This is a genomic window from Parafannyhessea umbonata (assembly GCF_012844235.1).
In the GTDB taxonomy this organism is placed as follows: domain Bacteria; phylum Actinomycetota; class Coriobacteriia; order Coriobacteriales; family Atopobiaceae; genus Parafannyhessea.
This window is the reverse complement of the sequence record NZ_JABAGR010000002.1, coordinates 57672-115342: the sequence shown is the minus strand read 5'-3', so window position 1 is coordinate 115342 and position 57671 is coordinate 57672. Positions and strand designations below refer to the sequence as shown.

Here is a 57671-nt window from a genome sequence, read left to right as displayed (position 1 = left end):
CCCGAGGGTCCGATGAACGCGGTGACCTCGCCGGCGGACATGTCGAGCGTGATGTCCTTCAGGGCATGGTGGTCGCCATAGTAGAGGTTGAGGTTCTGGACCGACATGCTCTCTGCCATTAGCCAAACCTCCCGTTGAGATAGTCGTTGAGGCGCTGGTCCTTGGGGGCGCCGAAGATCTGCGGCGTGTCGCCGCACTCGACCATGGTGCCCATGAGGAAGAACGCGGTGCGGTTGGACACGCGGCTCGCCTGCTGCATGTTGTGCGTGACGATGATGACGCAGATGCCGCGGCTCGCCATGTCCGTGATGGTCTCCTCGATCGCAAACGTCGCGATGGGGTCGAGCGCGGAGCAGGGCTCGTCCATGAGGACGACGTCCGGATCGAGCGCGAGCGTGCGCGCGATGCACAGGCGCTGCTGCTGGCCGCCGGAGAGCGCGTAGGCGGAGTCGTGGAGCTTGTCCTTCACCTCGTCCCACAGGGCGGCGGAGCGCAGGCTCTTCTCGACGCGCTCGTCGAGGTCGGCTCGCTTAGTCATCCCGTGGCTCTTCAGCGCGAACGCGATGTTCTCGTAGATGGACTTGCGGAACGGGTTGGGCTGCTGGAACACCATGCCGACGCGCTTGCGCAGCCACAGCGTGTCTATGCCGCGGGCGTTGACGTTGATGTCGTGGTACACGACCTTGCCACCGATGACGCAGCCGGGGATCTCTCTGTTCATGAGGTTGATGCTGCGCAGGAACGTGGACTTGCCGCAGCCGGAGGGGCCGATGAGGGCCGTGACGGTGCCGCTTTCGAACGAGAGGCTCGTCTCGTTGAGGGCGCGCTTGCCCGAATAGTCGACCGTGACGTCGTGCGTGTGGAGCACGGGGTCGATGGGCCTTGCCTGGATGGGCGCTGCTTCGGTCATTCTGCCGTCAGCCTCCTTTCGAGCGCGCGGCCCGCGATGCGGGCGATGATGTTGAACGCGAGGATGCAGACCATGAGGACCGCCGCCGTACCTGCCGAGACCGCGGTGAGGTCCGGGACGACGCCCTCGGAGTTGATCTTCCAGATGTGGACGGCGAGGGTCTCTGCCGGACGGAAGACGTTCAGCGGGTTGGCGAGGCTCGTGATGGGGGCGGCCCAGCTGAGCTCAGGGGCGGACTGGCCCGCAGTGTAGATGAGGGCTGCCGCCTCGCCGAAGACGCGACCGGCGGACAGGATGACGCCCGTCACGATGGCGGGCATGGCGGCCGGCACCAGGACGTGGACCGTGGCCTCCCAGCGCGTGAGGCCAAGTGCGAGCGCGGCGTCGCGCTGGTCGCGCGGGACGGCCTCGAGCGCCTGCTGGATGACGCGGACGAGGATAGGGATGTTGAACATCGTGAGCGTAAGGGCTCCGGAGAGGATGGAGAAGCCCCAGTGGAACGTGAGCACGAACGTCAGCATGCCGAAGAGGCCGACGACGATGGACGGCAGGCTCGACAGGGTCTCGATCGCAGTCTTGGCGACGTTGGTGACGGGACCTTGCGGCGCGTACTGCGTGAGGAAGATCGCGGCGCCGAGCGAGATGGGAAGCGAGATGACCAACGTGAGGACGAGCAGGTAGAACGAGTTGAAGAGCTCGGGGCCGATGCCGCCGCCGGCCTTGAACTGCTCCGGCTTCTTCGTGAGGAAGCCGGGGTCGACGAGCTTGCCGGCGCCGGACGCCAGGATGTAGGCGATGATGGCGGCGAGCCCCACGATGATGAGGACAACTATGACCGTGAGGATGACGGTCGCCGCCTTGTCCTGGACGCGGGCGCGCCTGACGGTGGCGGTGTAGTCGGCAGAGGGGGCCTTTGCCTGGTCCTCGGCCTCTGCGACGGGGGCGTTCTTCTCGCCCGTGGCGTCTTTGCTAGTCATGCTTTGCGCCCCCCTTCCTTCCGATGAGGTTGACGATGAGGATGAAGACGAGGGACATCGCAAGGAGCACCATGGCGAGCGCCCAGAGCACGTCGTTTGCGACGGTGCCCATGGCCTCGTTGCCCATGCCCATGGTCAGGACGGACGTGAGCGTGGAGGCCGGGGTGAACAGGCCGGCCGGCATCTGCGGCGCATTGCCGATGATCATCTGGACGGCGAGCGCCTCGCCGAACGCGCGGCTCATGCCCATGATGACCGCGGTCATGATGTCGGGCAGGGCCGAGGGGAGCACGACGCCCACGACGGTCTGCCACCGCGTGCAGCCCAGGCCGTACGAGCCGTCGCGATACGCGTTTGGCACCGCGGCGAGCGCGTCCGTCGAGAGCGACGTGACCGTGGGCAGGATCATGACGGCGAGCACGATGGAGGCCGAGAGGATGCCGTAGCCCGTGCCGCCGACGAGGCCGCGCATCCACGGCACGACGACGCCGAGGCCGACGAGGCCGAACACGACCGACGGGATGCCGACGAGCACCTCCGTGAGCGGGCGGAACACGCGGCTGCCGAAGCCGGGGGCCACCTCGACCACGAAGATGGAGGCACCGAGCGCGAACGGCAGCGCAAGCAGGCACGAGAGCAGCGTGACCGAGAAGGAACAGACGATCATGGGCAGGGCGCCCACGAGAGGGACCCCGTCGGCACCGTTCTGGTGCGGGTTCCACGTGGTACCCGCGAAGAAGGACCCCAGAGGGATGCCGTCCTTCGCGAAGGTCGAGATGCCCCTCGAGCACACCATGAAGATGAGCGTCAGCACCAAGACGACGACAAGCATGACGCAGAGGCCAGTGAGGATCTGGCCCCTGCGTTCAATCCGTCGCTTGGGAGAGACGCCAACCACCTCTGAGGATGGACTGGACTGTGATGACACGATCTTCTCCCTTGACATAATGCCTTGCTAGACGAGGTACGCGAACCCTAGAGCTTCTTGACGTTGCCGTCGGCGTCGCGCTCGACCTTCATGCCCTTGGTGGAGATGTAGCCCGTCTTCTTGACGAGGGTGCCCTGGACGTCGTCGGAGAGCATGTACTTGATGAAGTCGGCCGTCGCGGCGCCCGGCTTCGCGGCGGTGTACATGTGCTCGTAGGCCCAGATGGTCCAGTCGTTGGTCTCGACGTTCTTGTCCTTGGGCTCGACGCCACCGACCTTAAGCGCCTTCACGTCGTCGCTGAAGTAGGAGAACGCGAGGTAGCTGATGGAGTTGGGCGTCTGGGCGACCATCTTGACGACGGTGCCCGAGGAGTCCTGCTCCTGCGGCTTGAAGTCCTCGGGGACCTTGTCGCCGCCGAGCACGGCGCTCTCGAACGTGGCGCGGGTTCCGGAGCCGGCAGCGCGGTTGATGACAACGATCTCCTTGTCGTCGCCGCCGACCTCCTTCCAGTTGGTCACCTTGCCGGTGAAGATGCCCTTGAGCTGGTCGATGGTGAGGTTGTCGACCTTGACGTCCGGGTGCACGACGGGACCCATGCCCACGACGGCGACCTTGTTATCCTTCAGTTTCTTGGCGTCGTCCTTGTTCTCGAGCTTCTCCTCGGCGAAGACGTCGGAGTCGCCGATCTGCACGGCGCCCTGGGCAATCTGCGTGATGCCCTGGCCGGAGCCACCGCCCTGGACGGTGATCTGCACGCCGGGGTTCTCGTTCATGTACTGCTCCGCGGCGGCCTCGACAAGGGGCTGGAGCGCGGTGGAGCCGACGGCGGTGATGTTGCCGGAGACCTCCTTGCTCGAGCTGGAGGACGAGTCCGACTTGGACGCGTTGGAGTCGGTGTCGGAGCTTCCGCCGCAAGCCGCAAGGCCCAGGCCGAGGGTCGCGGCGAGGGATGCGCCAGAGATGGTGACGAACTTGCGACGAGACATGCTGTGAGACATATGCTTCCTTCCGCTTTGTCTTGAGCCTGCGCCACGGCGATTGCGGTCGCTCGGCTCGTTTCGACTTGGATGCTATGACCCGCCAGGCTCCCAGGGAGCGTCATCCACCCTGACTTACCGGGCCGTGACTGGCGTTTACAATTGCCTTACATAGCGTTAGCTGTTTGTAAGGTCGCAGGTAACGCCGCCTTACCGTCCCAAATAATTCAGCCATTTTCCGCGGCGCCGCCCGCTTGGGGCCGGCGATCCTGAATGTGAAGGTACCTTGCGAATCCCCAATGTGCATTGACCCCCATTTGCTAGGCACCTAGCATTTTTGCGTCCGATGCAACTAGGAACAGGAGGTACGGGTGACGAAAAGGGACGCAGACCCCGGTCGTCAGCCCCGCGACCGCGCGTCGACGCCAGAGGACGAGGTCCTGCACGACATGGGATTCTTCGGGCATTTCCTCTACTGGCATGCGGGCGGTCGCGGCGGCAAGAACGTCATTCTGGGACGCCTGCTCGAGCATGACGGGCACCTGCCCCAGCGCGAGCTGCTCGAGCGCACTCACATCTCTTCGGCGGCGCTCTCGGAGGTGCTGTCGAAGCTCGAGTCGGAGGGGCTCATCACGCGCACGCGCTCGGAGGCCGACCGCAGGCAGCTCGAGATAGTCCTCACGGACGAAGGCGCGCAGACGGCAAGGCAGATGCTCGCCCGCAAGGAGGCGTTCGAGAAGGACAGCCTCTCCGTCCTGACCGAGGACGAGAAGCGCGAGCTCCGCGACCTGCTCAAGCGCGTGCGGGACCATTGGGAAACACAAGGCTACGTCGGAGGGGAGACCTCATGCCGAAACAGCAGCAAGGCCTGACATACGGCCAGATAGTAAAGACGCTCGGGGCCAGCATTCGCGAGTTCAAGGCAAGCGCGATCGTGACCCCCCTCTTCGTCCTGGGAGAGGTCGCCGTCGAGTGCCTCATCCCGTTCGAGACGGCCGGCCTGATCGACAAGATCTCGCTCGGCGGCGGCTTCGGCGACATCGCCCCCTATGCCGTCACGCTCGTGCTCATGGCGCTCGTCTCGCTCTTCTGCGGTACCATGGCGGGCATCACCTGCGCCAAGGCCTCCACGGGCTTCGCGCGCAACCTGCGCCACGACGTGTTCGCGCAGATCCAGCGCTTCTCGTTCAGCAACATCGACCACTTCAGCACCAGCTCGCTCGTCACGAGGCTCACGACGGACGTCAACAACGTCCAGCAGGCGTACATGATGCTGCTCCGCCTCGTCGTGCGCGCCCCGCTCATGATCTTGTTCTCCATCGTGATGGCGTTCGTCACCGGCGGCCCCATGGCCGCGGCGTTCGTGGTCGTCTCCGTCCTTCTCGGATTTGCCGTGTTCAAGATCTCCCTCACGGTCATGCCCATCTTCAAGCGCATCTTCAAGAAGTACGACCGCCTGAACGACTCCGTCGAGGAGAACGTCTCCGGCATCCGCGTCGTGAAGTCCTTCGTCCGCGAGGAGCACGAGAAGCAGAAGTTCAACGCCGCATCCGGGGAGCTCTACCACGACTTCGTGCACGTCGAGCGCATCCTCGCGTGGATGTCCCCGCTCATGACGCTCTCGATCGACCTCATCTACCTCTTCGTCGTCTACTTCGGCTCGTACACCATCGTCAGCTCGAAGGCCCAGCTCATGGGCGTCGGACAGATGTCCGCGCTCATCACGTACGGCTTCAGCATGCTCATGAGCCTCATGATGCTGTCCATGGTCTTCGTGATGGTCACCATGGCCGAGGAGGGCGCACGCCGCCTCTGCGAGGTCCTCGTCGAGAAAAGCGACATCACCAACCCGCAGAACCCCCTGCTCTCGGTGCCTGACGGCTCGATCGACTTCGACCACGTCAGCTTCGAGTACTCCAAGAAGGCCGAGCGCATGGCCCTGAAGGACATCGACCTCCACATCAAGAGCGGCGAGACGATCGGCATCCTCGGCGGCACCGGCTCCTCCAAGTCCACGCTCATCCAGCTCATCAGCCGCCTGTACGACGTCACGACGGGCACGGTCCGCGTCGGCGGCCACGACGTGCGCGACTACGACCTCGACACCCTGCGCAACCAGGTGGCCGTCGTCCTGCAGCGCAACGTGCTCTTCTCGGGCACCATCAAGGACAACCTGCGCTGGGGCAACCAGAACGCCACGGACGAGGAGCTCGTCGAGGCGTGCAGGCTCGCCCAGGCGGACGAGTTCGTCCAGCGCTTCCCCCAGAAGTACGACACGTACATCGAGCAGGGCGGCGCCAACGTCTCCGGCGGCCAGAAGCAGCGCCTGTGCATCGCGCGCGCCCTCCTCAAGAAGCCGAAGGTCCTCATCCTGGACGACTCGACCTCCGCGGTCGACACGAAGACCGACAAGCTCATCCAGCAGGGCTTCCGCAGCTACATCCCCGAGACCACCAAGATCATCATCGCCCAGCGCACCAGCTCCATCGAGTCGTGCGACCGCATCGTCGTCATGCGCGACGGCCAGATAGACGCCATCGGCACCCACGACGAGCTCCTGCGCACCAACGACATCTACCGCGAGACGTACACGACGCAGAACAAGCAGTCGCACGACGCGAAGATGAGCCAGATGGGCGAGGAGAAGAAGGAGGCAGACCATGAGTAGCGACGCCAACACTCGCGAGAAGAACGAGGCCGCGCGCCCCGAGCAAGCATCCCCGCAGGCAGGCGCCCCCACCTCGGGACACCGCGGCTCCCAGAGGCCCGGCGCCACGTTCAAGCGCATCCTGCGTACCGTGTTCCACTACTACCCCGTGCACGCGACGGTCATGGTCCTCTGCATCATCGCGTCGTCCGTGCTCGCGTCCGTGCCGTCCATCTTCCTGCAGCAGGCAATCGACATCGTGCAGCACGCGTTCCCCACGGGTGACTGGGCGGGCGCCGCGCCCAAGGTCGGCCGGGTCGCCGCGAGCCTCATAACGTGCTACGTCATCGCGCTCGCCGCCAACATCGCCTACACGCAGCTTGGCGCCATCGTGTGCCAGGGCACGCTCATGCACGTGCGCAACCAGATGTTCGACCACATGGAGAGCCTGCCCATCCGCTACTTCGACACCAACAAGCACGGCGACATCATGAGCCACTACACCAACGACGTCGACACGCTGCGCCAGCTCATCGGCCAGTCGCTGCCCAACCTGCTCACGATGCTCTTCGCCATGATCTCCGTCCTCGCCATCATGCTGTGGTACTCCATCCCGCTGTCCGTCGTCGTGCTCATCATGGTCGCGTGCATGGTCTACGCCACCCGCGTCCTCGGCGGCAAGAGCGCCCACTACTTCCTCGACCAGCAGATCCAGCTCGCCAAGACCGAGGGCTTCGCAGAGGAGGCCATGAACGGCGAGAAGGTCATCAAGGTCTTCACGCACGAGGACAAGACCATCGAGGAGTTCGACGCCGTGAACGACGCGCTGTACGAGGCGTCGCGCACCGCGAACACCTACGGCAACACCCTCATACCCGTCCTCATGAACATGGGCAACCTCGCCTACGTCATCGTCGCCCTCGCAGGCATCGCCTTCCTCACCACCGGCTTCCCCAACCCCTCCATCAGCGGCATGGCCCTGTCCATCGCCGTCGTCGTGCCGTTCCTCAACATGACGAAGCGCTTCGCCGGCTCCATCGGCCAGGTGTCACAGCAGATCAACTTCGTGGTCATGGGCCTCGCCGGTGCGGAGCGGATCTTCTCGCTCATAGACGAGAAGCCCGAGGAGGACGAGGGCTACGTCACCCTCGTGAACGTGCGCAAGAACGCTGCCGGCGAGCTCGAGGAGTGCCAGGAGCGCACCGAGACCTGGGCGTGGAAGCACCCGCACCACGACGGCAGCGTCACGTACACGCCGCTCGCGGGCGACATCCGCCTCTCGCACGTCGACTTCGGCTACACGCCGGACCACACCGTCCTGCACGACATCTCGCTGTTCGCGAAGCCCGGCCAGAAGGTTGCGTTCGTCGGCGCGACGGGTGCCGGCAAGACCACCATCACGAACCTCATCAACCGCTTCTATGACATCGCCGATGGCAAGATCCGCTACGACGGCATCAACATCAACAAGATCCGCAAGGGCGACCTGCGCCGCTCCCTGGGCATCGTGCTGCAGGACGTGAACCTGTTCACCGGCACCGTCATGGACAACATCCGCTACGGGCGCCTTGACGCCACGGACGAGGAGTGCATCGGCGCCGCAAAGCTCGCCGGCGCCGACAGCTTCATCCGGCGCCTCCCCGACGGCTACCAGACCATGCTCACCGACAACGCCACCCAGCTCTCGCAGGGCCAGCGCCAGCTGCTCTCCATCGCGCGTGCGGCCGTCGCCGACCCCCCCGCCATGATCCTGGACGAGGCGACCTCCTCCATCGACACCCGCACCGAGCAGATCGTCCAGAAGGGCATGGACGCCCTCATGTACGGACGCACCACGTTCGTCATCGCGCACAGGCTCTCCACGGTGCGCAACTCCAACGTGATTATCGTGCTCGACCACGGCCGCATCATCGAGAAGGGCACCCACGACGAGCTGATCGCCCAGCACGGCACGTACTATCAGTTGTACACCGGGGCCTTCGAGCTGGAGTAGGGACAGCCAGCGGGGGCGCACGAGGGCTCCCGGGCACAAGGACCTTCCACGGGGCACGTCGCATCGATTGGTGCGGCGTGCCTTTCTCGTTCTTCTAGCCCCTCTAGTCCCTCTCGCCCAATCAGAGGCGGCACAAGACACCCCACGTCTGGCACCAACGAGAGCAAATTGGGCCCGTTCGCCCATCGAATTCGCAACTTATTAGGGTTATTGGTAAAATTGCCAGTGTTGACTCATGAAACTGCCACTTTGCGATGACTTGAGCCACGGTCGAGCCTTGGCCGCCATGGCTCTGAGGAGAAGAGCATGACCCACGACCACATCACCCGCCGCAGCTTCCTGGCCACCTTCGTCGCAGGGGGCGCGGCGCTGGCGCTCGCGTCGTGCTTTGACTCCAACTCGGGCACGTCCAAGTCGTCCTCTGACGAGGGCGACTCCGGGGCACAGTCGAAGGAGATCCTCACGAAGCCGCTCGACAACGGCTACGACACCGGCATCCACCACGCCACGATCGAGGTCAAGGGCCTGGGCACAATAAAGCTCGAGCTCAACGCGACCAACACGCCCATCACGGTCAGCAACTTCGCACGCCTGGCAAACGCCGGCTTCTACGACGGCCTCACGTTCCACCGGGTGATTAAGGGCTTCATGATCCAGGGCGGAGACCCCAACGGCGACGGCACGGGCGGCTCCGACCAGCGCATCAAGGGCGAGTTCAGCGCGAACGGCGTCACTAACGCCATCCAGCACAAACGCGGCGTTATCAGCATGGCGCGCTCCGACGACTACAACTCCGCCAGCTCGCAGTTCTTCATCATGCAGGAGGACTCCAGCAACCTCGACGGCCAGTACGCCGCGTTCGGCAGGGTGACCTCGGGCATGGAGGTCGTTGACTCCATCTGCGACAACACGCCCGTCACGGACGACAACGGCACCGTCGAGAAAGACAATCAGCCGGTCATCGCAAGCATTCGGATGACCGACTGATTCTCCGAGACCACTTGACGCTCCCCCTAGAGAGCTGCGAGGAACCTTCCGAGTGCAGCGCGCCCCGTCTCGTCCCACTTAAAGACGCCGGCGTCCTCGAGCACGTGGCAGAACACCATGCCAACCTCCTGACGCATCGCCTCGCGCGAAACGTCCTCGCTCGCCCCCAGGAGCTCCGGCCTCCTCTCCGCAACGCGCCTCGCCCAGTCCGCATGTGGCGCACAGAGCGGGTCATCCTCCATGCCGTCGAGCCTACCCTCGACGATTCGCTCCCTCACAGCCCCAATCTCGCGCTCGAGGCGAGGCGGAAGAATCGCGAGACCCATGACCTCGATAAGGCCGATGTTCTCCTTCTTGATGTGCCACTTGTCGGCATGCGGGTGGAACACGCCGAGCGGATGCTCTTCCGTGGTCACGTTGCAGCGCAGGGCAAGGTCGAGCTCGAATCGCCCGTCCCTCATGCGGCATATCGGCGTTACCGTGTTGTGGCGCGTTCCGTCCGCCGCATGGGAGACGATGCCCACCGAGGCGTCATCCCAGTCGCGCCAGACGTCCAGCACATGCTCCGCCGAGCCAAGGAGCTCATCACGGTCAGCGCTCCTTAGCCGTATGACCGAGAGCGGCCACAAAAGGACGCCGGCCTCAACTCCTGGATGCGCGTCCATCTCGAAGGGCTCCGCCACTTCCGCACGAGTCATCGCGAACACATGCCTGCCTCCCTGGAAGTGGTCGTGAGACAGGATCGACCCTCCCACTATGGGCAGGTCCGCATTCGACCCGACGAAATAGTGCGGGAACTGGCCCACGAAATCCAGCAGGCATCCAAGTGACGCCCTGTCGACGTGCATCGGCCTGTGCTCATCGCTCATTACGATGCAATGCTCTTCGAAATAGGCGTAGGGGCTGTACTGAAAGCCCCATCCCTCCCCTCCCAGCTCGATGGGGATGATTCGAAGGTTCTGACGAGCCGCATGGCCGCCCGCGTCCGACGCCGCCCTGCCGCCATAGCCCTCGTTCTCGCGGCAGAGCGCGCACGCAGGGTACTTCTCCCCCGCGGAAGCCGTCGCGGCGGCGGCGATGTCACGTGGGTCCTTCTCGGGCTTAGACTTGTTGATGGTGATCTCGAGGTCCCCCCATTGCGTTGGGCACGACCACTTGAGGTTCCTCGCGATGGCGGAGCGCCGGACGTAGTCGACGTCGCAGCAGAGCCGATAGAACCAGTCGGTCGCAGCAAGCGCTCCCTCGCGGCTCCCAATCGAGCGGAAGCGTCTGGTCACCTCGGACGGCCGAGCCATGATCGACCCCATGAGTCGCATGGAGATGCGATCTCTGCCCGTAGCGCTATCCTGCGCGGCGCCGTATTCTACCGCAGCGTCCGCCAAGGTCGAGAGGTCGCTCTCAAAGTCGTACCCGTCGAGAAGAACCTGTGCCTTAGCCCAAGAGAGGTCGCTGGGGGCGGGCGACGTCTGCCCCGAGCACTCGAGGAGACGGTTGTAGGCCCAGCGCTCGTCCCCTGGTTCGATTATGCGATGCCCGACGGCATACGCGACAATCCTTGATGCCGCTGCACCAACCTGCTCCCCCGCTGCTACATTTCTCTCCATTGTGCCCGAGCTCCCTCGTGATCGATAACGTAGCTTGACGATACCTGCCCGCCCAAGGCATGGTCCATCGCTCGACAGAACTCGTCGGTATCGCTAAGGGGGACAAACGCCTGAATCGTTCCGCCAAAGCCGCCACCGTGTATACGAACCGCCCCGCGACCACCAAGCAGCTCCTCCGCAACGGCAAGCGCAACCATGGCTGGCTGCTCCGGCGACCCGCCAATCGACACGTTCTGCAAGTACATCGCGCTCGATGCGCCAGAGCGTTGCGTGAGCTCGAGGAAAGCCGGCATGTCACCGGCACGCATCGCCTTAACGCGATTCTGAACGAAACGCTCCTCGCGGAAATAGTGGAGCGCGCGCAAGGCCGCACGGTCTCCCAGCTTCGCACGGAGAGCCGGAAGGCTGCTGATGACGTCGGCCTCGCGGACATCACACAGGCGCTCGCAACCGAACTCGCGCGCAACTTCCTGCATCTCCTGTGGAACGGCTGCGTAGTCCGCAGTGTTGGCTGAGTGGTCCGCTCCCACCGAGACGAGGCAGATTGAGAAACCGTTCTCCGCAAAGTCGAAATCGAGGCGTTCGACCTGAGGGTCTGACGCATTCGAGAAGTCCATGTGGGCGATGCCACCAACGGCAATCGCGGCCTGATCCATCAGGCCGCACGGCTTTCCAAAGTACATGCGCTCTGCGAACTGCGACATCTGGGCAAGCTTCATGGCCGAGAAGCCGCCGCCAGCCCAGAGCCAATTCATAGCCTGCGCAATCTCTAGCTCGTAGGCAGCGGAGCTAGACAGTCCAGAGCCTGCGGGAACCTCACTGGTTACGACGGCGTCGAATCCCTGGAGGTCAGATCCCGCTCCCTGCTCGCGGAATGCGGCCAGCAGTCCACGTACGATTGCGGCAGAGGTGTTCCTTTCCTCCTCACGGGACGTGAGATCCGAGCACTTCACCTCAACGAGTCCATAGCCCAGGCTCTTCACGCGAATCCGGCCGCTCTCGTTGGGGCAGAATATCCCACGCACATAACGGTTCACTGCACCAGCAATGACCTGGCCGCCTTCGTGATCGGTATGATTTCCCGCAAGCTCAGTACGACCAGGCGCCACCACGGCGAGCACGCGTTCTCCCACCTTGCCGAAAGACTCCTCGTACTCTCCCATCAGCATGTGAAGGTGCTCGTCGGTCATCGCGTTGCTATCCATTCGACTCCCCCTCAATCTCATCGGACGTGCCAATCTGCCCGGGCAACGTTTCAATCGCGTCGCCTGGTCCCTCCCCCTCCTCGGCCGCCTCGATTGCAACCATAAGGGGCTGGTCGACGACCGTCACGTCCGGGCTGGCAGTTGTCCCTGTCACATCTTCCATGGGCTCCGTGATGTCGGATACGGTCATCCGTTCCTCGTCGATGCAAGACGCAATGGGCTCAGTCATGTCGATGTCGGGCATGGGCTGGGTCATGTCGATGTCGGGCATGGGCTGGGTTATGTCGATGTCGGGCATGGGCTGGGTCATGCTCGTCGTGCAGGTGTCGGGATTCAATTGTGCTCCATGTGCATCGTGCGTCCGACCAATCGGCTTATCCGATAAGTCGCCGGCCTCACCATCAACCCGGCCAGTCGTTTGAGGTGCGAATTCGCTTGAACGCCGCGCGAATGTATCCAGCGCATTCCGAAAGATGCTCACCTGTCGAGAATCCCACGCCCCCATATCGTCGGATGTGAAGAGCACACCTCCCAGCAGCGAATCCGCCGAGAGAAGGCGGGTACGCTGCGAGTCGGTAATCTTTACGTCCCTCCGAAGGAAGAAGACATCGGGGTCGTTCAAAAAGGTTACGCCATTCAGGTGAGCGCGGCCCTTGGTGTTGTGTAGGCTGTTTTTTGTGCTGACGCGTTCACGGCCAGTAATCCGCATGTGCAGTGTGTCATTCCAATCGAGTCCCACATCGCAGCCAACGCGGCAATACTCGCATCGTCCGAAGGCACTCACGACAGGCACGCCACAGAAGTCAAACAGCGTTCCCTCGGGAACGCTCGAGCGGAGTAGGTCGAGCGCGTCTGCCATAAGCTCGCCGCGGTTTTTCCCGGCATGCGGAAGCATGGCGGCGGCATACAGGAAGTCGAGCTTCAACAGCTTGAAGCCCCAAATACGCGCTGCCGTGTCGAGCGAAGCGCTAACGTACTCGCGAACATCTGGATTCTGCGTGTCAAGGGCATAGCCGCCGCTCCAATGCGACCCGCTCATGACTGGGCGACCGGATGAATCCCTTAGCAGCCAATCCTGATGCTCTGCAAATGTGCGCGACTCCTTCTCGCAGACGAAGGGCGCCATCCAGAGTCCGGGCACGAGCCCCGCCGAGCGTATGTCGTCAGCGACCGCCCCCATTCCTGCCGGGAAGCGATTAGGGTCGGGCTGCATCCAGTCCCCCACCTTCGCATACCCGTCGTCCACTTGGAAGACGGGCAGGACCCCCTCCAGGGGCTGGGCAAGAAGGACGTCTGACACTCCAACGAGATCTCGCTTCAAGGTTGCCGCATCGATGTCGCCGTAGTGACGATACCAACTCGTGAACCCCACAAGCGGAAACGCGGATCGACGTCGAATACCCATGAGCTCGACATACCGAGCGAAGGCGCTGTGAAGCGTCCCCTCCACCAGGGCAAGCGTAAGGATCTCGACTCGCTCGCCAGCGGCAAGAGGCCTGTTTGGACCTTCCTTCTGCAGCGAAACGGTGTTCTCTGGAAGATCCTCATATATTACGGTTAAGCCAGTGTCCGGCCTGCATTCCCCGAATAGCGATACTGCCTGGCCGAACCTAAGGTATCCGTATCCCTCTCCATGCTGGTGGCCGAAACGCGGGTCCTGTCTAGCAAAGCGATAGTCACCAGATGCGTCAAGCACCCAGCGACCTACAATACTGTGCGGCGTACCCCAAAGCCCGTGCATATTCGCTCGCGGCGAGCGCTCCCAGGAGTCCGTCCACGAGTTATAGCCATTCAGGAACAGCGCATCGGCGTGCTGGAGATCGAGAGACACCGTGGCGGTTGCGGACTCGATCGTGAGGTCGTACTCCGGATCGACCCATACGCGCCACACGTCTCCGTCATGCTCGACGGTAACGTCCAGGTCCCTGCAGTCGGCACCGAAAGTCGGCACCTGGTCTGATACATACGTTGTTCGCTGTCCGCCGTCCGGCACCCTCCACGTTATCTGAAACTTCGGATTGAGGTCCATTCTTCCGCATTCCCCCCATGCGCATCAATCGAAGCCCGTGCGCGTCGCAACATCGGCGCCAATCCATTTGTTGCCACTTTACTCTGTCACAGACACGTCGTTTGTATCGAGCACGGAAATCACGCCAAGGACCTTATCCTCGTGATAGCGCGTGAACACCAATCCCGCTATCAAACAGAACGCCGTTGCGACCGCAGCCGTGAGCCTATACCCAAGTCCGCCCGCGGCGGCAGAGGAGATGGAGGTGAAGAGCACCATCGCAAGGGTCTGTCCAAGCGTCATGCTGAACGTTCGCGCAGCATAGAACATCCCCTCTCGGTTCTCTCCCGTCTGGACGGCATCCGCCTCGGCGATGTCAGCGAGCACCGCCTGGGGCAGGATTCCCAGTATGGCCATGGGAACCGCCGCCAGAACAGCAACGACCACGCCCCACACGATCTGGGGCACTCCGAACTGGCCGCATATAGACGTCACGGCAAACGCGAGGCAGAAGAAGAAAAAGGCAAAGGCGACGAGCTTCTTCTTGCCGATGCGCTTTGCCAGAACGTTTACGGGCGCGTAGAACATGAGGGAGATGAGCGTCATGGCTGCGAAGAAGACGAACGTCCAGGAGTCATCGAAGCCCATCAGCTCCGTGACGTAATATGGCAAGCCCGTCTGGAACATCGTGATCGACACCCAGTACAGGACGTCGGAACCCTCGAAGATCTGGAACTCGCGATTCCTAAAAGTCTTCGCGACGGACTGTCCCATGGGCGTCGAACTTGGCTGCGTGTCCGCATAGAGGTTCTCGTCGATTCCAAAGGCGGGCACGAGCATGCACGCGAGAGCGATAACCGCCAGCACGGCCACCGTAACCCTGAAGCTGGCAACGGGACCCAATGACGGCTCAAGGATTCCCGCCAACGCGGTAACGAGGTAAGCGGCCGCAGTACCCACGAAGTAGGTTACCGAGATGTAAGTCGAGAGGTTGACGCGCAGCTCCTGCGTACGACCGAGCTCGGGGATGAGCGCATTGAAGGGCGTGCAATAGAGCGACAACGTCACATAGAAAAGCATCAGACATACGAAGAGAAGGACATTGTTCGCCACCACGCTCGACGTTCCCGGAATAACGAACACGAAGACAGTCATTGCGGCAAAAGGCGCAGCCGCCCTCCTCATAAAAGGTATCCTTCGCCCGAGCGGACTTGCGAGCGAATCGGACTTGGAGGCGATAAACGGATCGATGAAGCCGTCGAGGAGACGCCCGCATGCCGTGATAATTCCGATGACCGTGAGGCCTGCGAACACTATGCCCTGGGTGATGAAGACGGTCATCCCCTGACTGACGAGCGTATCGGAGGGCATGTAGTAGTAGACGAGCCAGTTGCTGATGATTCCCGAGAGAATCGCCCAGCCAAGCTGTCCGATAGCGAACTTCCTGATCACGGCGCCGTCCGCAAGTCTCTTTTCGCTCATTTCGAATCTCCTTCTGACAGCAAATCCTCACCGTCGCAGACAAGCCCATCGCACGGGCGCCTGAATCCGCCAGCCTACTTCCTCACGTACTTCACGGCCATGTCGACAATGCAGTCAAGCTCCTCCATACCGTCGGAGAAGTCATCAGAGGGGATGACCTCCCCGCGGGCCATCTTCTCCGCAACGCTGACGAGGGCATGCGCGACGCTCTTGTAGAACGTCGCAAAGTCAGGCAGGATCAGCACCGAGCCATCCGAGACGCCCAGCTTATACGCATCGTCGAATATGATGTAAAACGAATCGACCTCGCGACCGTAGCTCTCTAGCTCACCGCCTTCGACCCCCTCGGAAAGAACGAGGTGGTCGAATTCGTCCAGGAAGCTCACAAACTCCCGATTAGCCACATAGTGCGCCCCGTACTCCCTGAGCAGCGTCTCGAGGCGGTCGGCCCCGTTCATGGTAAGGAAATCGTCCGATTCTACGAGCTCGGATATGCGCTCGTTGAACCTCTTCCAGAGAAGAGTGGCAGCCTCCACCGAGAGCCGTGTCTTTGACTTGAAGCGCCTGTATAGGGTCGCAACGCCAACCCCAGACGCATCCGCGATGTCCGTCATCTTCACGCTTGAGAGGCCACCCTCGAGGAAGAGCTGGGCCGCGCACTCCACGACCCACTCGTCGCGCATCGTCTCCGGCCTGGCCCTGACGCCTTGCTGTCCAGCCGCCAACAAGTTCTCTTCCGTCCCCTCGGACGCCATGCTTGACTCCCCCTTTAAGCAAGTGATAGTCTGTCTATCACATTGATAGTCAGACTATCAGCCGTTGACCGCACCGTCAAGGAGGAATCGATGACGACCGGAACTGACAGGGCGAGAAGTGCCTTCGGAAACGTCCAAGACGAGGCCACGTACAGGAAGGCGGTCCGCTCGAAAGAGAAGTTCCTCAGGAAGTTTGGGGATGACTCCAAAGCCGTGTACCACCTAAAGGGTGCGGACGTGCCCGTGATCAGTGAGACATTGGGAGTCAGGAACCTCGTGCTCGCAGATGGATCTGACGCCTTGGACATCCGCGCGGACGCGGCGGCACAGCCGCTGCCCCAGAAGACCGAGAGGACGGTCGCGGCTGCCGGCGGAAGCCCTGTCGTGGTAGGTAACATCCGAATGGGGTTCGGTCACTATCGCATCTCGATGGCCATGGCCTCCGCTGCCCACGCGATGGGCTATACGCCCTATTGGCTCGACCTCGCCTCGTTCAAGGAGAGCACGGGATCGAAGGCCATCGAGTACCAGAACGGCCTCTACTCCATGGGCTCGCGCCTTTCCCAGAGGGTGGGCGTCTTCGACAAGCTGTTCTGGGAGCCGCTGAACAGCGAGGGCTTCAGGAAGCTCTCCTATAATTCTGGAGACCAGAAGAACGCCGAGCTGTGCGTTCCCCTTTTTCGGGACCTCCCGCAAGACGTCCCCTACATCGGCACGCATGTTTGGCCGTCCCAGGCGGCGGTCCATGCCGGTCTCACCCACGTCGTAAACGCCATACCAGACAACTGGCCTATGGCGCTCCACCTCGCGGAAGGGTCGATTCACACCGTTCAGACACCAAGCGCCTACCTCGGGTACCACCAGTTACGCGGCATGGATCCGTCACGTCAGCTGAAGCCAATGCCAAAGGGCTCTCTTGTCTACACGGGACACTACGTCGACCATGAGCTCGTAAGCAACATCGGACGTGACTGCGCGGCGCGCAGGAAACGCGTGCTGGGTGACGGCGCGGTTCGGTACCTCATCTCCGTGGGAGGCGCGGGTGCGCAGCAGGATCTCTTCGCCTCGATAATCGAGCATCTCATCCCATACGTCAGACGCAGTGAGGCGACGCTCTTCGTGAACGTTGGAGACCACAGCGACGTCTGGGACGGCCTCGTGGAATCTGTCCATGGACTCTCCGAGCTCGCCCAGACCCACTTCGACGACTTCTCGGAGGTAAGCTCGTTCGCGAGCCAAGCACTCGACGGAGACGTCTCCGGAATCCACGCATTCTGCGACACGGACATATTCTCGGCCGTCTACAGTTCAAACGTCCTCATGCGTTGCTCAGACATTCTGGTGACGAAGCCGAGCGAGTTCTCGTTCTATCCGGTGCCAAAGCTGATGATTCATCGCGTCGGTGGTCACGAGGCCTGGGGTGCGATTCGCGCCGCAGAAATCGGAGACGGAACATACGAGATGGATGATACGGACGAGGTCCTTTCGATGATAGACTCGCTCCAATCGGACAGGGACCTTATCTCGTTCATGTGCGACCGTATCGAGCAGGCAAATGCCATAGGAGTGTATGACGGAGCCTACAAGGTCGTAGAGCTCGCAGTCAACGGAATCGAATAGCAGCTCTTCGTGGGGCGCCACGGCCTTCTACCTGCGGTGCCTGTTCTCCTTGACGACTTGGTGCACAATCCACAGTCCGAGCGCAAGCGCGAGAACGTAGCCGAAGAACCCGATCACGGGAATGCCGAAGACCACGGGCTTGATGCGCGCGTAATACACGACCGACGACCCGATGAACAGGCCGGCGATGATGATGCCGAGCGTCAGACGATCCGCCGCGCGCGCCATGTCGCCGATGGGGTCCTGGTATCCGTCGAGCCCAAGGTTCATGCGCAGCTGCCCACGCGTGAGCATGTTCATTGCCGTGGACACCTGCGAAGCCGCGCCAAGCAGGCCATGCGTCGCAGCTATGGACTCGCGCGTCAGGCGCTTGAGCTCTCTCTTGGAGACGTCGACGGGGTCGGCGTGGGACTTCACGTGGGCGCGTACGATGTCGATCATGGACGTTCCCGGAAGGAACTCGTCCACGACGCCCTCGAGCGTGACGAGCGACCTCGCGAGCATCGTGACGGTGCCCGGAAGCTCGATGCCGTTCTTGCGTGCCATCGAAATAAGCGAGTTGAGGAAGGCGCCGATGTCGAGGTCCGAGAGGTCCGCCTCGCCGTAGTTGTCCAAGATCGAGTCAAGGTCGGCAAGCAGGCCGGGGTGGTCGACCTCGGAGGTGTCGGAGACCGAGAAGCGCAGCAGGCCGTTCTTGAGCCCGACGGAGTCTCGCAGGGCGACGGCGTTCACCATGTCCGTCATGGCGGCCCTGTCATGGGCGGACAGCCTCCCCATGATGCCAAGGTCGAGGTAGACGATCTTGCCGTCCTTAACCACCAGATTGCCGGGATGTGGGTCCGCATGGAAGAAGCCGTCGTCCAGCATCTGGCTCGTGTAGTTGTCGACGAGCTTCGCGCCGATCTCCGAGAGGTCGTAGCCCTCGGCCTTCAGGCGCGCCGTCTTGTCGATGGGTATGCCCTCGACGTAGTCCATCACCACGACGTGCTCCGTGCAGAGCCGCGGATATGGCTTCGGGCAGTCGATGAACTTGCATCCCGCGTTGTTGCGCCGGAACTCCTCCAGGCTCCTCGCCTCGACGAGGAAGTCCGTCTCCTCCCGGAAGGACTGCCACAGCTCGTCCACCACGGACTGCAGGTCGAGCACCTGCTCGTCCCCCATGACGATGGCGCTTCTCTTCGCGAGCGAGCGCATGATGGAGATGTCCTGCGCCATGATCTCCTTCACGTGGGGGCGCTGGACCTTCACCGCCACCGTCTCCCCCGTCACGAGACGCGCCTTGTGCACCTGCGCCACGGAGGCGGAGCCGAGCGGAACGTCGTCTATCGCGTCGAACAGCTCCTCGATGGGGGTGTCGTACTCCGCCCTGAGGGTGGAGAGCACCTCCTCGCGGTCCATCGGCTCGACATCGGTGCGTAGCTTCGTAAGCTCGTCGCAGAAGCTCTGCGGCAGAATCTCCGATCGCATCGAGAGAATCTGCCCCGCCTTCACGAAGGTGGGGCCAAGCTCCTCCAGAAGCTTGCGCAACGTGACGGGCGTAAGCCCGTGGAGGACGTCGTAGTGGCTCGCGATCCTGAGAATCTCGCGCAGGCGGGCGGCCTTCTTCGCGCGCGTGATCCTATATGGTCCAGCGTCCATGCTCCGCCCACCCAGGATACCTATCGTTCCCGCATCACGGGTGTTCGTCTTCGAGACGCTCTCGTACCACTTGCCAAGGTACTCGACGTCGTCCAGCTCGTTTATATCGAAGTCGCCCGAGGAATTGCCGGGGACTGGCCTTTTGTCCTCTGCCAAGAAAGTGGCTCTTCCCTACTCCGCGGGCTTGTCCTTCTCGGCGTCGTCGGCATCCTCGACCTCAACCTCAACGGGCTCGGCATCGAGGTCGTCGGCAATCTTCTGGGCGCTCTTCACCCAGGCGGCGCGCTCCTCCGGCGTCATGGTCTTCAGCTTCGCGCGCAGGACCGCCTCGGAAGTGTCGCCGGCGGCGTTCTTGATGGTGTGCTTGAGCTCCTCGTTCACGGCCTTGCCCTGGGCCACGGTGAGCTCGCCCTTCTCGACGAGCTTGCTCACGATCTCCGTGGACTTCTCGGCGCCGGTCGCCACCGCGCCGACACCCACCAGGAACAGCTTGCGGACGCCATCGCCCAGATCGTCGAAACCAGCCATGTTGACCCCTCTCCTTGGGACGGCATACAGTTTGCCGCGCGGCGCGCGGACCATGCTCATGCTTGTACCCCCAAGCCGCGGGCGCTAGACGCACCGCATCCGCGAGCGGCAGGGCGGCTCGGGCGGGTGCGCGGGCCCCGTGGGTACGTCCTGGCACGTCAGCGGCCGAGAAGGGCGCGTCCAAGCTCCTCGACGCTTCCCACCACGACGCAGGCGCCGGCCTCCTCGAGCTCCCCGAGCGGCGCGGTCCCGCCGTACGTCACGCCCACGCAAGGCACGCCGCACGCAAGCGCGGCGTCCACGTCGAAGTGGCGGTCGCCCACCATGACGGCGTCGGCCGAGGCGGCGCCGAGGTCGTCGAGCACCGCGGCCAGCGTCGCCGCCTTGCTCTGCTGCGCGTCGGATTCCTTGCCGCGCACGACGTCGAAGCGCCCGAGCAGCCCCTCGTCCGAAAGCGCGCGGCGCAGGAGCGCCGTCCTCTTGGAGCTCGCCACCGCAAGCCGCCTGCCGGACGCCCTGAGCTCGTCCAGCAGCGCGCCCATGCCGGGAAACGCCGGCCACGCCTCGGGACCCAGCGCACCGTACCGTTCGCGGTAGCGACGCGTCACCTCGCGCGCGTCCGCCTCGGAAAGCCCGAACACCATGCTGAATGCCTGCGGGAACGGTGGGCCCACGAGCTTGGGGCAGTCCGCGAGCCGCTCTGGGGGAAGCCCCCATGCGCCCAGGACGTGGCGCGCCACGGCCACGATCGAGGGAAGCGTGTCCGCGATCGTGCCGTCGAAGTCGAACACGACGACGCCGCGGGATGCGGGGTCCGCGTGTCTCAGCCGAGGCGTCGCCTCCGTTGCGCAGATACCCGAAGCCGCACGCCCGCTCTTCTCGCCCATCTGACCCCCAACCCGCAGGGCGCCCCGTGCGCCCGCCTTCCGTGCGCCCACCAGCATAGCGCGGACGGGGCGCACCCGCGCGGGGCGGGCCCATGTGCCATGTGGCTAGAGCGTTAGTTTCCACGTCTGAAACACGGGTACGTTAGTGTGTCTAACAATGTGCCCGCATGGGGCGGGTGCGAAGCCGTTTCGACAGGGAGGTTTGGATGGCACGCGCGTTTAACTTTTCCGCGGGACCCTCGGCTCTGCCCGAGGTGGTCCTGAAGGAGGCCGCCGCAGAGATGCTCGACTACGGGGGCTGCGGCATGTCCGTCATGGAGATGAGCCATCGATCTTCCACCTTCCAGTCGATCCTGGACGACGCGGAGCAGACGCTCAGGCGCCTGATGGGGATCCCGGACGGCTACCGCGTCATGTTCATGCAGGGCGGCGCGACGCTGCAGTTTGCGTGCGTGCCCATGAACCTCATGCGCGGCCGTCACGCAGGATACCTGGTGGCGGGCAACTGGTCGAAGAAGGCCTGGCAGGAGGCGTGCAAGTACGGCCAGGCGGACGTGCTCGCAACGAGCGAGCCCACGGGCTTCGACCGCACGCCACGCCTGGAGGGCGCGGTCGACCAGTCGCTGGACTACGTCTACCTCTGCCAGAACGAGACCGTGTACGGCACGATGACGCGCGAGCTGCCCGACACCGGCGACGTGCCCGTCGTGGCGGACGTCTCGAGCATGTTCCTCTCGTGCCCCGTGCCCGTGGAGCGCTACGGGCTCATCTACGCCGGCGTGCAGAAGAACGCCGGTCCCGCGGGCAACACCGTCGTGATCTGCCGCGACGACCTGATCGGCGACGGCCCGGCGCTTGGCGGCATCGTGCCGACGTACATGGGCTACCGGCTGCAGGCCAGCAAGGACTCGCTGTACAACACACCGAACGCGTGGGGCATCTACATGTGCGGGAAGGTGTTCCACTGGATCGAGAACACGGGCGGCCTTGCCGCCATGGAGGCCAGAAACTGGGAGAAGGTCAACCGCCTCTACGGCTACATCGACGGAAGCTCGCTCTTCTCGCCCATCGCGAGGCCGGACTCGCGCTCCATCGCGAACGTGACGTTCCGCTGCCCCACGAAGGAGCTCGACGCGGAGTTCGTGGCGGGCGCCGCAGAGCGCAACATCGTGGGCGTCAAGGGCCACCGCATCCTGGGCGGCATGCGAGCGAGCTGCTACAACGCCGTCCCGGCGAAGGCCGTGGACGCGCTTCTGGACTACATGCAGGACTTCGAGCGCACGCACGCCGCGGACTGCCGCACTGACGCGCGCTAACGACTCCGACGATGCCGGCGCCGCCGGCATGCACCACAGACAAGACCCGACGCGGCCCCGTGGGGCCGCGCACGAGACAGGCCCCACGGGGCACGAAGGAGACCCGATGCGCTACGTAAAGATATTCGACAACATCGCGAAGCAGATCACCCGAGACGGCGTCGCGGAGCTGGGCGACGGCTACCAGAAGACCGACGACGTGAACCAGGCGGACGCCATCCTGATACGCGCCTCTGACATCCGCGACCTCGACTTTGGCCCGAACGTCCGCTGCGTCTCGCGCTCCGGCGCCGGCTACAACAACATCCCCATCGAGCGCTGCGCAAGGCAGGGCATCGTGGTGTTCAACACGCCGGGCGGCAACTCGAACGCCGTGAAGGAGCTGGTCGTGGGCATGATCCTGGTCAACTCCAGGGGCACGCTCGACGGCATGCGGTGGGTCCAGAGCAACGCGGACGACCCGCAAATCGTGAAGGACGCCGAGAAGAACAAGAAGGCCTTCGTCGGACGCGAGGCCATTGGCCGCAAGGTCGGCGTCGTGGGCCTGGGCGCCGTGGGCTCGAAGGTCGCGAACGCCCTGGAGGCGCTGGGGCTCGACGTGTACGGCTACGACCCGTACCTCTCCGTCGAGCACGCGTGGCAGCTCAACCGCAACGTGAAGCGCGTCGACTCGATGGCGGAGCTCTGCCGCAACGCCGACTACGTCACGCTGCACGTCCCGTCGAAGGACGACACGCGCCACATGATGGGCGCCGAGATGATTTCGCTCATGAGCGACGGCGCCATGCTCATCAACTACGCGCGCGCCGACATCGTGGACGAGCCCGCGGTGGACGCGGCGCTGCGCTCCGGCAAGCTCGGGCGCTTCGTGTGCGACTTCGCGACGCCCATGACCACGAAGATGCCGAACACCCTCATCACGCCGCACATGGGCGCGTGCACCGCCGAGGCCGAGGCCAACTGCGCCAGCATGGCCGTGAGCCAGATGAAGGACTACCTGGAGCAGGGCATCATCAGGAACTCCGTCAACTACCCGGACTGCGACATGGGCCCGTGCCACACCGGCGGCCGCATCGCCGCGCTGCACGACAACGTGCCGAACATGATCGGCCAGATCTCCGGCGCGCTGGCGCAGTCGAACGCGAACATCCAGCGCATGTCGAACGAGGCGCAGGACGGCAGCGCCTATACTCTTATCGACACCGACCAGCCGGTGGACGCCGCCACGATGCAGAAGCTCCGCGCCATCCCCGGCGTCTATCGCATCAGGCAGATCGTCCCGGCAATCACCCGCTAGCACCCCGCGCTGGCGACGGCAGGCCCCACGTGGAAGGAGACCGCATGCGCGTCGAGCCCATACGCTGTTACCGTCCGGCCCCGGACAAGGCGGCGACGTTCGCGTCGCTGCCGTACGACGTGTTCGACCGCGCGCAGGCGGCCTCCTACGTGCAGAGGCACCCGGGCTCGTTTCTGGCCATCGACCGGCCGGAGACGTCCTTCTCGTCCGACCACGACATGTACGCCCCGGACGTATACGCGAAGGCCGCGGAGCTGCTGCGCCGCGCCGCGACGGACGGCACGCTGCTGCGCGACGAGACGCCGTGCTACTACGTGTACCGCCTCGAGCAGGACGGCCGCGCCCAGACGGGCGTGGTGTGCGCAGCCTCCGTGGACGAGTACCTTGACGGCACGATCCGGCGCCACGAGAACACGCGCCGCGACAAGGAGCAGGACCGCGTGGAGCACATCCGCGCGACCGGCGCCCAGACGGGCCCGATCTTTTTGGCGTACCGCGACAACTTCGCGATGGACACGCTGGTGGGCCTTGCGTCCACGGCCGAGCCCCTGTACGACTTCACGGACGAGGAGGGCGTGCACCAGACCGTGTGGCGCGTGGCGCGGCCGGCGGCCGTCGAGGCCATGACGGCGACGTTCGCCACCGTGCCGTGCGCCTACATCGCCGACGGCCACCACCGCGCCGCCTCCGCCGTGCGGGTGTGCCAGGAGATGCGCCAGGAGGCAGCCCGCAAGGCGGGCCGCGCGGGCGAGAAGGGCGCGGCGCCCGGCGCCGAGGCGTCCCCGGCGCCATACGACTCCTTCCTCGCGGTCATGTTCCCCGCGAGCCAGCTGAAGGTCATGGCGTACAACCGCGTGGTGACGGACACGGCCGGCCTTGCGCCGGCACAGCTCGTCGAGCGCATAGGGGTCGCCGGCTTCGAGGTCGGCCCCGCCCAGGACTCCCCCGCCGAGCCCTCCGCCCGCCATGGCTTTGGCCTCTTTGTGGGCGGCGCGTGGCATGCCATGCGCTTCTCGCCCGAGGCGGTCGCGTCGCTTCCGGCGGACGACCCCGTGGCGACGCTCGACGTGTCCATCCTGCAGGACCGCGTGCTGGGGCCGATCCTTGGGATCGAGGACCCGCGCCAGGACGGTCGCATCCGCTTTGTGGGCGGCATCGAGGGCCCGCAGGCGCTGGAGCGCCTTGCCGGCGCGGACGGCGTCGCGTTCTCGCTCTTCCCCACGTCCGTGGACGAGCTCATGGCCGTATCCGACGCCGGGCTGCTGATGCCGCCGAAGTCGACGTGGTTCGAGCCAAAGCTCCGCAGCGGCCTCTTCGTTCGCAGGCTGCGGTAGCGCTGTCTGCGGCGGGCACGCCGCGACGGCAGATGGCTTTTTTGGACGGGCACGGCCTGGCGCCGCGCCCGTCTTTCTTGTGCTGGCGCACCATTTGGGCCCACATTTTTGCCTTGCGTTCCAAGGCGGCGCGCGTCAGGTGCGCGTCACTCGTTCGTATTGTTCTTTAGGGCGCATGTAACTTGGCAAACGCAAAGGACGCCTATATGGTGTGCAAGTTTCAGCCGACTTTGTGAATGCGTCCCGCGTCGCGCAGGCATGCTATGCTTGTTCGGCTTTGGAAGCGAAACGCAGAAGAATTGGACGCGTGACCATGGCACAGACTGACTCCCACGGCCCCCAGCGGGCCGAGCACGTACGTAAGAGCCCCGCGCAGGGAAAGGACGCCCCCAAGGGGCGGAGAAGCGCCCGGCCGCAGGGCGCGCGGCGCGCCTCGGGGCGCGCGGGGTCTTCCCGCGCAGGCGAGGCGGGGCGACGCAAGGCTCGCGGTCAGGAGCGGCGCGACGTGTACTACATCCCAACGACATCGAAGGTCGGGGGCGCCGCGGACGCGCGCCGCGGGTCGGCCGAGAGCCGCTCTGACAGGGCGGCCTCGAGCAAGACGCCGGCGTTTCTCGCCCTGGCGCTCATCCTTGTGCTGGGAGGCGGCGCCTGGCACCTGTGGACGAACCGCACGGTGAGCGTGACCATCAACGAGAAGAGCTACGACGTGCGCATAGACAGCACGCTTGCGGAGGCGATTCGCGACCAGTCCATCCACACGAAGCCCGGAAACTACGTGAGCGTGAGGGGCGACGTCCTGAAGGCGGGCGGCGGCGAGCCGTTTGACGCCACGGTGGGAAAGAGGACCCTCACGGGCAAGGCGGCCCAGGAGTACCGCGTGAGGGCGAACGACAAGATCACACTCTCTGCGGGCAGGGACGTGATGGAGCCGCACACGAAGAAGGTCGAGACCGAAGCCCCGAAGCTGGTGATGAAGGGCGGCTACGGCCCGATCGCCTACGTGAGGGACTGGGGCACGCCCGGCAGGGTCGAGCGCCTCACCGGCAAGAAGTCGAAGCAGGTGGCGGAAATCGTGAAGTCGAAGACCGTTGACACGGAGGTCTACCTGCGCACGCCCATTCCCGAGGGCGACAAGAAGCTCGTGGCGCTCACGTTTGACGACGGACCGAGCGACAAGTACACCCAGCAGTACCTTGACATCCTGAGGAAGCACAACGCGAAGGCGACGTTCTTCTGCCTTGGGAGGCAGGTGCAGGAGTTCCCACAGCTCGCGAAGGCGATCGTGGACCAAGGCAGCCAGATTGCAAGCCACACGCAATCGCACAAGCAGCTGACGAAGCTGGGTTCCGACGAGCTGAGGACGGAGTTCAACACCGCGTTCAAGGCAATAAACGACGCGACGGGCGTAGACACGACGGTCTTCCGCCCGCCGTACGGCGCGTTTACCGAGAGGACGTGGCTCGCGGCCGGCGGCATCCCCTCCGTCTCGGTCACGTGGACGCAGGACTCGCGCGACTGGGCGCGCCCCGGCGTGGACGCGATCGTGAAGAACAGCCTGGCGAACGTCAAGTCCGGCTCCATCATCCTAATGCACGACGGCGGCGGCAACCGCGACCAGGACGTGGAGGCCCTGCCGAAGATCATCGAGTCGCTCCAGAGCGCGGGCTACACCCTCGTCACGATTGACGAGCTCATGGCATCGGACAGCACCATCCCGAAGTCCATCCAGACCGGCGACGCGAAGATGCCGAAGGGCGTCACGTGGCCGACGGAGCTGGGAGACGCATAGCGTCTGTGCAGGGCCTCATGGGTGCGAAAGCAAAGGGTCCGCAGCCGGTTGGTTGCGGACCCTCTTGTATGACGCCTGTATGAGCGCTACCTGCCAGACATTGCTACGCCACGCGCGGAACCTCGGTGGGGTACGTCGTCGCGTTGGGGTCGGGCTCGATCCTCCCCAGGGCTTTTCGCACCAAGAACCTGATGATTCCGGTGACGACCATTATTGCGGCAAGAGCCGCCACGAAGCCGAGCATGGTGTAGATGATGAACAGAACCGTCTGCATCGAGAAGGCACCCATAGACCCCTCCGTTCGATTGAATCGTTCCGCACGCGCCAACGTGCCCTTCAAATTACGTTTTACATGGTTTCTGATAATGTTTCAAGTGTGTTTCACGCTTTTCCAAGCGCGTCAAACGTACAGGTAAATGGCCTTTATGCATGTGCCCATATGGAGGAGCCGCGCATGTGCGGCACCTTGATTTAACTCAAACTCTTATACATGAAACTATTTTGCCCGACGCCGGGATCGGCCTTCCGCCACGTCGGCGCTCCGCCTGCCCACGGCCAGGGACCCCATTGCGTCGCGGGGCGCAGCCATGCGGGTAACACACCAGGGGTGAGTTTGCGGCGTCTTGCGAGCTGGAGCCGGGTATGTATCGCGCGCATTCCGTCGCGGGCTCTGCACACTGCGAAACGGCAATGCGAAACTGTGGCCCAGGCCCTCGCATCGCGCCCCCGCGCGCACCCGCCTCCTGTATCATGGACGAAAACGATAGGAGGAAAAGATGACCGACCCGATCAAGGTAATCGAAGTCAAGGAGAGCGTGTTCGCGAACAACGACCGCGAGGCCGAGGCGCTCCGCGCGCGCATGCACGACGCGGGCACGCTCATGATCAACCTCATGAGCTCGCCGGGAGCCGGAAAGACCACGCTCCTCTCCGCCACGCTGCGCGCCCTCGCGGACGAGATGAACATTGGCGTGATGGAGGCGGACGTCGACTCTGACGTGGACGCCTACACCGTGCAGGAGGCCGGGGCGAAGGCGATCCAGCTGCACACCGGCGGCATGTGCCACCTCGACGCGGCCATGACGGAGCAAGGGCTCAACCAGCTGGGCTACCAGGACCAGGACCTCGTCGTGATCGAGAACGTGGGCAACCTCATCTGCCCCGCGGAGTTCGACACGGGCGCCGGCAAGAAGGTCATGATTCTCTCGGTCCCCGAGGGCGACGACAAGCCGCTGAAGTACCCCCTCATGTTCGAGGTGAGCGACCTCGTGCTCATCAGCAAGGTGGACACGCTGCCGTACTTCGACTTCGACAAGCAGAAGCTCGAGCAGAACGTGCACCTGCGCAACCCGAATGCCAAGATCATCTACCTCTCCGCGAAAACCGGCGAGGGCATGGACGAGTGGCTGGACTGGCTGCGCGACGCCGTCCGCGACTGGAAGGCCTAGCGCATGCACGAGCTGGGAGTGGTGTTCGCGGCGATGGACACGATCGAGGACGTTGCCCGCGAGAACGAGCTTTCGCGCATCAGCTCCGTCACCATGTGTCTGGGCGAGGTCTCCGGCATACTGGAGGACTACTTCGTGGACTGCTGGAAGTGGGCGCAGCAGAAGAGCGACCTGCTGCGCGACTCCACGCTGCAGGTCGAGCAGATCAAGGCCGTCACCGTATGCAACGCGTGCGGCCACACGTACGAAACGGTGCGCTACGGTCGCACGTGCCCGCACTGCGGAAGCGACCAGACGGTGCTCCTGCGGGGCAACGAGTGCGAGATCAAGCAGATAGAGGGCTGTTAGAGACTGGTAACGCACTGGTAGACGGCCGTGCGATTGGGTATGAGAAACGAAAGACACTTATGGGGGCGGCGCTTCGCCCCCTAACCCATGGCACTTAGGTGGTTCACGGCATGACACACGACAGATTCTCGTCGCGGCACATACTCCTTCCGGGCGCAGGGGCGCTCGCCCTGGTGGCGGCGCTTGGCTGCTACCAGTCCGTCGCGCTGGACAGCGTTGGCTGGGCGCTCACCGCGGGCGTCGCGGCCCTTGGCGCAAGCACGATCCTGGCGTTCACCAGGTCTGCGGCACAGGACCGGCAGGCACGCAGCGGCCAGGCGCAGGCGGCGACTCCCCCGCATGCGGCAGCCCAAGGCGCCCACGCGGCGCCGGGCGAGAAGGACGGGGCGCCTGACGCCGCGGCCGCCCCGTCGCACCAGGGGCCTGCGCAGCCGCAGCCCGGCGCGGCCACGGCCGAGCTTGCCGTGACCGCGCCCGCGGGCGCACGGCCGGCGCACGCTCCCGCCGCCGAGCGCGACGACGTCGCCGCACCGGCAGAGGCCGCGCAGGCAGAGGAAGCCTCCACCACGGACGCCGCCGCGGGCAACGAGCCCGCCATCGCCCGCTCGCAGCTGGACTACGACGCCGTGAGCGAGCGCATCGTGCAGAGCCCGGACCCGCTTGCCGAGCTCAAACTGCTGGTGGGAGACATCCGCACCCGCATGGCCCAGACCGACGGCGAGGACGCCGCACGCGAGCTTGACGCGGCCCGTCTCCCCGGAGACGCGCCGCTGGTGCCCGCGACGCGCGACTCCGGCGGTGCCGCGACCCCGGACGCCGCGATTCTCTCGCCCTCCCCCGTTGAGCGCTTCGTGGCGCGGATGCTGGTGGAGGCGGGGCTCTTCTCGACCGACACGGAGCTGCCGCGCATGTCCGTGGTGCGCTCGCCGCACTCGCAGATGCTGTTTGTGCGCGTTGAGCAGCGCGAGCTCTCGTACCTGGCACGGCTGCGCGTGCTGAAGATCGAGGCGGCGCTGAACGCGATGCGCTACGCGTGCACGTACTTCGACGACCCGCACGACGTTACGGAGGCCGACTGCTACAAGCTGACGCAGGGGCTCGCCACGTCGGTGTGCGCGCAGTCGCCGGGGCTGGACGTGCCGCTGGAGTCCGAGGAGGGCGAGGACCCGGACGGCGAGTGGGCCGTGCGGCGCAAGATCGCCGCCGCCATCGAGGACATGCAGCTGCCATACCGCCTTGAGCAGCACTTTCGCGTGAACGTGGCCGACGGCAACGTTGGCTTCCACGTGGACCTGACGCCGGAGCGCGTGTTTCCCTCATCCGTGTTCGTCGCGGGGCTCGGCGTGGTGCAGAGCTCGCGCGAGATGCGTCGCAAGGCGGCGTCCGCCTACGCCCAGCGCGTGGCCATACTGCTTGCGGCGACGGCGTTTCGCGCCTCGCGGAAGATCCGCCACGCCTGGGTCATAGGCACGGTGGACGACGCCCACGCGCACCGCTGCTACCTGTGCGTCGACTTCGACCGGTGGCGCTTCGGTCGGCTTGACCTGAACCACGTGGACGACCTCCCGCGCACCATGAGGCCGTTCGTTCCCAACATGCGCGTCGAGAATGACATCCTCCGTCCCGTGGAACAGACCGTGGACCTTTCCGACCCCCGCTTCAGCCCCACGTGGCGCCACATGCCCGTCGGCCTTTCCAGCCGTCGCCTTCCCAAGCGGCTCGCGCGCGCCCTGGGCGCCCCAAGCGTGAGCGGCCTTGCGATCGAGGAGGCGGACAAGCGCAGCCTCATCGCGGGCGACATCATGCTGAACCTGTGCCCACCGGAGGAGCGCGACGCGACGCAGCGCAACGTGCGCATGGTGATGGAGCTTGCCGGCAACGACCCGGACCCCACGGTGCGCTCCGCGGCGGAGCGCCTGGTGAGGGGCATGATTGACGGCACCGTGGGTACGGACCCCACGGACATCGGCGAGGAGTTCGTGCGCGGCGACGCGCTGGACAGGGCGTGCGAGCGCGCGAAGGACTGTCTCACCAGGCACGATGCCGCCGGGGCGAAGGACGTGCTAGAGCCCGTGGTAAGCCCCGTGGACGCAGCCGGGCTCTTCTCGGACGGGGGCGGCGTGGTGTGGCGCTACTTCGCGAGCTACGTGGACCGCACGCTGTACAACCGCCAGCACGCGGACGACGGGCGAGCGCTTCTGCTGGTGCCGGACGCGTACTTTGCGGCGCACTTCTACCTCTCCGTCGCGAGCCTCGCCCTGAGGCAGACGCACGCCGCGCTTGCCCACGCGCGCCGGCTGCGCCAGATGGCGCCGCTGGACAAGCACGCGAACCTGCAGCTGGTGCGCTGCCTGGAGGAGGCGGGCCGCACGGACGAGGCCATGGCGACCCTGACGGAGTTCCTGAGGGGCGCGCACGACCCCGAGGCCATAGGGCTCGGCTACTATCGCATGGCGTCGTTCCAGATGGCCCGCGGCAACACGCTCGCCGCGCAGGCGTGCTACCAGAGCGCCATGAGCTTCATGCCCTCCATCACGCCCGTCGTGGTGATGGAGGTGACGGGCATTGCCGCGCAGTCCCAGGGCGAGAGGGGCGGGCTTGCCCTGAGCCCCATGTCGCAGCAGGAGGTCGAGGCGACGCTTGGCTACCACGGCGTGCCCGTCGCGCCGACGGACGAGGTGTCGAAGACGTTCCTGGAGTGCACGCGCGCGTCAATGGACGCGGAGGTCTACCCCGTGGCGCGAAACTTCGTGAGCGTGCTCGCCGCGTTCGACCCGGACGACGTGATACTGCAGGTGCTGGACTCCATGGAGGGCGTTCCCGACCAGTAGCGCCGCGCGCCGGTTTACGGACCCACGCAGAGCGCGAATGGAAAGCGCCCCGGACACGCGCGCCACGGTCTGGCACGGTGCCCGGGGCGCGGTTGTGCCCAGAGCAAGGATCGCCCGAAGGCGGGAGCCCCCTAGAACTCGAGCCTCATGAGGCGCGCGATGGACACGATGTAGATCTGCAGCGCGCGCTTGAGCTGCTCCTCGCTGAAGCCCTCGTCCGCGGAGTGCTCGGCGCCCACCCAGTCGGGCATGGGGAACGCCGGGTCGTTCGGGCCGAAGGAGCCTCCGGCCTTGAAGTGGCGCGCGTACGTGCCGCCGCCGATGCAGAAGCCCTTCGCGTCGCGGCCCGTGTACTCGTTGTACGTCCTCACGAGCGTCTGCATGGCAGGCGTGTCCGGGTCGGTGAGGAACGGCACCATGTCGAGGTCTACATGTATGGTGCAGCCGTGCTCGGCCGCGAGCGCCCCCACGCGACGCGTAATCTCCTCGCCGGTGATGTTCGTGGGGTAGCGGCTGTCGAGCGTCTGCTCGAAGCGGCCGTCCTTGGTGGCGATGGTGCCGCCGATGCACGTCAGGGGGTCGAAGTACTCGTCCTGGCACGCGATGCCCAAAGTAGAGCCGTCCGTGGAGCCAAAGACCAGCCTCTCGAACTGGAGGAAGTCCTTCTCGCCCGCGGAGCACAGGTCGTTCTGCAGCAGGTAGTCGACGAGAAGACCGATGGCGTTGATCGAGCCCTGTGGCGTGGACGCGTGGGCGCCGATGCCGTGGGCCGTGAGGCGCGCCAGCCCCTCCCCCGCGCTCTCGACGTCTATGCGGTCGGCGGACTGGAGCTTGGACGCGTCCGCACGCACGACGGCCGTGGCCTCGCCAGCGACGGCGTTGCCGACGGTGCCACCCTGGAAGTCCACGATCACGTCCGAGACGGGCTTGGAGGTGACGGTCGCGGACCAGCCGCCCTTCTCGCCGTAGATGAGCGGAAAGTCCGCGTCCGGTGAGAACAGGAACTCGGGCTGGTCGAAGTTGTCGAGGTACCACTCGACGTCGGCCATCTCGGTCTCCTCGTTGTTGCCGACGATGCAGCGCAGCGTGTACGGAAGCCGCTCGCCCGTCTCGCGCGCGAGGTCCGCGAAGAACTTCGCCGCGTAGAGCGAGAGGGTCGTGGGGCCCTTGTCGTCGAGCACGCCGCGGCCGATGAGGTAGCCATCCTTGCGGGTCACCTTGAACGGCTCGAACGTCCAGCCGGTGCCGGCAGGGACGATGTCCGTGTGGCCGATGGTCGCGATCTGCTTGGGGGACGCGCCGGGGACGTCCGCGTAGCCGATGTGGCCGTCGCAGTTGTGGGCGTCGAGCCCCAGGCGCGCCGCGATCTTCACGGCGGTGTCGAGCGCCTCGAACGGCGCGGGGCCGTACGGCTTGCCGGGCTCGGCGTGGTCGAGGTCCTCGACCGAGTTGATCCGCACCAGGGAGTCGATGTCCGCGACGACGTCCTCCCAGTTCTTCTCGACAAACTCACTCGCGCGTTGCTTGAGCTCCTCGTCCGTCATGGAAACCTCCGCATATATGTGTTGCCGTATCCAATACCCACCCAGTGTAACAGGCTGGCAACAATCACGGACGCGTCTTCCGCGGGCGGCGCGGGCGGACGCGCGCGCGGAACGACGGGCACGAGGCCGGCGCTATCACTCGGTCGGCTTGTGCCCAACCTCGACGTCCGGCCACACGAACTGGGCGTTGCCCGCCTCTCCCCCGTCGACGAGGAGGCTCTGCCCCGTCATGAAGCGGTTGGTCACGCCCACGAAGTACACCCACTCCGCGATCTCGCGCGGGGTGGCCCAGCGGCGCAGCGGCGTGAGCGCCATGATCTTGCCCCAGAGCTCCGGGTCGTCCATCACGGGACGGTTGAGATCCGTGAGGACGCCGCCGGGGTCGACGCTGTTTGCGATGGCCTGCGGCGCCAGGCGCAGCGCCAGGTTCTTGGTGTACGCGATGATGCCGCCCTTGCTAGCGGCATAGTGCGGGAACTCCGAGCCGTTATGACCGGACGACGACCCGACGTTCACCACGGAGCGCACCCGCTCGCGCGGGCGCGAGACGCTCTGAAACGCGTAGCGCTCGCACACGTTGATCGCACCCTTGAGGTTGACGTCTATGTCGTCCGGGGTGTCCTGGACGCCGGCGCACGTGACGATGACCTGCGGGGACAGGTCGGGAAGCGACGCGGCGTCGCGCACGTCCGCGATGTGGTGGCGATAGCGGGCGTGCTCCACCGTCGCCGGCACGACGTCGAGGCCGTCCACGCGGTGCCCGCACTCGAGGAAGAGCTCCGAGACCGCGCGACCGATGCCGCCGGAGGCACCGGTCACGAGCACGTCCATGGGCTGCCGCCCGTCCCGCGCGCCCACGGCTACGCCTCCCTCGCGACGGTGGCGTCCGCCACGGCCGCCGGGGCCGCGTCCTTCTCGCCCTGCGCGTCGAGGTACGCCTGGCCGACGCCGTCGCGCTCCCACTGGCGCACGACGCGGAACCCGATGGGGCTGAGCACGACCTCGCACAGCAGCTCGACGAGGGCGCCGGTGACGGAGCAGCCGAGCACCTGCGCCCACGTCCAGCCGAAGAACGTGTGGCTGACGATGACGGCGAACGTGAGGTTGTCTACGAGCTGGCCCACGAGGGTGGAGGCGTAGGAGCGCACGGCGAACGTACCAAAGCTGTCCTTCGCGAACTTGCCGCCGATGAACTGGTTGAGCAGGGAGTTCGTGACGGACGAGAGGAGCATGGATATCGAGCTGCCAAGGACCACGTACCAGCTGCCGCCGAACGTGGCGTTGAGGCCCGCGTCCACGGGAGCGAGCCCGGAGGAGTAGTACGCGCCCCAGTGACCGGGCGCGAGGCTGACGAGCCACAGCAGCGCGACGACCGCGAGGTTGCACGCGAGCGCGAACACGGAAATCTTGATGGAGGCCTTCGCCCCGAAGCGTTTGGTGATCATGTCCATGCAGAGGAACGAGACCCAGCTGAGCGTGATGCCGCAGTCGAGCGCAAGGTACGGAAGCGAGACGAGCTCCTTGTTGGCCAGCAGGTTCATGAGGACGACGCTCAGCACGAAGAGCGTGACGTTTGTGCTGGGCACGTTGCGCAGCAGCAGCCGATAATCCCTGAGAAAGTCCCTGAGCATGCGATTGTCTCCTTTGGTTTTAGGTTTAGCGAGCAGGATTTAGGAACCGAACTGCTCGGCGGGCGTTTGCACCCGCATAGGACGCACGATAGACTAGCATATCTCACGGCGGTCGCGCACGCGCCCGCTCGCGCACGGCACGCGGACCGCCCACACGCTCCACCCATACACCAGGCGACGGAGGCTCCCATGGACCCATCCCAACACGACGCGTCGAGAAGGACCGAGAACCCGGGGGCCAAGAGGGCGCCGTGGCTTGCGGGAAGGGCCCCCGCGGCGCTGTGGCCGCCGCGCTTTGGTGCCGCGATATTCGACTTCGACGGGACGATATCCGATACCGCGGCCCTGTGGCGCAAGGTGGACGAGGCGTTCTTGGGGTCACGCGGCCTCCAGGTTCCGCCGGACTACGCGCGCACGCTGTCCGTGCTGGGCTTCGAGGCCGGCGCGCGCTACACCATCGAGCGCTTTGGCCTGCGCGAGTCCGTTGAAGACATCTGCGACGAGTGGAACGCCATGGGACGCGCGCTCTACAGGGACGAGGCCCAGCTGCGCCCCGGCGCCGAGGCCTACATCCGCGCGCTGCGCGGGCGGGGCGTTTCCGTCGCGCTCGCGACGACGAACGACCCGGACGTGCTGGACTCCATGCGTGGCATCGACATGGACGCACTCTTCGAGACGAGGGTCCACGGCAAGGACGTGCCCGTGCCAAAGAGCAAGCCGGACATCTACCTGGAGGCGGCGCGACGCCTGGGCGCCGCGCCCGGGGACTGCATCGTGTTCGAGGACCTCGCCGTAGGCATACGGTCCGCGCGTGGCGCCGGCATGCTCACGTGCGGCGTACGCTCGAACGACCCGACGCAGGACGTGGAAGAGGTCCGCACGGTCGCGGACCTCTTCCTGGACGACTGGCGCGACATAGCGCTGTAGGGGCGCCGGCGACGCCGGGCCCAGGTGCCGCACGCGAGCGGCGCGCCCGGCCTAGAGCTCGAGCCTCATGAGGCGCGCGATGGACACGATGTAGATCTTGAGCGCCCGCCGCAGCGTCTCCTCCGCGATGCCCTCGTCGGGACCATGCTCCGGCCCGACCCACGCCGGCAGCTTCGCCTCCGGGTCGTTCGGGCCAAAGGCGCAGGCGCGGCTGAAGTTGCGCGCGTACGTGCCGCCGCCGATGACCATCGCCTCCGCCGGCCTGCCCGTGTACTCGTGGTACGTGTCGAGCAGCGTCCTGATCTCGGGCGACGTGGGCTCGATGTAGAACGGGACCTTCACGCCGTCCACGTCGAACGCAAGGCCATGCTCCTCGCCGAGCGTCGCGAGCGCGCAGGCAATCTCTTCGTCCATGGTCGAGGTGGGATAGCGCGAGTCGACCGTCTGCACGAAGCGGCCTCCCTCGGTGCGCACCGTTCCCCCGATGCAGGTAAGGGGGCCGAACTTCTCGTCCGCAGACGCAATGCCCACAGAGGATCCGTCCGTGGACGCGGCGCACAGCAGGTGCTCGAACGAGAGGAACGCACGCTCGCGCTCGGAGCAGACGTCGTGGTCCAGGAGGTAATCCACGAGCACGCCTATGGCGTTAACGGTTCCCGCCGGCAGGGACGCGTGGCCGCCGATGCCGTGCGCGACGACTCTTGCGAGCCCCTCGCCCGCCGGCTCGACGTCGATTCCGTCTGCCGAGGGAAGCTCGCCCGCGGCAACGCGCACGAGTGCGGTCGCCTGGCCGGGGATCGCGTTGGCGACCGTTCCGGCGTCAAGCTCCACGATGCGGCTGCCCGGGGTGTCGCCCGCGATGACCCCGCTCGTGAAGTGACCGTGGAAGACGCCCTTCTCCCCGCAGATGAGCGGGAAGTCGGCGTCGGGCGTGAACGCGAACGCGGGCTCCTCGTAATGGGCGAGGTACCACTTGAGGTCGCCCATCTCGCATTCCTCCTCGTTGCCCACGAGGCAGCGCAGGGTGTACGGCAGCGGGCTGCCGGTCTCCTCCGCCTTGCGCTTGAAGAAGTGGGCCGCATAGAGCGAAAGCACGAACGGGCCCTTGTCGTCCAGCACGCCACGGCCGATGAGATAGCCCTCGCGACGCGTCACATCAAACGGGTCGACCGTCCATCCAAGACCCTCGGGAACGACGTCCGTGTGGGCGATGGTCGCGATCTGGCGATCCGACGCACCCGGAAGGTCGGCGTAGCCTATGTAGCCGTCGCACTCGTGGGCGTCCAGCCCCAGCCTCCGTGCGATGCCGAGCGCCGCCACAAGCGCATCGTGGCTCCCCTTGCCCCAGGGCATGCCCGGGCCCGCCGTCTTGGGGTCTCGAACGGAGCGAATCCTCACCAGCGTGCGGATGTCCCCGACCGCGTCCTCCCATATCTCGTCGACGTAGGCGTCGACCTCCTGCTTGAGCTTGTCGTCAGGCATGCTTCCTCCATCTCTCGTGTCGTTGTGCGAGACCCATGGTACACGTCGGGTCAAGCTCATGGCCTCGCCCTTGGCGGACGTAGGGTCCGCACATCAAAAAAGGGACCGCCGAAGCGGTCCCCATTCAGCTCTTCTAGATTCGTGATTAGAGCTTACGGACGTTGGAAGCCTGGAGCTTGCCGTTCTGGCCAGTGGTGATATCGAACTCGACAGCCTGACCCTCGTCGAGAGTCTTGTAGCCGTCCATCTGAATCTCGGAGTAGTGGACGAACAGGTCGTCGCCGTCCTCGCGAGAGATGAAGCCGTAGCCCTTGTCGGCGTTGAACCATTTAACAGTACCCTGAGCCATGTCGTGCCTTTCTTTCTTGTTCCGCAAGGGAACATGAACGCTGCGCTTTCGCGCGATACATTGTGCAACCCGCCCTACGGCGCGTCACGAGGGATATATTACCCCAAAGACCACGCTACCTCTCCCACAAACCGTTTACGGACGAAATTCGACCCTAAATTGAATCATTGCTTCCCGAAACCCAAAGGCAGCTGCATGAAAGCACGGGCTGACGTACTTCCACACCGTTCTCTCACACTATGACAGCTCCGACTCGAGCTCCTCGAACTCCTTTGGCACAGAGCCGTCCGCATGGAACGCCCGCGCGATGGCCGAGGCCTGCGCCTGCCTAAGGGACGCCTCGGTGGCGTCTCCCTGCCGCTCGTAGGCGAGCGCGACCTTGTCCAGCGCGTATGCGGCGTACGCCGCCACGGACTCCCCCACGCCGGACAGCGTCATCATGGTGACGAGCGACTGCGGCGAGAGCGCCATGGCCGTCTGCGCGTCCAGGTCGAGCAGCTCCCCCACGGCGCGCTCCACCTCGCCGACGCGGGCGAAGTCGCCGTCGCAGAGCACTCCCCGCAGGCTCGCGCTCACCGCCTCCACAAAGCGACTGATCACCTCAAGAAGATAGTCGTGCTGCAGCATTCCACCCTCCAAACCGTGGTCCCGCAGCGACCCAGCGCCGCAAGGCCTCGCCCGTCTCGTCACCGACGAGCGTAGCATATGCCCAGAACCGCAAGCCCTACCTCGTGGCAGGCGGAACGACCCCAAGGTGCTCGAACGCGAGCTGTGTGGCCTGCCTGCCTTGTGGGGTCCTGATGATGAGGCCGGTCTGAAGCAGGTAGGGCTCGTACACGTCCTCGAGCGTCGCGGGATCCTCACCCACGGCGCTCGCGACCGTCGTTAGCCCCACGGGCCTGCCCCTGAACGTCTTCGTGAGGGCCGTAAGAATCTTCACGTCCATCCAGTCGAGACCCATCTCGTCGATCTCGAAGAACTTCAGCGCCTCGGCCGCGATGTCCCACGTGATGCTTCCCTCGGCCTTCACCTGCGCGTAGTCGCGAACGCGCTTGAGGAGCCTGTTCGCAAGGCGCGGCGTGCCGCGAGAGCGCGAGGCGATCTCGAGCGCACCCTGCTGATCTATGTCCACGCCGAGGATGCCCGCCGACCTCACGACGATGCGCGCAAGCTCCTCCGTCGTGTAGTAGTCGAGACGGTAGCTGATACCAAAGCGGTCGCGCAGCGGACCGGTGAGAAGACCGGTCCTCGTGGTCGCGCCGATGAGCGTGAAGCGCGGCACGTCCAACCTGATGGACCTTGCGGCGGGCCCCTTGCCTATCACGATGTCCAGGAAGAAGTCCTCCATCGCGGGATAGAGCACCTCCTCCACCTGGTGGTTAAGGCGGTGTATCTCGTCCACGAAGAGGATGTCTCCCTCCTCGAGGTTCGTGAGGATTGCGGCAAGGTCGCCGGTCCTCTCGATCGCGGGACCCGACGTCGTGTGGAGCTTCGCCCCCATCTCGTTCGCCACCACGCCCGCGAGCGTCGTCTTGCCTAGGCCCGGCGGTCCCGAAAAGATGACGTGGTCAAGGGGCTCGTTCCTCTCCTTCGCGGCCTGGATCAAGACCCGGAGGTTCTCCCTCACGCGTTCCTGGCCGCAGTAGTCGTCGAGCGACTTTGGCCTCAGCGTGCGGTCTACGTCGAGATCGTCCGCAGTGAGCTCCGCCGTGACGGACCTGGGGCCCGTCTCGTGCATGCCCCGCATCCCCGCCGTTCCCGCATCGTCGAACAGGTCGTCCCTACCAGCTTCCCACATGGCCTATGCCCCGCTTCCCAGCCGCTTGAGCGCGTACGACAGCACCTGCTGTATGGTCGTCGCCCCCGCCTCCTCGTGGCCCTGCAGCGCGAGCTCGACCTCCTGCGACGTGAAGCCCATGGAGAGGAGCGCGTCGGTCGCCTCCGCCTGCACCGGAAGCGCGGGGGCGGACGCGACGACGTCGCCGTGCGATGGCTGCGAGAGGCCGACGAGGCTCCTGAGCTCGGCGTCCTTCTGGAACACGCCCTCGAGCTCCACGAGCAGCCGCTGGGCCTTCTTCTTCCCGACCCCTGACACCTGGCTCATGCGCCCGACGTCCTCCGTGGCGACGACCGTTGCGAGCTCCTGCGGCCTGAACGTCGAGAGCACGGACAGCGCGAGCTTCGGGCCGACCCCCGAGATCGCGACGAGCCGGTCGAAGAGCGCCCGCTCCTCGCGTGACGAGAAGCCATACAGCTCCATGGCGTCCTCGCGCACGATGAGCCTCGTCAGAAGCGTGACGCCAGCCTCCCCCGCAGGAGGAAGCGACGCCGCCGTGTTCGCCGAGACGCCAAGCTCGTATCCGACGCCGTTTACGTCCAGCACGACGTGCGTCGGCAGGACCTCCAAGAGCGTTCCCGTTAGCCTTACTATCATCTGCTGCTCCTCCTGCTCGCCCGCGTGGAGAAGAGCGGGTCGCCCTTGCCCTGAGCGCGTGCTATGTTCGCGGCAGTCGCTGCCGCAGTGATCTGACGTGCCGCCTCCGCGTCGGCCTCGCGCTGGGCCCGCTCCTGCTCCCTCAGCTGGTCCGTCGCGACGGCGCGCGCGATGTTCCTCGTGCGCTTGAGGTTCGCGTAGCAGATAGCCGCCGCGAGCGCGTCCGCGGCATGGTCCGGCTTCGGGTCGTGGTCGAGGCCCAGTATGTTGCGCACCATGTAGATGACCTGCCGCTTGTCCGCAGAGCCGGTGCCCACGACGGCCTGCTTGATCTGCATGGGCGTGAACTCTCCCACGGCAAGCCCGGCGTTCGAGCACGCGACAATCGCGGCGCCGCGCGCATGGGCCGTGGCGATGGCGGAGCGCGTGTTCTCTCCGAAGAAGATCCTCTCTATCGAGAGCTGCGAGGGATGGTAGCGAACGATGACCTCCGTGAGGTCGTCGAAGATCCTTCCGAGCCGCTGGTCGATGGGCTCGGAAGCCTTCGTCGTGACGCAACCATAGGCGCGGGCACGACAGAGGGAGCCGCGCGTCTCGACCACGCCCCACCCCGTATGCGCAAGGCCTGGGTCTATGCCAAGTATTATCACTATGCCGCCTTACCGTGCGTCACTAAACAGAACGTTCGTTCTATGGTAGCACAGCAAGGCGGCATCGCACGGCTAGTTCTCGGAAAATGGGTTTGGCCACGTCCGCCCATGAGAGTCCTCGAACCCGTTCGCGGGACCGCCCTGACCGCCGTCCTGCGCGTCGCCAAAGCCCTTCGGCCTGAAGCCGCCGTCATACGAGAAGTCCCTCAAAAACGAGAGCGCGTCCTTCACCTGCCTCGCGTCACCGCGCGACGGCGCCGCCGCACCGGCGTCCCCGTCATCGGGCTCCTTGTGCGCGTCCTTTCTTGAGGCGGGGCCGCCCCTCAGGTCAGAGAGGCCGATGCCCGCGCCGACGCGCCGCGTGACGCGGTCGAGCGTAGAGGCCGCGTCGCGGTCCGCGCGGATGCGGTTGTGCCACGCAAGCCCCACCGGCCTCCGCGCGTCGAAGAGCGTGACCGTGGACACCATGAGGTACAGCCCGCGTCCCACGCGCCACGGCTCGCTCTCGTCCAGCCGTGCGAGCACCGCCTCGACCAGCCTGTCGTCGCGCAGGTCGGCGGCGACCTCCGTCACGCTCCTGCCGTACTCGATGTGGTCGGAGAGCACCTGGTCTACCTCGGCGCACCACGCCTCGTCCGAAAGCGACGGATGGTCGAGCCCCACCTCGGGCGCCTCGCCCGCCGCGAGCCTCGTCGACGGAAACACCGGGCTGATCGTGTTCCTCATGCGCATGAGCTCGAGCACGTCCGAGCGGTATACGTCCCCGACGGGCTTCAGCGCGTCGGCCCCCAGGGCCAGGCGCTTCTCGCCCAGCGCGAGGGCGGTCTTGTCCGCGCCGGAAAGGACCACGCCGCCGACCTCCGCCGCCCATGCCGCAAGGTAGGCGTCCACGATGCCGCGGCGGAGGAGCGCATCCTCCGGCTTCGCGACGAACGCGGCCGCGCGCATGTCGCCCACGTCCCGCACGTCGATCCTGAGGTTTCGCGCAAGGCGCTGGCAGCACGCCTCTCGGCTGACGTCGCCCGGCACGTCCACGATCGCGTGCACATTCGTGGGTCCGAGCGCGTCGGTCGCGAGCGCGGCGACCACCATGGAGCCCACGCTGCCGTCCAGCGCGAGCACGGCGCTACTCTGGTCAAGCTTGTGGAGGTAGTCCCTCAGCCCAAGCACGAGCGTCTGCCACAGGTAGAGCGGACGGTTGTAGACCTCGGGCAGGACCTCTTCGTCACCGTCCGCGGGCGAGCCGCCCACCTCTGCCACGACGAGCCCCTCCTCGCAGGCGGGAAGCGACGCCACGAGCTCGCCTTCCGGCGAGAGCGCGAAGCTCGACCCGGAGTACACGGACGTACCGTAGCCGCCGACGGACCCCACGCCCACGATCCAGGCGCCCGTGGTGCGCGCATCCGCGACGTAGCGGTTCTCGGCGAGGTCGCCGCCGAGCGCGGAGTCCACGTCGTCCGCGGCATACCCGTAGCCCGCGATGTAGATGATGGCGTCCACGTCGATGTCGAAGTTGTCGTAGTCGTCCAGGTCCTCATAGGTGAAGGCGACGCCCAGGCGCATGCCGCCAAACTCGAACTCGGGCAGGTCAGGCGCCGGCGCGTCCTCGTCGTCCGCCTGGCCGGCGTCCTCGGACTGCGCATAGGCCTGCATCTTCAGGGGCAGGATCTTCTCGTCCCCCACCAGCACCGCCTCCGGCGCCGGCTGGCCGTCGAGCGCGCCGACGACGGGTACGATGCAGGGGCACGACACCTCCTCAGAAAGGCGCACGAGCGCGTCCATCACGTCCACAAGGAAGTCGTCCTGCTCGCTCTCGCGCACGGGCAGGGGTCCCGTCAGCGCCGCCATGGGGAAGACGAGAAGGTCAGCCCCCTGCTCCGCGGCACTGCCGGAAAGCGCGACCATGCGCGTGGCCGTTGCCTCCAGGTCGCCCGCGCGCGTGTCTATCTGTGCGATGCCAATCCTCATGTAAAAAATCCCTCCGCGGGCACGCCCGCCAGAGGGGACGCTACCCGACGGAGGGATGTGCCGCTTGGCCGCAGTGCGCGACCATCCGTCGCGTTACGGTTCTAGAACTCTGCCTTCCACAGGCCGTGCAGGTTGCAGTACGCGTAGACCGTGCCGTGGTCCGCGAACTTCTTGCAGAAGGTCTTCGTGGGCTCCTCGCCCGGCTTCAGGTACTTGATGACGGTCTTTCCCTCGGCCGCCACGGCGATCCACTCGATGTAGTGCTCCTCGGTCATGGGGTGCGCGACCTCGCCGACCTTCACGATCATGTGCTTGTCGTCGCGCTCGATGAAGGGCACGTGCTTCTCGGCCGCCGCGTCGACGGAGCCGGCAACCAGCTTCTCCATGGGCTCGCCGCAGCACGTGGGCACGCAGGCGCCCCTGTCGACCACCATGACCAGGTTACCGCACTTGTTGCAACGATAGAACGTGAGCTCTGCCATACATTCCTCCTTGCGAATCAACCCTACGTGTGCCATGCCCGGCCGCGTGCCGCGCCTGGCCTTTCATCTATTCTGCCCCATACGGTGGCAGAATAACCGTCTCCGTGACGAAAGTCCCAAATGCACCGCCGTCGTGGTACAGTCGGCTCGTGGCCGCCCCGCGCGGCCCGCAACCCAACGCGGAGGCCAACGTGGAGAAGCGCTTCCTCACCATAGCGGAGCAGGTGGAGCTCCTCGCGGCCCGCGGCCTTCGCTGCGACGCCCAGACGCCGCGCATCCTCCTGCGCGAGGGCTACTACGCGGTGGTGAACGGCTACAAGCGGCCGTTCCTAGACCAAGGTGCCACCCGCGCCGCCAAGGAGGACCGCTACCTGAAGGGCACGTCCTTCTCGGACGTGTATGCCCTCTTCCGCTTCGACCGCGGCCTCCGCGCGCTCACGTTCCGCCACCTCATGCTGGTCGAGGCCACGCTGCGCTCCCTCATAAGCTACGCGTTCTGCGAGCGCCACCCCAGGCCGGAGGCGTACCTCGACGAGTCCAGCTACACCTGTCGACGCGACTACCTGCGCGGGGAGGACGCCTTCGAGGGCGACCTGCGCTGGATGATCGACACGCTCGCCCACCACGCCCGCACGCGAGATCGCGACCCGCGAGGCGACCGCCGCGACGTGCGCGTGGCCCACTTCCAGGACAAGCACGACACCGTGCCGCTGTGGGTCCTCGTCGACGAGCTCACGTTCGGGAACCTCAAGTACCTCTTCGCGCTCCTGCGCCGCGAGGAGCAGATCGCGGTCTGCGACAACCTCGCGGAGCTCAGCTCCTGCCGCTCCGCGGGCCACACCGTCACGGCGCGTGCGGGCGAGAAGCGCGCGGCCCCGTCCCAGAGACCGCTCACCCCACGGCGCGTCGCCCGCGACCTCGAGGCCATCGTCGACGTCCGCAACGTCTGCGCCCACGGGGAGCGCCTATACGACGGACGCTTCGGGCTGGAGGACGAGGCGGACTTTGCCGCCTTCGTCTCCATGATGTCCCACTTCCTCGAGCCCGGCGACCTCGCGCACCTGCAGGGCGGCATCGAGTCGCTGGTGACCGAGTACTCGCGGGCGTGCCCCGTCATCGCACGCGAGCTCGAGCGGACGGGGATCGCGGGCGTCTAGGCAATCTGCACGTGGCCGTCGCGGCCGACGAAGTCCTTCACCTCCGCGAGGAGGACCATGTTCTTCGCGTCCACCTTCGTCGGCAGCTCCATCCTCATCATGTCGCCGCACGAGCTCTCGACCATGAGCTCGATGTGGTCGAGGCCGTTGTAGCGGTCGAAGATTGACTGGAGCGTCTCCATCCTGTCCATCGAGAGCATCCTGGAGGGGATGTAGACCTCGAACACCTTCGGCCTGTTCGTCCTCTCGTTCAGCTCGAGCGCCTCGATCCTCGAGCAGATGAGCTGGTCTCCCCTGTCACCGTGCTCGATCTTGCCGGTTGCCTGGATGAAGACGTCGCCGATGCGCTCACCGGTGTCTGGGTCGACCTCACCCTCGAGGGCGGACGCGCACTCCTGGTAGGTCTTCGGGAAGACGACGAGCGAGATCTCGCCCTCCATGTCCTCGAGCGTGACGATGGCCATCTGGTCGCCCTTCTTGGTGACCTTCTTTGCGACGCCGCCGACGGGGACCATGCCGGCAAGCTTGATGACCTTGCCGTCCTCCACCTTGAAGCGCTGGGAGGTCGCGCCCGTCACCGGGTCGACGTAGTCCTCCGAGGCCATCGCCTCGGATATGGTGCAGTCACGGGCCTTCGACAGCGCGTACTCGAACGGGCGCAGGGGGTGGTCCGAAACGTAGAGTCCGAGGACGTCGTGCTCCTGCTGCAGCTTGAGGTGGCGGTCCCACTCGTCGTCGGGATCCGGCTCTGGCACGTCATCCGTGAAGCCGGAGCCGGCGACGTCCGCGAACATGTCGAACATGGACACCTGCCCGTTCGCCTTGTCCTTCTGGCGCTTCGCCGCCGCGTCGATGATGTTCGCGGGATTGTTCTTGTCCACGAACTCCATGAGCTGCTTGCGAGGGTAGCCCGTCTCGTCGAACGCGCCCGCCTTGATGAGGGCCTCGACCACGCGACGGTTCGCCTGGGAGGAGTCGACGCGCTCGCAGAAGTCATGCAGGTTCTTGAACGGGCCGTTCGCGGCGCGCTCGGCCATGATCGCCTCGGCGGGCCCCTCGCCCACGCCCCTGATGCCGGCGAAGCCGAAGACGATGCCCTCGTCGGTGGCCGTGAAGTCCTTGCCGGACTTGTTGATGTCCGGCGGAAGGACCTTGGTGCCGTCATGGTTGCACGCCGTGACGTAGTGGACGATCTTGTCGGTCTTGCCCATGTAGGACGTGAGGACCGAGGCCATGTACTCCTTCGGGAAGTACGCCTTCAGCCATGCGGTCTGCATGACGAGGATCGCATATCCGGCGGAGTGCGACTTGTTGAACGCGTACGACGCGAACTCGAGGACGTTGTCCCAGATCTCCTGCGCGATGTCACGGCTATAGCCGTTCGCCTCGGCGCCGTTCATCCAGTGGTCGTAGATCGTTTCGTCCGCTCCGGTCTTCTCCCAGTGGAAGACCTGGTCGGTCAGCATCTTGATCTTCTTCTTGGCCACGGGCTTGCGCATGCGCGAGTCGGACTCGCCCGGCGTGAAGCCGGACATCTTCATCGAGATCTGCATGACCTGCTCCTGGTAGACCATGGTGCCATAGGTCTCTTCCAGGATCGGCTTCAGCCTGTCGTCGTAGTAGGAGATCTTCTCCTCTCCGTGCATGCGCTTGATGTAGCTGTCGACCATGCCGGCGCCCAGGGGGCCGGGACGGTAGAGCGCGATGAGAGCGACGATCTGCTTGTACTGGTTGGGCTGCATGTTCTTGATGGTCGCGGTCATGCCGCCGGACTCGACCTGGAAGACGCCCGCGGTCTGGCCCGAACCGAGGAGCTCGTAGATCTTCGGGTCCGAGAAGTCGATCTTGTCCACGTCGATGTCGACGCAGGTCGCGCCATCCTTCAGGCACTTCCTCACGGCCTCCGGCACGCGCTCTATGTCAGACGCCTTCGGGTACCTGCGCCTGATGTTCGCGAGTGCCTTGTTGATGACCGTCAGGGTCCTGAGTCCCAGGAAGTCCATCTTGAGCAGGCCCATGTCCGCGACCGAGTGGCCCTCGTACTGGGTGATGGTGACGTTTCCCTTCGTGTCGAGCTTCGTCGGCACGTGGTCCGTGACGGGCGTCGGTGCTATGAGCGTCGCACAGGCATGCACGCCCTCGCCGCGCATGAAGCCCTCGATCGAGAGGGCCGCGTCGATGATGCGGTGCGCGTCGGGGTCCTTGTTGTAGGCCTCCTCGAAGTCCGGCGAGTACTGGTCCGGCTTCTTCTCGTTCTTGTGCAGCGCGTTCGGCAGGGTCAGCTTCGGGTCGTTCGAGAGCATCTTCGAGAGCTTCTGTCCCATGAAGACCGGGAAGCCCAGGACGCGGTTCGCGTCGTTGATGGCCTGCTTCGCCTTGATCGTCGAGTACGTGATGACCTTGCATACGTGGTCCTCGCCGTAGACGTCGCGAACATGCTGGAGCACGTCCTGGAGGTGCTCGTCGTCGAAGTCCATGTCGATATCGGGCATCTCCGAACGCTGCGGCGAGAGGAACCTCTCGAACATCAGGCCGTTCTCGAGCGGGTCGAAGTTCGTGATGTTCATGGCGTACGCGACGATTGCGCCGGCGGCGGAGCCACGCCCCGGGCCCACGCCGATGCCGTTGTCCTTCGCCCACTGCACGTAGTCCTGGACGATGAGGAAGTAGTTCGCGAAGCCCTTCTCGGTGATGATCTTGTACTCGTGCTCGAAGCGGTCCTTCACGTTCCAGTCGCCAATGGTGAGGTCGCGCCAGTTCTCGCCGTAGCGTCGCGCGAGGCCCTTCTCGCACTCCTCACGGAAGCGCTCCTCCGCGGTCTCGCCAGGACGAAGCCCAGGGTACTCCGGCAGGTACATGCTCGACCAGTCGAGCTCGTAGTCGCACTTGTCCGCGATTTCGAGCGTGGTGTCCGCGGCCTCGGGGCACCACGAGAACAGGCCGCGCATCTCCTCCTCGCTCTTCATGTAGAACTCGGTGCCCTCCATGCGCATGCGGTTGGGGTCGTCGAGCGTGGTCGCCTTCCCGATGCAGCTCAGGATGTCCTGCGTGGAGGCGTCCTCGCGCGTGAGGTAGTGGAAGTCGTTGGTGCAGACGACCTTGATGCCCTCCTCGTGGGCGAGCTTCACCAGGTACTCGTCGAGCTTGCGGTCGTCCCAGCCGTTGCGGAACGTGAGGCCGTGATCCTGGATCTCCATGTAGAAGTCGTCGCCAAACAGCGCATGGAACTTGCGAGCCCAGTCGCGCGCCTCGTCGAACTGCCCGTCCAGCACGCACTGCTGGATGATGCCCTGCACGCACGCGCTCTGGCAGATGAGCCCCTCGTGGTACCTCTCCAGCATGTTGAAGACGGTGTGCGGCTTGCCGTAGTACATCATCTCGTGGCCGGCGGCCTCCGACATGCACTTCAGCAGGTTATGGTAGCCGGTCGAGTTCTTCGCCAGCAGGATCAGGTGGTAGCGCTTCTCCCTGTGGCCGCGCTCGACGTGGTCCCCCGGTATGAAGTAGGCCTCGCAGCCGAAGATGGGCTTGATCTTGAGGCGCGGGCGATTCGCCTCCACGGCCTTCACGTCGTGGCCGCTCTCCTCCCACACCCTGACGTCGGACGCCCACTGGTCGTGCACGCGGTCGAAGTAGTCCGCGTCGTCGGGGTCCGCCGCCGGCTCCTCGAGCGTCCACTCCTTCTTGAAGCACTCGACGTCGTGGCGCCACTGCTTCATGTTCTTCTGGCCGTCGTTGTACTTGCGGCACTCCAGGTCGAGCTCGGGTATGCCGAACATGTAGCCGTGGTCCGTGATGGCAACGGCAGGCATCCCAAAGTCGACGGCACGCTTCACCATGTCCGGAATCGGCGTCGCGCCGTCCAGGATCGAGAAGTCCGAGTGGTTGTGCAGGTGGACGAAAGCCATGTAACCCTCCGAAGGCAAGCCCAAGATTTGACCCGTCCATGATACCCCACGGCGACGCCTCGCGCAGGCGAGAAGAACACATGTTCTTATTCCGTACACGTCCCCTGAGCTGCGGTGCCATGCAAGGTCCTCGCGCATCCGCAGCTCAGGGGGTCAACCAGGCGTCCGCCACGCTCCAGACGACGCACACAAGTCCGACGCCGCGGCCGCGAAAGGCGCGTTCCGCGCGCTACATCCGCGGGGGGTTGTCTGCGTCGAAGCGGTAGCTCACGGAGTACGGCTCGTCGGGGTCGTCCGGGTCCGCAAGCTCCACGCACACGAAGCGACAGTCGACGGAAGCGAACCCGTGGCGCATGAGCACCGACGCATAGAAGTTCGCCTGCATCTCGTGTCTTGCGCGAACCTGCTCCGCGGAAAGCCCGCGGTCGCCCGTCTTGTAGTCCACCAAAAGCGCGGCGCCTGTGCCCTCGTCCGTTGCGAGCAGGTCGATCGCGCCCTCGACGTACTCCCCGAACTCGGAGTCCGCGGGCGAGAAGAACGGCACCTCCGCCCGCACCCGTCCGTGGGAGAGGACCTCCCGCCGGAGCCGCGAGGTGCGCCAGCGGTCAAGAGCCGTGCGCAGGCGCGCCCTGTTTCTCGCGGAGAGACGCCAGAGGTCGCACGTCGCATCGAACCTTCCCTCGGGTAGGTTCGCCTCGCACGGGTCCCCAAGCCCCTCGCCCACCTCCACCAGGCACTGCGCAAGCTCGTGGAAGGCGGATCCAAAGTTCGTCGCCCGGTCCTCGTCGCCCGTCACGGGCGCGCCCTCCTGCTCCGCCGCACGCTCCGCGCGTGTGGGGACGCGGACGGGAAGGGGACGGGAGGCGTCCCCCGCGGCATCGCGCCCGCCTCCGGGCTCGCCCTCCGCAAAGCGCTCGGCCATCTGCTCGTGCGCGCTGCTGAAGCTGAACACGCCCTCGCGCGGCCTCCAGACGTCGACGCGTCCGGCTGTCGGCTCGTCCTCGACCGCATAGATGTCGAAGCTCGCGGCCGCCCCGTCCGCCGCGCCTTCGACGGCTTCCGGCTCCGCCGCGAGCGCCCCGTCGGCGCCGGCGAGCGATCCCGCGGAGTCCACCGCAAACTCGCCGTCCGCCTTCGTCACGTCTATCACGCGCAGGCGCCCGGGCTGCGTGCCGCCGTACCCGAAACGATGCTCCCCCGCCGCGGGCACGCCCCCGGGCAGGAGCGCATCCAAGAAGCCGCAGGCGAGCGCAGGGTTCATGCCGTCCTTCTTCGCGGCGACGTTGCACCCCACGATGAGGGCCTCGCGGGCGCGGGTGAGCGCGACGTAGAGGAGCCTGGTCTTCTCGGCGGCGGCAGCCTCGTCGTTCGCGAACGTCGCGTGGCGCAGCCATTCCGCAAGGTTCGACGGCCGGTCCGTCTCCGCGATGCGATCGAGGTCCCCTATCGCGTCCTGCGGCGCGAGCACGCAGACGCTCCCCCGACCGCTCGCGAGCGTCTTGAGCCTGCCTCCCTCCGGCCTCTGCCCCCAGCACTCCGCCACGGCCGTGACGGGAAACTCCAGGCCCTTCGAAGCGTGGATCGTCATCACGCGCACGGACTCCATCCTGCCGCCCGCAAGCGACGCCGGCGGGATCTTGGACACCTCGAGCCACAGGTCGAACTCCGTGGCGGCGCGGGCGGGACCGAGCCCCATGCCGTCCGTCAGGTCCCGTATGTAGCCCACGGCGGCAAGCACGTTCGCCTCGCGTGCCACCCCGGTGGCCCCCTCCGCCTCCAACCGCGAGAGCCAGCCCGACTCGCGCACGACCTTAAGGCAGACGTCCGCGACGGGCATGCGCCTCATCGCAAGCCGCGCGCGGGCCAGCACGTCATGCGCATGTGCGAGGCGACGCGACGGGGCCGCGCCGTGGAAGAACTCCATGGTCTCGATGCCGCGGTCGATCTTGCGCATCGTCGGGGCGTCGAGCTCGCGCTGGGCGCGGGTGCCCAGCTGCAGCAGGTCGCTGGCGTCGAGCATGAACATCTCGCTCGTGAGCAGCGGGAAGAGTCCGGACTGCGTGTCCTTGGGGTTCGCGAGCACGTGCAGGAGCTTCGCCATGGTGACCACCTCCGGCGCGCTCGTGAACGTCGAGCCTCCCGTCACCACGCACTCGAGCCCGCGCTCGCGGATCGCGTCGATGTAGAGGGCCGCCTTCGTGGTGGTGCCCAAGAGGAGCGCCACGTCGCCCGGGCGCTCGCCGTGCGCCGCGTACTCCGCGAGCCTGTCCGCCATCGCCGCGGCGGCGACCTGCGCCTGCTGGGCGCCCACCTGCCCCCTCGTGCCCACGCCGCGCGTGACCTCCACGTCGATGCGCGGAAGGTCCCGCGCGCGATACCTGTCGTCGCGTCCCGGGTTGGGGTCCAGGTGCATGAAGTCCGCAAGCACACCGGCGTCGCCGCCGCACACGCGGTCCACCAGGGACAGCACGTCCGCGTGGCTGCGGTAGTTCACGGCAAGCCTCACGTGCCACTCCGGGGGAAGCTCCTCCCCCCTGCCGCGAAACACCCCCACGTCGGCGCCGCGGAAGCGATAGATGGACTGCTGCGCGTCGCCCACCGTGGCCAGGTGGCGGGCGCCGCGCCCCGCCAAAAGGCCGATGAGCTCCAGCTGCGTCGCGTCCGTGTCCTGGAACTCGTCCACCATCACGAGCCTGAAGCGCCCCGCGTAGTCGCGGGCGATGGCCTCGTTGTCGCGAACGGCCCGCAGCGCAAGGCTCACGAGCTCGTCGTTCGAGAGCACGCCCGCCGCGCGCTCCAACTCCGCCACGCGTTCGTCCACCCTGCGCGCGAGCCCCACGATGTCCTCGACCCACGCCCGGGGACGGGCGAGAAGGACGCAGGCCCTTGCCTCCGCGAGGGCCGCCTTCGCAAGATCCGCCTGCTCCTTCGCCTCCTTGTTGACCCTGCGGGGAAGCGTCACGGAGTCGAGCGCGGCGGCGGCCGCGGACGCCGTGCGACGGCCCGGCGCGAGCCCCATGAACGACCTCAGCACCTCCAGGGAGGGGGCGACCTTCTCGGCCGCCTTTGCCGTGAGCTTCTGCGCGGCGAGGGACTCCATCTCCTCCGTCAGGCGCGCCATGACCTCTGACGCGCTGTCTGCCTGCGGAAACGTCAGGCCCTCGTACCCGTCGGGCACCGCACGCGCCGCGGCGCGCACGTCCTGCACCACGCCCATGAGGCCGGAGTAGCCGCCTTGGGACCTTCGGCCGAGCTGGTACTCCCCGAACGCCTCGCGAAGCGCGGGGCTGGCGTCGCGGTCCCTGTAGGCGGAGCCCACGACCTCCTCCAGGGCACGGTCCTGCATGGCCTCCGCATCGTTTCCCTCGGCGATCTTGAACTTCGGGTCAAGGCCGAGCTCGAAGGCGTGGCGTCTCAGGATCCTAGCGCACATGCCATGGATGGTGCTGATCCACGCGGAGTCGACCTGCAGCGCCTGCTCGCGCATGCCCGCCTCGCGCAGCGTGGAGCGCACGCGCTCCCTGATCTCCTGCGCGGCGGCGTTCGTGAACGTGATCACGAGCACCTGCGACAGGTCGTCCAGAAACGGCGCACCGTCCGTGCCCGAGCCGGGCGTGAGCGCCCACGCCACCCTCCGGGTGAGCGTGAACGTCTTGCCGGAGCCGGCGCCGGCCTCCACGAACAGTGGCTCGTCCAGGGTCGTGACGATCTTCCTCTGCTCGTCATTCAGTGTGGAAAGGTCGATGCCGCTCACTTCGCGATCCTCCTTACGCAGTTCATGACCGGACAGTACGCGCACGCGGACGCGTCGACGGGCGCCGCCTCGATGTCGCCGTCAAGCATGCGGGCGACCGCCGCCCGGATGGCCTCCTCCGTCGCGTCAAGCAGCGCGTCCATGCCGTGCGCCCCGTCCGTCCCGAAGCCTCCGCCCGGGTCAACGGCCACGGCCTCCGCCGTCGCCTTCGAAGGCGTGCGGCTGCCGTACACGCGGTCCATCAGGTTCGCGTCCACGGCGCCGGAAAGAGCGTGCTCCCGCCCACGCGTCGAGAGGTACACGGCACCCCTCACGTCGAGGTTCGGGAAGCGCCGCCGAACGACCTGCCCGTAGATGAGCGATTGCACGCGCCTGGGGAGCGAGAAGGACGTGGCCTCCCCGCCCTCGGGCCCGTCGGGAAGTGCGGCGTACTCCCGGGCGAAGCCCGCGACGCCCTTGTGCTTGTAGTCGATCACGACGGCGTTGCCGTGGGCGTCGACGTCGATGCGGTCCACGGTTCCGTTCAGCCATGCGCCCGCGTACTCCACCAGGTCCCGCCCATGGCCGAAGTCCCACTCGAACAGCCTCGGCTCGAAGCCGACCAGCAGGCCGGACTCGTAGTCGATGGCGGAGAGCAGGTCCCTCTCGAGCGTCTCGAGCTGTCCCTCGTCCTGGGCGGAGTGTGGCACGAACGCCTGCGGGCGCTCGCGCCGCCGCGTGACGAGGAACTGCGCGCGACGGTCCTCCTCCAGCGCGCGCGAGAGCACCCGCTTCGCATGGGTCACAAGCTCCGGGTCCTCCTCGCTCACGCCCGAGCCGGGGATGCGGGCGGAGAGGTCCCTCGCAACATCCGGCTCCGCGTCCCCCGTCCCCTCGAGGGAGGCGAGCGCTTCCTCAAGAAGCGTCCGGTGCGTCACCTCGAGCACGTGGTGCGCGAACGTGCCCATCTCCATGGGGCCGAAGCCCGCGTCCGAGTCGCGCAGCCGCAGGCGGCGCAGGCTGAACCACTTGTACGGGCACTCCAGGTACGACTCTATCTGCGACGCGGAGAGGACTGGCCTTCCGTCCAGCAGGTCTGGCTTGCCCTCCGGCGGCACGTTCACGAGGGCGCGCGCGGAGGCGTCGGCCACGCGGCCCGCCGCCTCCGGCTCCTCGCTCGCCACGAGCTCGGGCGCGGTTCCCGTTGCGCTGAGGTTCGCCGCAACCTGGGTCTCGGCCAGCGAGCGGATGGCAAGGCCCTTCTCGGCGGGGTCGCCGTCCCCTCCGCCGTAGCAGGCCAGCAGCTCCGTCATCATGACGGAGGGGTAGCACTCCTTCGACGTGGCGTCGTAGAGCGTACGCTCCAGCGTCACGTGGTGCCGCGCCACGGCAAGCCGCGACCAGAACTCCGCGCGCGGCCGCGCCATGGGGTCTTCCCGTGGCTCGACCCCCAAGGCCTCCAGCAGGGCGGATGCGACGTCGTCCTCCGCCCTCACGGGCGCCTCCACGGACGTCTGCCCGCACACGATGATCGCGTCCGCGGAGCACTGTGCAAGCGACGCCGACCCGGCGGCGTCCAGTATGCGCACGCGCGCGGCGCCCTCCTTGCGAACGCACGGTCGCACGACGACCGCCTGGTGCTCGAGCGCCGAGGCCGCGTGGGCCACGAGCTCGGAGAGCGACACGTGGCCCGCCGCCTTCTGGTCCGCCGAGAAGCCCAGCTCTTTGAGCGTCGCCGCCACGTTGAGAACGGCCATCAGGGCACCGGCGGCCAGCGCGTCGGAAAGCCGGTCCGCCTCGTGCGGGAAGCGCGCGACAACCTCGCCGCCCTCGCCAAGAACGTAGTCGTCCAGCCTGGCGCCCGCGCCACCCCGCGCGTCCGGCGAGCCAATCTGCGACGACACGTACGGGGCGAGGAGCTTCGAGGCCGCAGACCCCAGCCTCCCCTTCAGGAGCTCGCGCGTCGCCGCCGCCACCTCGCCGGACGTCTTCTTGGGATTCTGGAGCTGCAAGAGCACGTCCGCCGGCGTGAGCAGGCGGTCGCCGCGCCAGTCCGCGTCGAGCGCGTACGCCCGGGCCGTCGGGACGTGCGCGACGTCCGAAAGGAGGAAGTCAGATAGCGCCCGCGGCGGCCACCAGGACATGTCCCCCAGGCGCACGTACGTGCCTTCCTCCGCACGCACGGGCCCCGGCCACGTCGCGTCAAGCTCCGCCAGCTGCGCCACGCTCTCCGCATACTCAAGAAACGCGCGGCCGGCGGGGATGTCGCCAACGCGCACGGACAGCTGGGCGCTCACGCCCAGCCCGCGCGCGACGAGCTTGGGGGCGAGCTCGCGCCACGCGCGGCTTGCGTCCGGGACGCTCACGACGACGTCCGTGGCGCCCTCGCCCGAAAGGGCGCACACCTCGCGCGCGACGGCCTCGGCCTCCGCGAGCGGGCCCGCGGGAAGCAAGAGCGACACGGCGCCCGTGGGCGCGACGGCCTTTCCGTCGCCGGCAAACACGCTTGCGAGAAGTGCCGAGAGCTCTGGGTCGCGGCGCTTCTCGCCCGTGGGGACACTCACGTTATCGAAGCCCGTACCAGCGGAAACGCAAGGCTCTTGCACACGTGCGACGCCAATGCCGTCCCGCGCGCACGCCGTTGCCACAAGCTCTGCGGAGCGGCGCTCCCCAGCGGTTGCCTCCGCGTTCCGCGCGCGGACGCAGAGCGTCACGTCCGTCGCGCCCGCGAGGGCGCGCAGCAGCTCGCGGGCGGGGCGGGCGAGCGACCCCAGGCCGACCGCGACCGTGGGCCAGAGCGAGCACGCGGCGCCCGAGGCGGTCACGCGCTCCGCGACGCGGGCCATGGCGACGGACTCCTCCGTGAACGACGACCTCGCAAGCAGCGCGCGATAGCGGTCGAGCACGCGCACCACGTCTGCCTCGCGGCGCGTAAGCCCAAGGTCGAGAAGGGCTTCCGCGTCCACGCGGCCATTGCTCGCGGGAATCCACGGCAGGGCGTCCTTCGCGAGGCGCCCGAGCACGTCCACGGTGCCGGCGTTGTACGCGACGTCCTCCCCCGCGGCGGATGCCGCAAAAAGCGCGTGCTGCAGGGCGACGGTGCGCGTGAGCGGGTCGACCACCTGCGTTCCGTCGCCCCAGACCTCCCAGCGCTCGCGCGTGAACGCGAGCGGCGTCGTCACCGTGACGCCCAGGCCAAGCCCGCGACGGGCGAGGTCGCGGCTGACATCGAGCTGCACGGCAAAGCTGGGCACGAGGAGCGTCGCGCGGCCTCGCGCGGCAAGCGCCCCCCTGAGGGCGGCCTCCGCGGCCTCGCCTACGAGCCGTGCGTCGTGCGTCTGGGCAATGGTTAGGGACATGGTCGACCTTCCGTCGGTTTTGGCTGAGAGCTATGGTAACGCGACGAGTGGACATTTATTGCCCCACGCGCGACGCGAACGCGCGTGGGGCACAAACCGGGTGCGCCGCCGTAACGACGCACCCGGTTCGACAACGCGCCTGCGCAAGCGCCGGCATGGGGCCCTGGGGCTAGTCCCTCCCCAGCTGGTGCTCCTTCAGGCGGTACGCCGCCGCGATGATCTGCGCCGCTCCTTCTCGCCCGAAGACGGAACGGTCCACCACCAGGTCCTTGTCGGTGTACATGTCCCACCTTCCGCCGCTGTAGCGCGTGTAGAACCGCTCGCGCTCGTGCTGGCGCTTGCGAACGAACGCGCTCGCGTCGTGCGTGGTCATGCCACGCTTCGCGCGCACGATCTCTACGCGCACGTCCAGCGGCGCCGTGACCAGCACGGAAATGAGGTTGGGGTTGCGTCGCAGGATGTAGTCGGACAGGCGTCCCTCGATGATGCACGGTTGCGTGCTCCCCAGGTCCAGGATCACCTGACGGATCGCCTGGAACGCGCGGTCCGCGTCCGAGCGCTGGTCCATGCTGTCCGGCAGAAACGCCAGGGGGCCGCGCTGCGGACGCTCGTCCACCGCCGCCAGCTGGTCGACGTCGAGCCCCATGCGCAGCGCCGAGCGCACGAGGAGCTCGTTGTCGTAGAGGGGTATGCCCAGCATCACGCTGAGCAGCTTGCCCACCTCGTGGCCCTCGGCCCCGTAGTCGCGCGCTATCGAGATGACGATGGGTTCCTGGCTGTCCGGGTCCGCGGACCCGTTGACGCTTGTGCTGTGTCTGAGGTCGCTTGCGCTCATGAGTGGCCTTTCGTTTGGATTTCTATGCTGGGCGCGGGGGGCGGTCCTTCTCGCCCGCCGGCGCCCGGACGCTATGCCGCGGCGCTCCTGCGCTGGTAGGCGCGAACCGCGAGCGATATCGCGAAGTTGAGGACGAAGTACGTGAGAAGGACGAACCCGTACAGCAGGAGGATCTGCGGAAGCGTGGACGCCTGCCCCATGACTACGGCGGAGTTGCGCATGAACTCGTGGACGTCGATGCCGCGGAGGTAGGACGTGTCCTTGATGACCGTCGTGCACTGGCTGAACAGCGCGGGGACGATCATCTTGAACGCCTGGGGAAGCACGACGAGGCGCATGGTGTCCACGAACCCGAAGCCCTGGGACTGCGCCGCCTCGAACTGGCCCTTGGGCAGCGCGTTCAGGCCACCGCGGACTATCTCGGCCATGACGGCGGAGGTGAAGACCGTGAACGTGAGGATGGACACGAGGATGTTGTCGCCCTGCACCGTGAAGCGGAAGATGAGGATCCACAGCAGGTTGGGCGTGCAGCGGAAGAGCTCGATGTAGGCGGTCACGAGCCACCTGAGCCACGACCAGCGACCGCGGCAGTACGACTTCGTCAGGGCGAGCAGCGTGCCGAACGCGATGGACAGCACGATGGACGCGGCGGAGATGACGATGGTGTTCAGCAGGCCCTGCAGCATGAAGGCCACGTTGCTGGCGGTAAAGACTCCCATGCGCTACACCTCCGCTTCCGTTGCGCCCGCGGTTGCGGTGCGGCGAGCCTTGCGCGGCGCGCGGGAACGCTTCTCGAGCCAGGTGACGAGCATGGCTATGGGGAAGCAGATGAGGAAGTACATGGCGCAGCACACGATGTAGCCCTGCAGGTAGCCGCTGTCGGCCACGAGGATGTCCGCCTGGTACATGAGGTCGCCGCCCGCGATGAGCGCGAGGACGGACGTGTTCTTCACCAGGTTGAGCGCCTGGTTGGCAAGGGGCGGAAGGATGATCCTGAACGTCTGCGGCAGGATGACGTATCGATAGGCCTGCACGCGCGTGAATCCCTGCGACTGCGCGCCCTCCATCTGCCCGCGCGGGATGGCCTCGATGCCGGTGCGGATGACCTCCGCGACGTAAGCGCCGTGGTAGAGGCCGACGCAGATGACGACGAGCACGAACGGCGCGATGCGCACGACGTGCTCCGCGCCAGTGATCGCCTGGAGAAGCATGGGACCGGCGGTATAGACGAAGAACACCTGCACGACGATGGGCGTGTTCTGGAAGAACTCCACGTAGACGCGGGAGATGCCGCGAAGCACCCGTGACTGCGTCGTAGAGAAGACGCCCAGCAGCGTGCCGACGAGAAGCGAGACCAGAAGCCCCGCGAGCGAGACCTCTATGGTGAAGAGGAAGCCCTGCCACAGCAGGTCCGTGTTTGCGAGCGTGGCGGCCCAGCGCTCGGGATTGAAGAGTTCCATGTGACCTCCCTACAAGAGCCGGTACTTCTTGGCCCACCGGTCGATCGCACCGGACCCCTTCAGGTCCTTCACGACGCCGCTGACGAGACTCGTGAGCTCGGTTGCGGACTTGGTGGTGCACACGCCGTACTCCTGCTTGCCAAAGATCAGGCTCGGCTCGAGCAGCTCGTTCGAGTCGTTCATGTACGTGCGGATGATGGAGCGGTCGATGGCGAACACGTCGATGTTGCCGGATGCGAG

The 57671-nt window shown here is 66.0% G+C and carries 46 protein-coding genes (2 of these 46 cut by a window edge); 14 read left to right on the top strand and 32 right to left on the bottom strand.

Annotated elements, in window-relative coordinates:
- The 5 genes in view from pstB (HF885_RS02360) to HF885_RS02340 are tightly spaced (at most 47 nt apart) and all read right to left on the bottom strand, a layout consistent with a single transcriptional unit that may run on beyond the window.
- On the bottom strand, positions 1 to 119 hold the beginning of the coding sequence (gene pstB, locus HF885_RS02360; RefSeq protein ID WP_170103369.1) for a phosphate ABC transporter ATP-binding protein PstB. 634 nt of this gene lie to the left of the window's left edge; the window shows 119 of its 753 coding nt (coding positions 1-119); it begins with the start codon at positions 117 to 119; the stop codon falls past the left edge of the window.
- Entirely contained in the window at positions 119 to 910 is a 792-nt protein-coding gene (pstB, locus tag HF885_RS02355) for a phosphate ABC transporter ATP-binding protein PstB (RefSeq protein WP_170103368.1), read from the bottom strand. Before pstB (HF885_RS02355) ends, pstB (HF885_RS02360) begins: the two co-directional genes overlap by 1 nt.
- Positions 907 to 1887 carry a phosphate ABC transporter permease PstA gene (pstA, locus tag HF885_RS02350; protein WP_170103367.1) on the bottom strand — a complete coding sequence of 327 codons (981 nt, stop codon included), beginning with the start codon at positions 1885 to 1887 and terminating at the stop codon, positions 907 to 909. The genes pstB (HF885_RS02355) and pstA overlap by 4 nt, the downstream gene beginning before the upstream one ends.
- Positions 1880 to 2815 carry a phosphate ABC transporter permease subunit PstC gene (pstC, locus tag HF885_RS02345; protein WP_328804312.1) on the bottom strand — a complete coding sequence of 312 codons (936 nt, stop codon included), beginning with the start codon at positions 2813 to 2815 and terminating at the stop codon, positions 1880 to 1882. Before pstC ends, pstA begins: the two co-directional genes overlap by 8 nt.
- A gap of 47 nt (positions 2816 to 2862) precedes the next feature.
- Positions 2863 to 3813 (bottom strand): phosphate ABC transporter substrate-binding protein PstS family protein, encoded by a 951-nt coding sequence (locus HF885_RS02340; protein ID WP_235927259.1) that lies wholly within the window; start codon positions 3811 to 3813, stop codon positions 2863 to 2865.
- A 350-nt stretch (positions 3814 to 4163) separates the two neighbouring features.
- On the opposite strand from HF885_RS02340, the gene HF885_RS02335 reads away from it, so the two are divergent.
- The 4 genes from HF885_RS02335 (at position 4164) to HF885_RS02320 (ending at position 9419) form a co-directional block, all read left to right on the top strand.
- Positions 4164 to 4664 carry a MarR family winged helix-turn-helix transcriptional regulator gene (locus tag HF885_RS02335; protein WP_328804311.1) on the top strand — a complete coding sequence of 167 codons (501 nt, stop codon included), beginning with the start codon at positions 4164 to 4166 and terminating at the stop codon, positions 4662 to 4664.
- A complete protein-coding gene (locus tag HF885_RS02330) occupies positions 4640 to 6460 on the top strand; it encodes an ABC transporter ATP-binding protein (RefSeq protein WP_206109736.1) in 1821 nt (606 codons plus the stop codon). Before HF885_RS02335 ends, HF885_RS02330 begins: the two co-directional genes overlap by 25 nt.
- Positions 6453 to 8432: an ABC transporter ATP-binding protein gene (locus HF885_RS02325; RefSeq protein ID WP_170103365.1), complete on the top strand. Its 1980-nt coding sequence runs from the start codon at positions 6453 to 6455 to the stop codon at positions 8430 to 8432. Before HF885_RS02330 ends, HF885_RS02325 begins: the two co-directional genes overlap by 8 nt.
- Positions 8433 to 8738: 306 nt before the next feature.
- Positions 8739 to 9419, top strand: a complete 681-nt coding sequence (locus tag HF885_RS02320) for a peptidylprolyl isomerase (protein WP_170103364.1) — start codon at positions 8739 to 8741, stop codon at positions 9417 to 9419.
- A 26-nt stretch (positions 9420 to 9445) separates the two neighbouring features.
- Here the strand turns inward: HF885_RS02320 and HF885_RS02315 are convergent, their stop codons facing one another.
- The 5 genes from HF885_RS02315 to HF885_RS02295 all read right to left on the bottom strand — a co-directional run bounded on the left by HF885_RS02315 (position 9446) and on the right by HF885_RS02295 (position 16473).
- Positions 9446 to 11023: a UDP-glucose--hexose-1-phosphate uridylyltransferase gene (locus HF885_RS02315; RefSeq protein ID WP_170103363.1), complete on the bottom strand. Its 1578-nt coding sequence runs from the start codon at positions 11021 to 11023 to the stop codon at positions 9446 to 9448.
- The gene (locus HF885_RS02310; protein ID WP_235927258.1) at positions 11008 to 12228 is read right to left on the bottom strand and encodes a galactokinase; all 1221 of its coding nucleotides are present in this window, start codon (positions 12226 to 12228) and stop codon (positions 11008 to 11010) included. Before HF885_RS02310 ends, HF885_RS02315 begins: the two co-directional genes overlap by 16 nt.
- Complete coding sequence (locus HF885_RS02305) at positions 12221 to 14257, bottom strand: glycoside hydrolase family 36 protein (protein WP_170103362.1); 2037 nt, start codon at positions 14255 to 14257, stop codon at positions 12221 to 12223. The genes HF885_RS02310 and HF885_RS02305 overlap by 8 nt, the downstream gene beginning before the upstream one ends.
- 78 nt (positions 14258 to 14335) lie before the next feature.
- Positions 14336 to 15718 (bottom strand): MFS transporter, encoded by a 1383-nt coding sequence (locus HF885_RS02300; protein ID WP_170103361.1) that lies wholly within the window; start codon positions 15716 to 15718, stop codon positions 14336 to 14338.
- Between the two features lie 74 nt (positions 15719 to 15792).
- On the bottom strand, positions 15793 to 16473 hold the full coding sequence (locus HF885_RS02295) for a TetR/AcrR family transcriptional regulator (RefSeq protein ID WP_170103360.1): 681 nt from the start codon (positions 16471 to 16473) through the stop codon (positions 15793 to 15795).
- A 90-nt stretch (positions 16474 to 16563) separates the two neighbouring features.
- Between HF885_RS02295 and HF885_RS02290 the strand changes: the two genes are divergently transcribed.
- The gene (locus HF885_RS02290) at positions 16564 to 18093 is read left to right on the top strand and encodes a DUF6937 domain-containing protein (protein ID WP_170103359.1); all 1530 of its coding nucleotides are present in this window, start codon (positions 16564 to 16566) and stop codon (positions 18091 to 18093) included.
- Between the two features lie 27 nt (positions 18094 to 18120).
- On the opposite strand, the gene HF885_RS02285 is transcribed toward HF885_RS02290, so the two are convergent.
- The 3 genes from HF885_RS02285 to HF885_RS02275 all read right to left on the bottom strand — a co-directional run bounded on the left by HF885_RS02285 (position 18121) and on the right by HF885_RS02275 (position 21146).
- The gene (locus HF885_RS02285) at positions 18121 to 19887 is read right to left on the bottom strand and encodes an ABC1 kinase family protein (RefSeq protein ID WP_235927257.1); all 1767 of its coding nucleotides are present in this window, start codon (positions 19885 to 19887) and stop codon (positions 18121 to 18123) included.
- Between the two features lie 15 nt (positions 19888 to 19902).
- Entirely contained in the window at positions 19903 to 20259 is a 357-nt protein-coding gene (locus HF885_RS02280) for a hypothetical protein (protein ID WP_170103358.1), read from the bottom strand.
- 158 nt (positions 20260 to 20417) lie between these two features.
- The gene (locus HF885_RS02275; RefSeq protein ID WP_170103357.1) at positions 20418 to 21146 is read right to left on the bottom strand and encodes an HAD family hydrolase; all 729 of its coding nucleotides are present in this window, start codon (positions 21144 to 21146) and stop codon (positions 20418 to 20420) included.
- 206 nt (positions 21147 to 21352) lie between these two features.
- Between HF885_RS02275 and serC the strand changes: the two genes are divergently transcribed.
- From serC to HF885_RS02255, 4 genes are all read left to right on the top strand, one after another.
- Positions 21353 to 22462 (top strand): 3-phosphoserine/phosphohydroxythreonine transaminase, encoded by a 1110-nt coding sequence (serC, locus tag HF885_RS02270; protein ID WP_170103356.1) that lies wholly within the window; start codon positions 21353 to 21355, stop codon positions 22460 to 22462.
- 106 nt (positions 22463 to 22568) lie between these two features.
- Positions 22569 to 23759: a phosphoglycerate dehydrogenase gene (locus HF885_RS02265; RefSeq protein ID WP_170103355.1), complete on the top strand. Its 1191-nt coding sequence runs from the start codon at positions 22569 to 22571 to the stop codon at positions 23757 to 23759.
- A 44-nt stretch (positions 23760 to 23803) separates the two neighbouring features.
- Positions 23804 to 25093, top strand: coding sequence for a DUF1015 domain-containing protein (locus HF885_RS02260; RefSeq protein WP_170103587.1), 1290 nt, complete (start codon positions 23804 to 23806; stop codon positions 25091 to 25093).
- A 313-nt stretch (positions 25094 to 25406) separates the two neighbouring features.
- Positions 25407 to 26885 (top strand): polysaccharide deacetylase family protein, encoded by a 1479-nt coding sequence (locus tag HF885_RS02255; protein ID WP_170103354.1) that lies wholly within the window; start codon positions 25407 to 25409, stop codon positions 26883 to 26885.
- 103 nt (positions 26886 to 26988) lie between these two features.
- Here the strand turns inward: HF885_RS02255 and HF885_RS02250 are convergent, their stop codons facing one another.
- Complete coding sequence (locus HF885_RS02250; RefSeq protein ID WP_090844409.1) at positions 26989 to 27174, bottom strand: hypothetical protein; 186 nt, start codon at positions 27172 to 27174, stop codon at positions 26989 to 26991.
- A 487-nt stretch (positions 27175 to 27661) separates the two neighbouring features.
- Between HF885_RS02250 and hypB the strand changes: the two genes are divergently transcribed.
- The 3 genes from hypB to HF885_RS02235 all read left to right on the top strand — a co-directional run bounded on the left by hypB (position 27662) and on the right by HF885_RS02235 (position 31512).
- Positions 27662 to 28333, top strand: a complete 672-nt coding sequence (gene hypB / locus HF885_RS02245; protein WP_170103353.1) for a hydrogenase nickel incorporation protein HypB — start codon at positions 27662 to 27664, stop codon at positions 28331 to 28333.
- 3 nt (positions 28334 to 28336) lie between these two features.
- Positions 28337 to 28681: a hydrogenase maturation nickel metallochaperone HypA gene (locus HF885_RS02240; protein ID WP_170103352.1), complete on the top strand. Its 345-nt coding sequence runs from the start codon at positions 28337 to 28339 to the stop codon at positions 28679 to 28681.
- A 110-nt stretch (positions 28682 to 28791) separates the two neighbouring features.
- On the top strand, positions 28792 to 31512 hold the full coding sequence (locus HF885_RS02235) for a tetratricopeptide repeat protein (protein WP_170103351.1): 2721 nt from the start codon (positions 28792 to 28794) through the stop codon (positions 31510 to 31512).
- A gap of 131 nt (positions 31513 to 31643) precedes the next feature.
- Here HF885_RS02235 and HF885_RS02230 read toward each other — a convergent pair whose 3' ends face one another.
- The 3 genes from HF885_RS02230 to HF885_RS02220 form a co-directional block, all read right to left on the bottom strand.
- On the bottom strand, positions 31644 to 33056 hold the full coding sequence (locus HF885_RS02230) for a Sapep family Mn(2+)-dependent dipeptidase (RefSeq protein ID WP_170103350.1): 1413 nt from the start codon (positions 33054 to 33056) through the stop codon (positions 31644 to 31646).
- Between the two features lie 135 nt (positions 33057 to 33191).
- Complete coding sequence (locus HF885_RS02225) at positions 33192 to 33914, bottom strand: SDR family oxidoreductase (RefSeq protein ID WP_328804310.1); 723 nt, start codon at positions 33912 to 33914, stop codon at positions 33192 to 33194.
- 2 nt (positions 33915 to 33916) lie between these two features.
- Positions 33917 to 34687 (bottom strand): VUT family protein, encoded by a 771-nt coding sequence (locus HF885_RS02220; RefSeq protein WP_170103349.1) that lies wholly within the window; start codon positions 34685 to 34687, stop codon positions 33917 to 33919.
- A 189-nt stretch (positions 34688 to 34876) separates the two neighbouring features.
- Between HF885_RS02220 and HF885_RS02215 the strand changes: the two genes are divergently transcribed.
- Complete coding sequence (locus HF885_RS02215) at positions 34877 to 35614, top strand: HAD family hydrolase (RefSeq protein ID WP_170103348.1); 738 nt, start codon at positions 34877 to 34879, stop codon at positions 35612 to 35614.
- Between the two features lie 51 nt (positions 35615 to 35665).
- On the opposite strand, the gene HF885_RS02210 is transcribed toward HF885_RS02215, so the two are convergent.
- The 8 genes from HF885_RS02210 to HF885_RS02175 form a co-directional block, all read right to left on the bottom strand.
- Complete coding sequence (locus tag HF885_RS02210) at positions 35666 to 37096, bottom strand: Sapep family Mn(2+)-dependent dipeptidase (protein WP_170103347.1); 1431 nt, start codon at positions 37094 to 37096, stop codon at positions 35666 to 35668.
- Between the two features lie 145 nt (positions 37097 to 37241).
- Positions 37242 to 37445, bottom strand: a complete 204-nt coding sequence (locus HF885_RS02205) for a cold-shock protein (protein WP_090844437.1) — start codon at positions 37443 to 37445, stop codon at positions 37242 to 37244.
- A gap of 237 nt (positions 37446 to 37682) precedes the next feature.
- Positions 37683 to 38072, bottom strand: coding sequence for a hypothetical protein (locus HF885_RS02200; RefSeq protein WP_170103346.1), 390 nt, complete (start codon positions 38070 to 38072; stop codon positions 37683 to 37685).
- 97 nt (positions 38073 to 38169) lie between these two features.
- Positions 38170 to 39243 carry a Holliday junction branch migration DNA helicase RuvB gene (gene ruvB, locus HF885_RS02195; RefSeq protein ID WP_170103345.1) on the bottom strand — a complete coding sequence of 358 codons (1074 nt, stop codon included), beginning with the start codon at positions 39241 to 39243 and terminating at the stop codon, positions 38170 to 38172.
- Between the two features lie 3 nt (positions 39244 to 39246).
- Positions 39247 to 39879, bottom strand: a complete 633-nt coding sequence (gene ruvA, locus HF885_RS02190; protein ID WP_170103344.1) for a Holliday junction branch migration protein RuvA — start codon at positions 39877 to 39879, stop codon at positions 39247 to 39249.
- On the bottom strand, positions 39876 to 40529 hold the full coding sequence (ruvC, locus tag HF885_RS02185) for a crossover junction endodeoxyribonuclease RuvC (protein WP_170103343.1): 654 nt from the start codon (positions 40527 to 40529) through the stop codon (positions 39876 to 39878). Before ruvC ends, ruvA begins: the two co-directional genes overlap by 4 nt.
- 72 nt (positions 40530 to 40601) lie before the next feature.
- Complete coding sequence (locus HF885_RS02180) at positions 40602 to 42497, bottom strand: nitrilase-related carbon-nitrogen hydrolase (protein WP_170103342.1); 1896 nt, start codon at positions 42495 to 42497, stop codon at positions 40602 to 40604.
- A 101-nt stretch (positions 42498 to 42598) separates the two neighbouring features.
- On the bottom strand, positions 42599 to 42979 hold the full coding sequence (locus HF885_RS02175; protein ID WP_170103341.1) for a desulfoferrodoxin family protein: 381 nt from the start codon (positions 42977 to 42979) through the stop codon (positions 42599 to 42601).
- A gap of 191 nt (positions 42980 to 43170) precedes the next feature.
- Here HF885_RS02175 and HF885_RS02170 point away from each other — a divergent pair, with 191 nt between their 5' ends.
- Complete coding sequence (locus HF885_RS02170; RefSeq protein ID WP_170103340.1) at positions 43171 to 44136, top strand: Abi family protein; 966 nt, start codon at positions 43171 to 43173, stop codon at positions 44134 to 44136.
- Here HF885_RS02170 and dnaE read toward each other — a convergent pair.
- The 7 genes from dnaE to HF885_RS02135 all read right to left on the bottom strand — a co-directional run.
- Positions 44133 to 48044 carry a DNA polymerase III subunit alpha gene (gene dnaE, locus HF885_RS02165; RefSeq protein ID WP_170103339.1) on the bottom strand — a complete coding sequence of 1304 codons (3912 nt, stop codon included), beginning with the start codon at positions 48042 to 48044 and terminating at the stop codon, positions 44133 to 44135. The two genes, HF885_RS02170 and dnaE, sit on opposite strands and share 4 nt — an antisense overlap.
- A gap of 229 nt (positions 48045 to 48273) precedes the next feature.
- Complete coding sequence (locus tag HF885_RS02160; RefSeq protein ID WP_170103338.1) at positions 48274 to 51798, bottom strand: UvrD-helicase domain-containing protein; 3525 nt, start codon at positions 51796 to 51798, stop codon at positions 48274 to 48276.
- Positions 51795 to 55136 carry a PD-(D/E)XK nuclease family protein gene (locus HF885_RS02155; protein WP_170103337.1) on the bottom strand — a complete coding sequence of 1114 codons (3342 nt, stop codon included), beginning with the start codon at positions 55134 to 55136 and terminating at the stop codon, positions 51795 to 51797. The genes HF885_RS02160 and HF885_RS02155 overlap by 4 nt, the downstream gene beginning before the upstream one ends.
- Before the next feature lie 169 nt (positions 55137 to 55305).
- Complete coding sequence (locus tag HF885_RS02150) at positions 55306 to 55971, bottom strand: AAA family ATPase (protein ID WP_170103336.1); 666 nt, start codon at positions 55969 to 55971, stop codon at positions 55306 to 55308.
- Between the two features lie 71 nt (positions 55972 to 56042).
- Positions 56043 to 56690, bottom strand: a complete 648-nt coding sequence (locus HF885_RS02145) for an amino acid ABC transporter permease (protein WP_170103335.1) — start codon at positions 56688 to 56690, stop codon at positions 56043 to 56045.
- A 3-nt stretch (positions 56691 to 56693) separates the two neighbouring features.
- Positions 56694 to 57431 carry an amino acid ABC transporter permease gene (locus HF885_RS02140; protein WP_170103334.1) on the bottom strand — a complete coding sequence of 246 codons (738 nt, stop codon included), beginning with the start codon at positions 57429 to 57431 and terminating at the stop codon, positions 56694 to 56696.
- Between the two features lie 9 nt (positions 57432 to 57440).
- Positions 57441 to 57671: the end of a transporter substrate-binding domain-containing protein gene (locus HF885_RS02135; protein ID WP_170103333.1), read on the bottom strand. The gene runs 660 nt beyond the window's last position; only the last 231 of its 891 coding nucleotides appear in the window; its start codon lies beyond the right edge, outside the window — the gene reads right to left on this strand; it ends in the stop codon at positions 57441 to 57443.

Excerpts from the sequence above, each read along its gene's own strand:
- ruvA (WP_170103344.1), bottom strand. The coding sequence starts at position 39,879 with ATGATAGTAAGGCTAACGGGAACGCTCTTGGAGGTCCTGCCGACGCAC.
- HF885_RS02260 (WP_170103587.1), top strand. The coding sequence starts at position 23,804 with ATGCGCGTCGAGCCCATACGCTGTTACCGTCCGGCCCCGGACAAGGCG.
- HF885_RS02180 (WP_170103342.1), bottom strand. The coding sequence starts at position 42,497 with ATGAGGATTGGCATCGCACAGATAGACACGCGCGCGGGCGACCTGGAG.
- HF885_RS02205 (WP_090844437.1), bottom strand. The coding sequence starts at position 37,445 with ATGGCTCAGGGTACTGTTAAATGGTTCAACGCCGACAAGGGCTACGGC.
- pstA (WP_170103367.1), bottom strand. The coding sequence starts at position 1,887 with ATGACTAGCAAAGACGCCACGGGCGAGAAGAACGCCCCCGTCGCAGAG.
- HF885_RS02330 (WP_206109736.1), top strand. The coding sequence starts at position 4,640 with ATGCCGAAACAGCAGCAAGGCCTGACATACGGCCAGATAGTAAAGACG.
- HF885_RS02230 (WP_170103350.1), bottom strand. The coding sequence starts at position 33,056 with ATGACGGACGAGGAGCTCAAGCAACGCGCGAGTGAGTTTGTCGAGAAG.
- HF885_RS02340 (WP_235927259.1), bottom strand. The coding sequence starts at position 3,813 with ATGTCTCACAGCATGTCTCGTCGCAAGTTCGTCACCATCTCTGGCGCA.
- HF885_RS02315 (WP_170103363.1), bottom strand. The coding sequence starts at position 11,023 with ATGGAGAGAAATGTAGCAGCGGGGGAGCAGGTTGGTGCAGCGGCATCA.
- HF885_RS02280 (WP_170103358.1), bottom strand. The coding sequence starts at position 20,259 with ATGGCTGGTTTCGACGATCTGGGCGATGGCGTCCGCAAGCTGTTCCTG.
- HF885_RS02310 (WP_235927258.1), bottom strand. The coding sequence starts at position 12,228 with ATGGATAGCAACGCGATGACCGACGAGCACCTTCACATGCTGATGGGA.
- serC (WP_170103356.1), top strand. The coding sequence starts at position 21,353 with ATGGCACGCGCGTTTAACTTTTCCGCGGGACCCTCGGCTCTGCCCGAG.
- HF885_RS02290 (WP_170103359.1), top strand. The coding sequence starts at position 16,564 with ATGACGACCGGAACTGACAGGGCGAGAAGTGCCTTCGGAAACGTCCAA.
- HF885_RS02235 (WP_170103351.1), top strand. The coding sequence starts at position 28,792 with ATGACACACGACAGATTCTCGTCGCGGCACATACTCCTTCCGGGCGCA.
- HF885_RS02145 (WP_170103335.1), bottom strand. The coding sequence starts at position 56,690 with ATGGGAGTCTTTACCGCCAGCAACGTGGCCTTCATGCTGCAGGGCCTG.
- HF885_RS02325 (WP_170103365.1), top strand. The coding sequence starts at position 6,453 with ATGAGTAGCGACGCCAACACTCGCGAGAAGAACGAGGCCGCGCGCCCC.
- HF885_RS02155 (WP_170103337.1), bottom strand. The coding sequence starts at position 55,136 with ATGTCCCTAACCATTGCCCAGACGCACGACGCACGGCTCGTAGGCGAG.
- HF885_RS02150 (WP_170103336.1), bottom strand. The coding sequence starts at position 55,971 with ATGAGCGCAAGCGACCTCAGACACAGCACAAGCGTCAACGGGTCCGCG.
- HF885_RS02265 (WP_170103355.1), top strand. The coding sequence starts at position 22,569 with ATGCGCTACGTAAAGATATTCGACAACATCGCGAAGCAGATCACCCGA.
- HF885_RS02220 (WP_170103349.1), bottom strand. The coding sequence starts at position 34,687 with ATGCTCAGGGACTTTCTCAGGGATTATCGGCTGCTGCTGCGCAACGTG.
- HF885_RS02140 (WP_170103334.1), bottom strand. The coding sequence starts at position 57,431 with ATGGAACTCTTCAATCCCGAGCGCTGGGCCGCCACGCTCGCAAACACG.
- HF885_RS02305 (WP_170103362.1), bottom strand. The coding sequence starts at position 14,257 with ATGGACCTCAATCCGAAGTTTCAGATAACGTGGAGGGTGCCGGACGGC.
- HF885_RS02200 (WP_170103346.1), bottom strand. The coding sequence starts at position 38,072 with ATGCTGCAGCACGACTATCTTCTTGAGGTGATCAGTCGCTTTGTGGAG.
- HF885_RS02320 (WP_170103364.1), top strand. The coding sequence starts at position 8,739 with ATGACCCACGACCACATCACCCGCCGCAGCTTCCTGGCCACCTTCGTC.
- HF885_RS02250 (WP_090844409.1), bottom strand. The coding sequence starts at position 27,174 with ATGGGTGCCTTCTCGATGCAGACGGTTCTGTTCATCATCTACACCATG.
- HF885_RS02255 (WP_170103354.1), top strand. The coding sequence starts at position 25,407 with ATGGCACAGACTGACTCCCACGGCCCCCAGCGGGCCGAGCACGTACGT.
- HF885_RS02215 (WP_170103348.1), top strand. The coding sequence starts at position 34,877 with ATGGACCCATCCCAACACGACGCGTCGAGAAGGACCGAGAACCCGGGG.
- pstB (WP_170103368.1), bottom strand. The coding sequence starts at position 910 with ATGACCGAAGCAGCGCCCATCCAGGCAAGGCCCATCGACCCCGTGCTC.
- HF885_RS02275 (WP_170103357.1), bottom strand. The coding sequence starts at position 21,146 with ATGGGCGAGAAGAGCGGGCGTGCGGCTTCGGGTATCTGCGCAACGGAG.
- HF885_RS02240 (WP_170103352.1), top strand. The coding sequence starts at position 28,337 with ATGCACGAGCTGGGAGTGGTGTTCGCGGCGATGGACACGATCGAGGAC.
- HF885_RS02295 (WP_170103360.1), bottom strand. The coding sequence starts at position 16,473 with ATGGCGTCCGAGGGGACGGAAGAGAACTTGTTGGCGGCTGGACAGCAA.
- hypB (WP_170103353.1), top strand. The coding sequence starts at position 27,662 with ATGACCGACCCGATCAAGGTAATCGAAGTCAAGGAGAGCGTGTTCGCG.
- HF885_RS02175 (WP_170103341.1), bottom strand. The coding sequence starts at position 42,979 with ATGGCAGAGCTCACGTTCTATCGTTGCAACAAGTGCGGTAACCTGGTC.
- HF885_RS02300 (WP_170103361.1), bottom strand. The coding sequence starts at position 15,718 with ATGAGCGAAAAGAGACTTGCGGACGGCGCCGTGATCAGGAAGTTCGCT.
- HF885_RS02210 (WP_170103347.1), bottom strand. The coding sequence starts at position 37,096 with ATGCCTGACGACAAGCTCAAGCAGGAGGTCGACGCCTACGTCGACGAG.
- dnaE (WP_170103339.1), bottom strand. The coding sequence starts at position 48,044 with ATGGCTTTCGTCCACCTGCACAACCACTCGGACTTCTCGATCCTGGAC.
- ruvB (WP_170103345.1), bottom strand. The coding sequence starts at position 39,243 with ATGTGGGAAGCTGGTAGGGACGACCTGTTCGACGATGCGGGAACGGCG.